Source organism: Mesorhizobium subarcticum (genome assembly GCF_055456085.1).
This window is the reverse complement of sequence record NZ_CM144237.1, coordinates 4414187-4471133: the sequence shown is the minus strand read 5'-3', so window position 1 is coordinate 4471133 and position 56947 is coordinate 4414187. Positions and strand designations below refer to the sequence as shown.

Annotated in this window: 50 protein-coding genes, 1 pseudogene and 1 riboswitch (2 of these 52 cut by a window edge); of the genes and pseudogenes, 22 read left to right on the top strand and 29 right to left on the bottom strand. The window is 62.7% G+C overall.

Translation table 11 applies throughout. The features are described 5' to 3' along the window. The 3 genes from glmS to ACZYHG_RS21735 all read right to left on the bottom strand — a co-directional run. A protein-coding gene (gene glmS / locus ACZYHG_RS21745) for a glutamine--fructose-6-phosphate transaminase (isomerizing) (RefSeq protein WP_464610320.1) crosses the window boundary here: on the bottom strand, positions 1-446 show its 5' end (the start). Its footprint begins 1378 nt before the window's first position; only the first 446 of its 1824 coding nucleotides appear in the window; it begins with the start codon at positions 444-446; its stop codon lies off the left edge, out of view. A gap of 200 nt (positions 447-646) precedes the next feature. Next, positions 647-2023, bottom strand: a complete 1377-nt coding sequence (gene glmU, locus ACZYHG_RS21740; protein WP_464610319.1) for a bifunctional UDP-N-acetylglucosamine diphosphorylase/glucosamine-1-phosphate N-acetyltransferase GlmU — start codon at positions 2021-2023, stop codon at positions 647-649. 159 nt (positions 2024-2182) lie between these two features. Continuing rightward, positions 2183-2929 carry a cytochrome c biogenesis CcdA family protein gene (locus ACZYHG_RS21735; protein WP_464610318.1) on the bottom strand — a complete coding sequence of 249 codons (747 nt, stop codon included), beginning with the start codon at positions 2927-2929 and terminating at the stop codon, positions 2183-2185. Positions 2930-3199: 270 nt separating this feature from the next. On the opposite strand from ACZYHG_RS21735, the gene ACZYHG_RS21730 reads away from it, so the two are divergent. The 8 genes and pseudogenes from ACZYHG_RS21730 (at position 3200) to rpmG (ending at position 12279) form a co-directional block, all read left to right on the top strand. Further along, complete coding sequence (locus ACZYHG_RS21730) at positions 3200-3577, top strand: COG4315 family predicted lipoprotein (RefSeq protein ID WP_464610317.1); 378 nt, start codon at positions 3200-3202, stop codon at positions 3575-3577. A 366-nt stretch (positions 3578-3943) separates the two neighbouring features. Beyond that, a pseudogene (topA, locus tag ACZYHG_RS21725) lies at positions 3944-6566 on the top strand (type I DNA topoisomerase); the annotation flags it as partial. 8 nt (positions 6567-6574) lie between these two features. After that, positions 6575-8881 carry a ribonuclease R gene (gene rnr, locus ACZYHG_RS21720; RefSeq protein ID WP_464610316.1) on the top strand — a complete coding sequence of 769 codons (2307 nt, stop codon included), beginning with the start codon at positions 6575-6577 and terminating at the stop codon, positions 8879-8881. Continuing rightward, the gene (locus tag ACZYHG_RS21715) at positions 8881-9333 is read left to right on the top strand and encodes a DUF983 domain-containing protein (RefSeq protein WP_464610315.1); all 453 of its coding nucleotides are present in this window, start codon (positions 8881-8883) and stop codon (positions 9331-9333) included. The genes rnr and ACZYHG_RS21715 overlap by 1 nt, the downstream gene beginning before the upstream one ends. Positions 9334-9407: 74 nt before the next feature. Continuing rightward, positions 9408-10148, top strand: a complete 741-nt coding sequence (locus ACZYHG_RS21710) for an NUDIX hydrolase (protein ID WP_464610314.1) — start codon at positions 9408-9410, stop codon at positions 10146-10148. Between the two features lie 78 nt (positions 10149-10226). Next, a complete protein-coding gene (locus ACZYHG_RS21705; RefSeq protein WP_464610313.1) occupies positions 10227-11405 on the top strand; it encodes an MFS transporter in 1179 nt (392 codons plus the stop codon). 93 nt (positions 11406-11498) lie between these two features. After that, complete coding sequence (locus ACZYHG_RS21700; RefSeq protein WP_464610312.1) at positions 11499-11957, top strand: YqfO family protein; 459 nt, start codon at positions 11499-11501, stop codon at positions 11955-11957. Positions 11958-12111: 154 nt separating this feature from the next. Then, the gene (rpmG, locus tag ACZYHG_RS21695; protein WP_006201775.1) at positions 12112-12279 is read left to right on the top strand and encodes a 50S ribosomal protein L33; all 168 of its coding nucleotides are present in this window, start codon (positions 12112-12114) and stop codon (positions 12277-12279) included. A gap of 105 nt (positions 12280-12384) precedes the next feature. Here rpmG and ACZYHG_RS21690 read toward each other — a convergent pair whose 3' ends face one another. The 7 genes from ACZYHG_RS21690 to ACZYHG_RS21660 form a co-directional block, all read right to left on the bottom strand. Beyond that, complete coding sequence (locus ACZYHG_RS21690; protein ID WP_464610311.1) at positions 12385-13452, bottom strand: ABC transporter ATP-binding protein; 1068 nt, start codon at positions 13450-13452, stop codon at positions 12385-12387. Between the two features lie 4 nt (positions 13453-13456). After that, a complete protein-coding gene (locus ACZYHG_RS21685; RefSeq protein ID WP_027029187.1) occupies positions 13457-14305 on the bottom strand; it encodes a carbohydrate ABC transporter permease in 849 nt (282 codons plus the stop codon). Beyond that, positions 14305-15231: a carbohydrate ABC transporter permease gene (locus tag ACZYHG_RS21680; protein WP_464610310.1), complete on the bottom strand. Its 927-nt coding sequence runs from the start codon at positions 15229-15231 to the stop codon at positions 14305-14307. Before ACZYHG_RS21680 ends, ACZYHG_RS21685 begins: the two co-directional genes overlap by 1 nt. Positions 15232-15450: 219 nt before the next feature. Next, positions 15451-16728, bottom strand: coding sequence for an ABC transporter substrate-binding protein (locus ACZYHG_RS21675; protein ID WP_464610309.1), 1278 nt, complete (start codon positions 16726-16728; stop codon positions 15451-15453). A gap of 29 nt (positions 16729-16757) precedes the next feature. Beyond that, positions 16758-17945 carry a PLP-dependent transferase gene (locus tag ACZYHG_RS21670; protein WP_464610308.1) on the bottom strand — a complete coding sequence of 396 codons (1188 nt, stop codon included), beginning with the start codon at positions 17943-17945 and terminating at the stop codon, positions 16758-16760. Next, a complete protein-coding gene (locus ACZYHG_RS21665; RefSeq protein ID WP_464610307.1) occupies positions 17942-18676 on the bottom strand; it encodes a FadR/GntR family transcriptional regulator in 735 nt (244 codons plus the stop codon). The genes ACZYHG_RS21670 and ACZYHG_RS21665 overlap by 4 nt, the downstream gene beginning before the upstream one ends. A 125-nt stretch (positions 18677-18801) precedes the next feature. Continuing rightward, positions 18802-19509: a DJ-1/PfpI family protein gene (locus ACZYHG_RS21660; protein ID WP_464610306.1), complete on the bottom strand. Its 708-nt coding sequence runs from the start codon at positions 19507-19509 to the stop codon at positions 18802-18804. 88 nt (positions 19510-19597) lie between these two features. Between ACZYHG_RS21660 and ACZYHG_RS21655 the strand changes: the two genes are divergently transcribed. Next, positions 19598-20545, top strand: a complete 948-nt coding sequence (locus tag ACZYHG_RS21655; RefSeq protein ID WP_464610305.1) for a GlxA family transcriptional regulator — start codon at positions 19598-19600, stop codon at positions 20543-20545. Between the two features lie 42 nt (positions 20546-20587). Here the strand turns inward: ACZYHG_RS21655 and ACZYHG_RS21650 are convergent, their stop codons facing one another. From ACZYHG_RS21650 to ACZYHG_RS21640, 3 genes are all read right to left on the bottom strand, one after another. After that, the gene (locus ACZYHG_RS21650) at positions 20588-22084 is read right to left on the bottom strand and encodes an FAD-dependent monooxygenase (RefSeq protein WP_464610304.1); all 1497 of its coding nucleotides are present in this window, start codon (positions 22082-22084) and stop codon (positions 20588-20590) included. A gap of 555 nt (positions 22085-22639) precedes the next feature. After that, entirely contained in the window at positions 22640-24013 is a 1374-nt protein-coding gene (locus tag ACZYHG_RS21645; protein WP_027029195.1) for a PleD family two-component system response regulator, read from the bottom strand. 33 nt (positions 24014-24046) lie between these two features. Beyond that, positions 24047-24463 carry a response regulator gene (locus ACZYHG_RS21640; protein WP_275451165.1) on the bottom strand — a complete coding sequence of 139 codons (417 nt, stop codon included), beginning with the start codon at positions 24461-24463 and terminating at the stop codon, positions 24047-24049. 203 nt (positions 24464-24666) lie between these two features. Here ACZYHG_RS21640 and ACZYHG_RS21635 point away from each other — a divergent pair, with 203 nt between their 5' ends. Continuing rightward, the gene (locus ACZYHG_RS21635) at positions 24667-24966 is read left to right on the top strand and encodes a DUF3572 domain-containing protein (RefSeq protein WP_027029196.1); all 300 of its coding nucleotides are present in this window, start codon (positions 24667-24669) and stop codon (positions 24964-24966) included. Then, positions 24963-25616, top strand: a complete 654-nt coding sequence (locus ACZYHG_RS21630; protein WP_464610303.1) for a hypothetical protein — start codon at positions 24963-24965, stop codon at positions 25614-25616. Before ACZYHG_RS21635 ends, ACZYHG_RS21630 begins: the two co-directional genes overlap by 4 nt. Positions 25617-25626: 10 nt before the next feature. Here ACZYHG_RS21630 and ACZYHG_RS21625 read toward each other — a convergent pair whose 3' ends face one another. Together ACZYHG_RS21625 and ACZYHG_RS21620 are read right to left on the bottom strand one after the other, a co-directional pair. Continuing rightward, positions 25627-27243, bottom strand: a complete 1617-nt coding sequence (locus ACZYHG_RS21625) for a hypothetical protein (RefSeq protein ID WP_464614762.1) — start codon at positions 27241-27243, stop codon at positions 25627-25629. A gap of 93 nt (positions 27244-27336) precedes the next feature. Further along, positions 27337-27924, bottom strand: a complete 588-nt coding sequence (locus tag ACZYHG_RS21620; RefSeq protein ID WP_464610302.1) for an N-acetyltransferase family protein — start codon at positions 27922-27924, stop codon at positions 27337-27339. Positions 27925-27990: 66 nt separating this feature from the next. On the opposite strand from ACZYHG_RS21620, the gene ACZYHG_RS21615 reads away from it, so the two are divergent. Further along, positions 27991-29316: a DNA polymerase IV gene (locus ACZYHG_RS21615; RefSeq protein ID WP_464610301.1), complete on the top strand. Its 1326-nt coding sequence runs from the start codon at positions 27991-27993 to the stop codon at positions 29314-29316. A gap of 5 nt (positions 29317-29321) precedes the next feature. On the opposite strand, the gene ACZYHG_RS21610 is transcribed toward ACZYHG_RS21615, so the two are convergent. Continuing rightward, positions 29322-29828, bottom strand: coding sequence for a hypothetical protein (locus ACZYHG_RS21610; protein ID WP_464610300.1), 507 nt, complete (start codon positions 29826-29828; stop codon positions 29322-29324). Positions 29829-29996: 168 nt separating this feature from the next. On the opposite strand from ACZYHG_RS21610, the gene ACZYHG_RS21605 reads away from it, so the two are divergent. Next, positions 29997-30878: a DMT family transporter gene (locus ACZYHG_RS21605; protein WP_464610299.1), complete on the top strand. Its 882-nt coding sequence runs from the start codon at positions 29997-29999 to the stop codon at positions 30876-30878. A gap of 12 nt (positions 30879-30890) precedes the next feature. On the opposite strand, the gene ACZYHG_RS21600 is transcribed toward ACZYHG_RS21605, so the two are convergent. The 3 genes from ACZYHG_RS21600 to ACZYHG_RS21590 all read right to left on the bottom strand — a co-directional run bounded on the left by ACZYHG_RS21600 (position 30891) and on the right by ACZYHG_RS21590 (position 37395). Beyond that, on the bottom strand, positions 30891-31694 hold the full coding sequence (locus tag ACZYHG_RS21600; RefSeq protein ID WP_464610298.1) for an ion channel: 804 nt from the start codon (positions 31692-31694) through the stop codon (positions 30891-30893). A 52-nt stretch (positions 31695-31746) separates the two neighbouring features. Further along, positions 31747-35274 (bottom strand): DNA polymerase III subunit alpha, encoded by a 3528-nt coding sequence (dnaE, locus tag ACZYHG_RS21595; RefSeq protein WP_464610297.1) that lies wholly within the window; start codon positions 35272-35274, stop codon positions 31747-31749. 108 nt (positions 35275-35382) lie between these two features. Next, on the bottom strand, positions 35383-37395 hold the full coding sequence (locus ACZYHG_RS21590) for an acetyl-CoA carboxylase biotin carboxylase subunit (protein WP_464610296.1): 2013 nt from the start codon (positions 37393-37395) through the stop codon (positions 35383-35385). A 197-nt stretch (positions 37396-37592) separates the two neighbouring features. Here ACZYHG_RS21590 and ACZYHG_RS21585 point away from each other — a divergent pair, with 197 nt between their 5' ends. From ACZYHG_RS21585 to ACZYHG_RS21560, 6 genes are all read left to right on the top strand, one after another. Further along, the gene (locus ACZYHG_RS21585; RefSeq protein WP_464610295.1) at positions 37593-38720 is read left to right on the top strand and encodes an S-(hydroxymethyl)glutathione dehydrogenase/class III alcohol dehydrogenase; all 1128 of its coding nucleotides are present in this window, start codon (positions 37593-37595) and stop codon (positions 38718-38720) included. A 67-nt stretch (positions 38721-38787) separates the two neighbouring features. After that, positions 38788-39357 (top strand): S-(hydroxymethyl)glutathione synthase, encoded by a 570-nt coding sequence (gfa, locus tag ACZYHG_RS21580; protein ID WP_027058776.1) that lies wholly within the window; start codon positions 38788-38790, stop codon positions 39355-39357. A gap of 63 nt (positions 39358-39420) precedes the next feature. After that, the gene (locus ACZYHG_RS21575) at positions 39421-39888 is read left to right on the top strand and encodes a YaiI/YqxD family protein (RefSeq protein ID WP_464610294.1); all 468 of its coding nucleotides are present in this window, start codon (positions 39421-39423) and stop codon (positions 39886-39888) included. A gap of 31 nt (positions 39889-39919) precedes the next feature. Next, the gene (locus tag ACZYHG_RS21570; RefSeq protein WP_464610293.1) at positions 39920-40597 is read left to right on the top strand and encodes a DUF1345 domain-containing protein; all 678 of its coding nucleotides are present in this window, start codon (positions 39920-39922) and stop codon (positions 40595-40597) included. 97 nt (positions 40598-40694) lie between these two features. Then, the gene (locus ACZYHG_RS21565) at positions 40695-41576 is read left to right on the top strand and encodes a cytochrome b/b6 domain-containing protein (protein ID WP_464610292.1); all 882 of its coding nucleotides are present in this window, start codon (positions 40695-40697) and stop codon (positions 41574-41576) included. A 1-nt stretch (position 41577) separates the two neighbouring features. Further along, positions 41578-42369: a molybdopterin-binding protein gene (locus ACZYHG_RS21560; protein ID WP_464610291.1), complete on the top strand. Its 792-nt coding sequence runs from the start codon at positions 41578-41580 to the stop codon at positions 42367-42369. 86 nt (positions 42370-42455) lie between these two features. Here the strand turns inward: ACZYHG_RS21560 and ACZYHG_RS21555 are convergent, their stop codons facing one another. Both ACZYHG_RS21555 and ACZYHG_RS21550 read right to left on the bottom strand, forming a co-directional pair. Then, positions 42456-42884 (bottom strand): hypothetical protein, encoded by a 429-nt coding sequence (locus ACZYHG_RS21555; RefSeq protein WP_464610290.1) that lies wholly within the window; start codon positions 42882-42884, stop codon positions 42456-42458. 114 nt (positions 42885-42998) lie between these two features. Next, entirely contained in the window at positions 42999-44000 is a 1002-nt protein-coding gene (locus ACZYHG_RS21550) for a hypothetical protein (RefSeq protein ID WP_464610289.1), read from the bottom strand. 262 nt (positions 44001-44262) lie between these two features. Continuing rightward, positions 44263-44349, top strand: a riboswitch (glycine riboswitch). 149 nt (positions 44350-44498) lie between these two features. Between ACZYHG_RS21550 and gcvT the strand changes: the two genes are divergently transcribed. From gcvT to gcvP, 3 genes are read left to right on the top strand one after another with little or no spacing between them, the layout of a single operon-like run. After that, positions 44499-45599: a glycine cleavage system aminomethyltransferase GcvT gene (gcvT, locus tag ACZYHG_RS21545; RefSeq protein ID WP_464610288.1), complete on the top strand. Its 1101-nt coding sequence runs from the start codon at positions 44499-44501 to the stop codon at positions 45597-45599. Between the two features lie 5 nt (positions 45600-45604). Further along, a complete protein-coding gene (gene gcvH, locus ACZYHG_RS21540) occupies positions 45605-45973 on the top strand; it encodes a glycine cleavage system protein GcvH (protein WP_464610287.1) in 369 nt (122 codons plus the stop codon). An 18-nt stretch (positions 45974-45991) separates the two neighbouring features. Continuing rightward, positions 45992-48802 carry an aminomethyl-transferring glycine dehydrogenase gene (gene gcvP, locus ACZYHG_RS21535; protein ID WP_464610286.1) on the top strand — a complete coding sequence of 937 codons (2811 nt, stop codon included), beginning with the start codon at positions 45992-45994 and terminating at the stop codon, positions 48800-48802. A gap of 12 nt (positions 48803-48814) precedes the next feature. Here gcvP and ACZYHG_RS21530 read toward each other — a convergent pair whose 3' ends face one another. The 8 genes from ACZYHG_RS21530 to ACZYHG_RS21495 form a co-directional block, all read right to left on the bottom strand. Further along, positions 48815-49990 carry a GGDEF domain-containing protein gene (locus ACZYHG_RS21530; RefSeq protein WP_464610285.1) on the bottom strand — a complete coding sequence of 392 codons (1176 nt, stop codon included), beginning with the start codon at positions 49988-49990 and terminating at the stop codon, positions 48815-48817. Positions 49991-50165: 175 nt separating this feature from the next. After that, the gene (locus ACZYHG_RS21525) at positions 50166-50639 is read right to left on the bottom strand and encodes a tetratricopeptide repeat protein (RefSeq protein WP_464610284.1); all 474 of its coding nucleotides are present in this window, start codon (positions 50637-50639) and stop codon (positions 50166-50168) included. Positions 50640-50803: 164 nt separating this feature from the next. Then, positions 50804-51631, bottom strand: coding sequence for a PA3715 family protein (locus ACZYHG_RS21520; protein ID WP_464610283.1), 828 nt, complete (start codon positions 51629-51631; stop codon positions 50804-50806). A gap of 527 nt (positions 51632-52158) precedes the next feature. After that, positions 52159-53124: a type II secretion system F family protein gene (locus tag ACZYHG_RS21515; RefSeq protein WP_464610282.1), complete on the bottom strand. Its 966-nt coding sequence runs from the start codon at positions 53122-53124 to the stop codon at positions 52159-52161. 1 nt (position 53125) lies between these two features. Then, complete coding sequence (locus ACZYHG_RS21510) at positions 53126-54091, bottom strand: type II secretion system F family protein (RefSeq protein WP_464610281.1); 966 nt, start codon at positions 54089-54091, stop codon at positions 53126-53128. A gap of 5 nt (positions 54092-54096) precedes the next feature. Further along, the gene (locus ACZYHG_RS21505) at positions 54097-55518 is read right to left on the bottom strand and encodes a CpaF family protein (RefSeq protein WP_464610280.1); all 1422 of its coding nucleotides are present in this window, start codon (positions 55516-55518) and stop codon (positions 54097-54099) included. After that, on the bottom strand, positions 55515-56729 hold the full coding sequence (locus ACZYHG_RS21500) for an AAA family ATPase (protein ID WP_464610279.1): 1215 nt from the start codon (positions 56727-56729) through the stop codon (positions 55515-55517). The genes ACZYHG_RS21505 and ACZYHG_RS21500 overlap by 4 nt, the downstream gene beginning before the upstream one ends. Before the next feature lie 29 nt (positions 56730-56758). After that, positions 56759-56947, bottom strand: the 3' portion of a protein-coding gene (locus tag ACZYHG_RS21495; protein ID WP_464610278.1) for a hypothetical protein. It continues 81 nt past the right edge of the window; only the last 189 of its 270 coding nucleotides appear in the window; its start codon lies beyond the right edge, outside the window — the gene reads right to left on this strand; it ends in the stop codon at positions 56759-56761.

Genomic DNA, 56947 nt, shown 5'->3' with positions numbered 1-56947 from the left:
AATGCCGCATGCGCCGCCTCGACCGGCTTCAGCCCCTTGCCCAGTTCGCGTGCCACCAGATGCGCCACGACCTCGGTGTCGGTCTGCGACGAGAAGGAATAGCCGTCGCGGATCAGCTCGTCGCGCAGTTCGGCGAAATTCTCGATGATGCCGTTGTGGACGATGGCGACGCCGTTGGAAAAATGCGGGTGTGCATTGGTCTCGTTCGGAACGCCATGCGTCGCCCAGCGCGTGTGGCCGATGCCGATCGTGCCGTCGAGCGGCTCGTCCTTGAGGCGGCGTTCGAGGTTGACCAGCTTGCCTTCAGCGCGGCGGCGGCCAAGTTCGCCATGCTCTATGGTGGCGACGCCGGCCGAGTCATAGCCACGATATTCGAGCCGCTTCAGCGCGTCGACGATGAGCGGCGCGACTTGCGAATTGCCGACGATTCCAACGATCCCGCACATGCAGACAGTCCCCGATTCCCCAGGCAAAACCAGCGCTTATTTAGGGATCGCCGGTTCGCCGTGAAAGTCACATTGCATTTCGTCCGCTGTAATGGACGCTTCTCAACGCATGCACCATGCCAGACCGCTCTTGCAATCCAGTTACTGCAATTGCTCTATTTTCGATTGCTTCGGTAAGGAAGAAAAACACCAAATAATTGCTAATGGTCGGCGCCAGCCGCCTTCTTTTTCGCCGCGGCGGCCGATGCAAAGCGCTCGCGCAACTCCTTGCCCTTGCCGGGGATAGTCTTCTGGCGGGCGCGGCCAAAGGCCAACGCGTCGTCAGGCACACTTTCGGTGATGACGCTGCCCGACGCGATGTAGCCGCCCTTGCCGATCGAAACCGGCGCCACCAGCGAGGAATTCGAGCCGATGAAGGCACCCTCGCCTATGTCAGTGAAGAATTTCGAATAGCCGTCATAGTTGCAGGTAATGGTGCCAGCGCCGATATTGGCGCCTGCGCCAACGCGAGCATCGCCGATATAGGTCAAATGGTTGACCTTGGCGCCCTCCTCGATGACCGCCTGCTTGACCTCGCAGAAATTACCGACCTTGGCTTTCTGCTTGAGGTCGGCGCCCGGGCGAAGCCGCGCGAACGGACCGACATCGCAATTGGACGCAATGGTTGCGCCTTCGATATGGCTGAAGGCGTGAACCTTGGCGCCTGTCGCGATCTTCACGCCCGGACCAAACCAGACATTCGGCTCGACGATCGTGTCGGCGCCGATTTCGGTGTCGTGCGAGAAATACACGGTTTCCGGCGCAATCAGCGTCACGCCCGACAGCATCGCCTCGTGCCGTCGGCGTGCCTGCCAGATGCCCTCGGCTTGCGCGAGTTCAGCGCGGTTGTTGATGCCGAGCGCGCTTTCGAAGCTGGCTTCGGTGGCAACGACATCGAGCCCCCGGGCGCTGGCGATCTCGACGATGTCGGTCAGATAATACTCGCCCTTGGCATTCTTGTTGCCGACGGCGTCGAGCAGCTTCAAGGCGTGTGCGCCGGCCACTGCCATCATGCCGGCATTGCAGAAGCCGATTTTCTTCTCCTCTTCGGAGCAGTCCTTTTCCTCGCGGATGGCAGTCAGCTTGCCGTCCTTTTCGATCAGCCGGCCATAGCCGGTTGGGTTGGGCGGGCGAAAGCCGATCACCACAACAGCCGCACCTTCCGCCAGTCTCAACCGCGCCACCGTCAGGGCATCCGCATCAATCAGCGGCGTGTCGCCGAACATAACAAGCACATCGTCGTAACCCTTTGATATTGCTTCACGCGCGGCCAACACGGCATGTGCAGTCCCAAGCCGCTTCTCCTGCACGAAGGTCTCGGCCTTCGGTGCGAACTTCGCGGCTGCCTTGCGCATCTCATCCGCGCCATGCCCGATCACCAGCGCCTGGCCGCTGGCACCGGCGGCCTCGGCCGCCTTCACCACATGGGCGACCATCGGCAGTCCGGCAATCTGGTGCAACACCTTCGGCAGCGCACTCTTCATGCGCGTGCCTTCGCCGGCGGCGAGGATGACGGACAGGCAGGATCTCTGGCTCATGGGAGGCAACCGTATAAAAGGGTTGGGAATCAAAGCATGCTAGCAGCGGCGCCATGCTGCACCAATGCGGTTAAATTCCGGTGAGATAGGACGAGCAACTTACTTTTAATCAGTGGTTCAAAGGGCAATTTGAACGCGAAATATGTTCGGCAGCGGCAACTAACCCAGCCGCCCCAGCACCGGAAAGTTCTCCAGCAGCCAATAAGACACCGTCTGCACGCCGCCGGTGAGGAAAAACACACCCGCTACCACCAGCAGCGCGCCGATCGCCTTTTCGACTCGGCCGAGATGGACGCGGAACCTGCCGAGGAAGCGCATGAAGGCGCCGGAAAACAGCGCCGCGATCAGGAACGGGATGCCAAGCCCGAGCGAATAGGCGGCGAGCAGCAGCGCGCCCTCGCCCACGGTTTCGCGGCCGCCGGCCAGCGTCAGGATCGGCCCCAGCACCGGGCCGATGCAGGGCGTCCAGCCGAAAGCGAAGGCCAGCCCCATGACATAGGCGGCAATCGCACTGGCCGGCTTGCCCTGCGACTGGAAGCGCGCCTCGCGCGACAGCAGCGGGATGCGCAATATGCCAAGGAAATTCAGGCCCATAAGAATGATCAGCACGCCGGCCCCCATCGCCAACGGCTCCTGCCAGACGCGCAGCAGCCGGCCGATGGTCGAGGCGCCGGCGCCAAGCGCTACAAAAACGGTCGAAAAGCCGAGCACGAAGGCGATCGAGGAATAGAGCAGTGCGCCGCGCGCGCCTTCACGCGCCGTCGCACCCGCATTGCCGCGGAAATCGTCGACCGACACGCCGGCCATATAACAGAGATAAGGTGGCACCAGCGGCAGCACGCATGGCGACAGGAACGAGATCGCCCCCGCTCCGACCGCGCTGACATAGCCGATGTCCAATGCCATTCCAAAGCTCCGACAGTTAGGCGACGATATAGCGGCGCTCTGGCCTGTGCGCCAATCACCAATGTGTGGCAACCGGTCGCTGTTCGGCAATCGCACTGGCCGGGAATCCCGCTGCGCCACCATCCAAGTACGAACGGAGCGGGAGAATTGTTACCGGCCTGCCGGCGATCGATTCCCAGTCCCCTCGGGAAGATACCGTGACCGCCAGGCGTTGACACTGCGAGGCCGCGATTTCCCGCGTGTCTCCAAGTATCAGCCAGGGAGATTTCCATGAAAACCATAACCATAGGGCTGGCAGCACTTTTGCTGAGCACCGCCGCTTCCTTCGCCGCCGAAGCGTGGAAGGAAGCCGAGGTCAATGGCACCAAGATCTACACCGACGCCAATGGCATGACGCTCTATACCTATGACAAGGACGAGAAGGGCAAGACCAATTGCTACGACAAATGCGCCGCCAACTGGCCGCCGCTGAAGGCCGAAGCCGGCGCCAAGGCCGACGACGAATGGAGCGTTGTCGACCGCACCGACGGTACTAAGATGTGGGCCTATGACGGCAAGCCGGTCTACACCTTCATCAAGGACAAGAAGGCCGGCGACGTGACGGGAGATGGCGTCGCCGACGTCTGGCACATCGTCAAGGCCAACTAGGCCTCAACACCCGTTCCCGCTCGCTGGCGGGGCATCAGTTGGTCGCCGGGCTCCCTCCATTCAGCCGGCGGCCAGCTTTTTGTGAACCGGGGCAGTTGCCTGGTGTCCTGCGTGTGATGGAACTCTTCGACTCGCCGAACATGAAACGGGCTGTTTCCGCCGGCTCCGTGCCATCCTCCCCCAAAGCAAAAATTCTGTGATTTTCTCCATACACTCTAAGAGTGTATTGCTCCGGACAGCCCCGCAATTTGGGCGCTTCCCCTTGACCGGATGCAAAAGCGCGGCCATGTGAGCGACATACAGAACCGAGATTTCGTCGCGCGCAGCGGAATTCTTCTGCCGCATCACAGCTGATAATGAGACCTCATGGACGTCGTCGTCGTCGAATCGCCGGCCAAGGCGAAGACAATCAATAAGTATCTCGGCAAGAACTATAAGGTTCTGGCCTCGTTTGGCCACGTCCGCGATTTGCCGGCCAAGGATGGCTCGGTGCGTCCTGACGAGGATTTCGCCATGTCCTGGGCGGTCGACACTGCCTCGGGCAAGCGCCTCTCCGATATCGCCAACGCGGTCAAGGATGCCGACGGGCTGATCCTCGCCACCGATCCGGATCGCGAAGGCGAAGCCATTTCCTGGCATGTACTGGAAGTGCTGAAGCAGAAGCGCGTGCTGAAGGACAAGCCGGTCAGCCGCGTCGTCTTCAATGCCATCACCAAATCGTCTGTGCTGGAAGCGATGGCCAATCCGCGCCAGATCGATGCGCCGCTGGTCGATGCCTATCTCGCCCGCCGCGCGCTCGACTATCTCGTCGGCTTCACGCTGTCGCCGGTGCTGTGGCGCAAACTGCCGGGCGCTCGTTCGGCCGGCCGCGTCCAGTCGGTGGCGCTGCGTCTTGTCTGCGACCGCGAATCCGAGATCGAACGCTTCATCCGCGAGGAATACTGGCAGATCGCTGCTCTGCTCGGCACCCCGCGCAACGACACTTTCGAGGCGCGGCTGACTGCGTTCGAGCGCAAGAAGCTGCAAAAGCTCGACATTGCCAACAAGGCGCAGGCCGACGACATCAAGGCGATGCTCGAGGGTGCCACCTTCAAGGCGCTGTCCGTCGAAGCCAAGCCGACCAAGCGCAATCCCGGTCCGCCCTTCACCACATCGACGCTGCAGCAGGCGGCCTCGTCGGGCCTCGGCTTCTCCGCCACGCGCACCATGCAGGTGGCGCAGCGGCTCTATGAAGGCATGGAGATCGGCGGCGAGACCACCGGCCTGATCACCTATATGCGGACCGACGGCGTGCAGATGGCGCCCGAGGCGATCGACGCTGCCCGTGACGCAATTGCCAAGGAGTTCGGCCCGAAATACCTGCCGGAGAAGCCGCGCCAGTACACTGCCAAAGCCAAGAATGCCCAGGAAGCGCACGAAGCCATCCGCCCGACGGATTTCATGCGCACCCCGGCATCGGTCCGCCAATATCTCGATTCCGACCAGATGCGGCTCTATGAGCTGATCTGGAAGCGGGCTATCGCCAGCCAGATGCAGCCGGCCGAAATCGAGCGTACCACGGTCGAGATCGAGGCGGTGAACGGTGCCCGCACGGCGGAGCTGCGCGCCGTTGGTTCCGTCGTTCGCTTCGACGGCTTCATCGCCGCCTACACCGACCAGAAGGACGACGACGCGGAAGACGAGGAAAACCGCCGTCTGCCGGAAATCCGGGCTGGCGAGCAGCTTGCCCGTCAGGCGATCAACGCCACCCAGCACACCACCGAGCCGCCGCCGCGCTATTCCGAGGCGTCGCTGATCAAGAAGCTGGAAGAGCTCGGCATTGGCCGGCCATCGACCTACACCGCGATCCTGAAGACGCTGGAAGACCGCGACTACGTCACCATCGACAAGCGCCGGCTGGTGCCGCAGGCCAAGGGGCGTCTGCTGTCCGCCTTCCTGGAAAGCTTCTTCGAGCGCTATGTCGAATATGACTTCACCGCCTCGCTCGAGGAAAAGCTCGACGAGATTTCCGACGGCAAACTCGCATGGAAGGACGTGCTGCGCGACTTCTGGAAGGATTTTTCCGGCGCTGTCGCCGACATCAAGGAACTGCGCGTTACAGACGTGCTCGATGCGCTGAACGAGGAACTGGCGCCGCTGGTGTTTCCGACGCGGGAAGACGGCTCGAACCCGCGCATCTGCCCGAAATGCGGGACCGGCAATCTGTCGCTGAAGCTCGGCAAGTTCGGCGCCTTTGTCGGCTGCTCGAACTATCCGGAATGCTCGTTTACCCGCCAACTCGGCGACGCCGCCAACCCGAATGGCGAGAATGGCGGCGGCGATGACGGCACCAAGGTACTTGGCAAGGATCCTTACACGGCCGAGGAAATCACCCTGCGCTCAGGCCGCTTCGGCCCCTATCTGCAGCGCGGCGACGGCAAGGAAGCCAAGCGCTCTAGCCTGCCCAAGGGCTGGACGCCAGAACTCCATCGACCATGAGAAGGCGCTGGCCCTGCTGGCGCTGCCGCGCGATATCGGCAAGCATCCCGAAACGGCCAAGATGATCTCGGCTGGGCTCGGCCGCTACGGCCCGTTCGTGCTGCATGATGGCACCTACGCCAATCTCGAAAGCATCGAGGATGTGTTCTCCATCGGCCTCAACCGCGCCGTCACGGTGATTGCCGAGAAGCAATCGAAGGGCAAGGGCGGCCGCAATGGCGGCACTGCCGCTGCGCTCAAGGAACTTGGCGACCATCCCGATGGCGGCGGCAAGATCGTCGTGCGCGACGGCAAATACGGGCCTTACGTCAATTTCGGCAAGGTCAACGCCACGCTGCCGAAAGGCAAGGATCCGCAATCGGTGACGATCGAGGACGCGCTGGCGCTGATTGCCGAGAAGGAAGCCAAGGGCGGCGGCGGCAAGAAGCCGTTCCGCAAGGCGGCAGCGGCAACCAAGGCGCCGGCAGCCAAGAAGACAGCCGCCAAAAAGCCGGCCGCGAAGAAAAAGGGTAGGACAGCGTGGCGCGCAGGATCACCGGAAGAAGCCACGGCGATCCACGCACCGCCGACACGAGAGCGAAGGTCAAGGATGACTATAAGCCCTCGCGTGACGAAATCCTGCGCTACATCGCTGAAAATCCCGACCGTGCCGGAAAGCGCGACATCGCCAAGGCGTTCGCGCTGCGCGGCGACGATCGCATCTGGCTGAAGGATATTTTGCGCGACCTGCAGGACGAAGGCGTCCTCACCAAGGAGCGCAAAAAACTGGCCCGCGTCGGCGCCCTGCCCCATGTCGCCGTGCTCGACATTTTTGGCCGCGACGGCGATGGCATCTTGCTGGCGCATCCGGCCGAGGCCGTCGGCCCCGGCGAACCGCCTGTTGTCTCGATCCGCGTGTCGCGCAGCGGCAACGGCCCGGCGCCCGGCATTGGCGATCGCGTGCTGGCCAAGACTTTCCCGACCGATGAGCCGACCGGCCCCGCCTATACCGGGCGGGTGATGAAGATCTTCGAGAAGCGCACCGATGCCGTGCTCGGCGTCTTTCGCGTGCTTCAGGACGGCACCTTCCGCATCGAACCGGTCGAACGGCGCCAGCCCGAGCTGATCGTCGACAAGGAATTCCAGAACGGCGCCAAAAATGGCGATCTGGTCGAAGTCGAGCCCGCGCGCGCCTCCCGCTTTGGGTTGCCGAGAGCCAAGGTGCTCAACGTGCTGGGTTCGCTGACCAGCGAAAAGGCGGTCTCGATGATCGCCATCCACGCCCACGACATCCCGCACATCTTCCCGACCGACGTCATCGCAGAATCCGAAGCCGTGAAGCCGGCAACGATGGATCATCGCGAGGACTGGCGCGACCTGCCGCTGGTCACCATCGATCCGGCCGATGCCAAGGATCATGACGACGCCGTCTTCGCTACGCCAGATCTCGACGAAAAGAACCCCGGCGGCGTGATAGCCACCGTGGCGATCGCCGATGTCGCCGCCTATGTGCGCTATGGCACGGCGCTCGACCGCGAGGCCTTGAAGCGCGGCAATTCGGTCTACTTCCCCGATCGTGTCGTGCCGATGCTGCCCGAGCGCATTTCCAACGATCTCTGCTCGCTACGCGAAGGCCAGGACCGCCCGGCGCTGGCGGTGCGCATGACCTTCTCCGCCGATGGCCGCAAGATCAGGCACTCCTTCCACCGCGTGATGATGAAATCCACGGCGAAGCTTGCTTACCAGCAGGCACAGGCGGCAATCGACGGCATGCCCGATGACAAGACCGGCCCGATCCTCGACACGGTGCTGAAGCCGCTCTGGGACGCCTATGCGATCCTGAAACGTGGTCGCGACGGCCGCCAGCCGCTCGAACTCGACCTTCCGGAGCGCAAGATCCTGCTCAAGCCGGATGGCACGGTCGATCGCGTCATCGTGCCGGAGCGGCTCGACGCTCACAAGCTGATCGAAGAATTCATGATCCAGGCCAATGTCGCCGCCGCCGAGACGCTGGAGGCAAAGAAGCAGGCGCTGGTCTACCGCGTCCACGATGCGCCGTCGCTCGCCAAGCAGGAATCGCTTCGCGAGTTCCTGCAGACGCTTGGCCTGTCGCTGGCGCGCGGCGCGCAGATGCGGCCTGCTCAGTTCAACGGCATCCTGGAACGCGTGCGTGGCGCCGACAATGAGGCGCTGGTCAACGAGGTGGTGCTGCGTTCGCAGAGCCAGGCTGAATACTCGCCGAAGAACATCGGCCATTTCGGCCTCAACCTGAGGCGCTACGCGCATTTCACCTCGCCGATCCGCCGCTACGCCGACCTGATCGTGCATCGCGGGCTTATCGCCGCACTCGGCCTCGGTCCGGGCGGTCTGACGCAGGATGAGGAGGCGCGGCTCGAAGACGTTGCGGTGCTGATCTCCGGCACGGAGCGGCGCGCCATGGCGGCCGAGCGCGACACGGTCGACCGGCTGATCGCGGCCTATCTTGCCGAGCGCATCGACGACCGGTTCGACGCCCGCATCTCCGGCGTCACCAAATCAGGACTTTTTGTCCAATTGCCGCAATTTGGCGCAGATGGCTTCATCCCGGTGTCAACTCTGGGCGGCGATTACTATATATACGATGAAACGGCCCGCTCCCTGTTCGGAGAACGCACGGGCAAAGGCTACCAGCTCGCGGACCGCGTCGAGGTCCGACTCATCGAGGTGGCGCCAATGGCTGGTGCGATGCGCTTCGAGATGTTGACCGACCCGAAGCCCCTGCCAGGCTCCAGCAAGTCGTTTCACAAGGCCAAGGGCCGCGCCCGTGCGTCGCAATCGCGACCGGGTTCGCGCGGCAGGAGACGATGATGCCAAAAGAATTAGGGATACAAGAACAGGTTTTCGGCGGCGAACATCACACCGGCAGGGTTGCCCGCCCCTTGTGGACGGCGATGAAGCGCGGCTTCCTGGGCCGCTGCCCGAACTGCGGCGAAGGCAAGCTGTTTCGCGGCTTCACCAAGACCGTCGAGACCTGCAGCGTCTGCGGCGAGGAAATCCACCACCATCGCGCCGACGACCTGCCGGCGTATCTGGTCATCGTCATCGTCGGCCACATCGTTCTCGGCGCTTTCATGGGCGTGGAGGCGACATCCGACCTGTCCACCTGGCAGCACATCCTGATCTGGGTGCCCTTGACCATTATCTTGTCGGTTGCCCTGCTGCAGCCTGTCAAAGGCGCCGTCATCGGACTGCAATGGGCGTTCTATATGCACGGCTTCGGTGACGAAAAGGATGGGATCGAGCCGCATCCCGGAACCTAGCGCGCCATCTGGCGCAACGTACCGACCGTGAAAGGCCACTTTCGTTTGCAAGAACTTTCCGCTAGGTCCAGCGCATGGAAGCAATGACCAAGGCGGACGTCGACAAGCTCGACAAGGGTCTTGCCGCACATGGCGGCCGGCCCCTGCGTCCGCGTGACGCCGCGACGCTGATTCTTCTCGACCGCAAGGGCGATGAGTTTCTGGTTCTTATGGGCCGCCGCCACGCCGGCCACGCCTTCATGCCTGGAAAGTTCGTGTTTCCCGGTGGCCGCACCGATCCGGCCGACAGCCGCATCGCCACAGCCACCGCATTGCACCGCGATGAGGAAGCGAAGCTGCTTGCGGGTCCCGGCCGCACCAGTGCGGCGCGAGCCCGCGCTGTCGCGCTGTCCGCAATTCGCGAGACTTACGAGGAAGCCGGGCTGCTGATCGGCCAGAAGGCCGCCTTTGCGACCGACAAGCGTGACTGGCAAGGTTTTGTCGAACACGGCGTAAGCCCTTCGCTCGAAACGCTGCGTTTCATCGCCCGTGCCATCACCCCGCCCAACCGGGTGCGCCGCTTCGACACGCGTTTCTTCAGCGCCTGGCGCAACGATGTCGCGGTTGAACTGCCAGGTGGCGGCCCAACCAACGAGCTCGAGGAACTGGTCTGGCTGCCGCTTGCCAAGGCCAGGGAAGCCGACATACCCGACATTACCCGAATGATCCTGGACGAGCTGGAAAAGCGCCTCGCCCATGATCCACTGCTGCGGCCGGGCGGTCCCGTGCCTTTCTACCGGCTTGTCCGCAACCGCTTCATCCGCGAACTTCTCTAGGGCAATTCCAGGAAAAGAGTGACGCGGTTTTCCGCCGGCAATTGCGTAAGATCAAACAGACAGAGTATTCAGCATCCCATGACGGTCGATACCCAACCACAGGGCGACGAACGCGTACACTGGCTGCCGATGGTGGCGGCGATCTCGTCGATCAGCGTCGTCGGCATCGCCATTGGCCTCGGCATGCCGGTGCTCAGCGTCATCCTGGAAACGCGCGGCCATTCGGCCTCGATGATCGGCCTCAACACGGCCGTCGCCGGCCTGGCCTCGATCGCCGGCGCACCGCTGGCGACCCCGCTCGCCATGCGCTTCGGCGTCGCCTGGACCATGGTCGCCATGATTGCCGCCGGCGTTCTGGCCTTTGTCGGCTTCCATTTCGCGCCCGATTTCTGGATGTGGTTCCCGCTGCGCATCGTCCTGCATATCGCGCTGACCGTGCTGTTCATCCTGTCGGAATTCTGGATCAGCACCTCGGCGCCGCCGCACCGACGCGGCCTTGTCCTTGGCATTTACGCCACCGTCCTGTCGCTCGGCTTCGCCGCCGGACCCTGGCTGTTTGCCCATCTCGGCAGTTCCGGCTTCAGGCCGTTCGGCGTCATCATCGGGCTGGTGACGCTGGCCGCGATACCGGTGCTGGCCGCGCGCAACGAAAGCCCGACCATTGTGGCCGATGGCGAAACCAGCAATTTCCTGCGCTACATCTGGCTGGTGCCGTCGGCGACCGCCGCCGTGCTGGTCTTCGGCGCGGTCGAAACCGGCGGTTTCGCGCTGTTCCCGATCTATGGCAACCGCATCGGCTATTCCGAAGCGGACGCGGCATTGCTGCTGACCATGATCGGTCTCGGCAACGTGCTGCTGCAGATCCCGATCGGCATGATCAGCGACCGCGTAAGCGATCGCCGCTATTTGTTGCTCGCCTGCGCCACCGTCGGCCTTGCCGGCACGATATTCATGCCCTTCTTTGCGTCGAACTGGCACTTGATGGCCGCCCTTCTGTTCGTCTGGGGCGGCGTGGTCGCGGCCATGTACACGATCGGCCTTGCCCATCTCGGCTCGCAGCTTTCCGGCCACGAACTGGCATCCGCCAACGCCGCCTTCGTGCTGTGTTACGGCGTCGGCATGGTGCTTGGTCCGCAGGCGATCGGCATCGGCATGGATGCGTTCGGGCCGTCCGGTTTCGGTTGGTCGCTCGGCCTGTTCTTCGCCGCCTATATGGCCCTGGTCGGGCTCAGGCTCGTCCGCAAGATTCTGCTTTGACCCTTCGACACAGAGACCGCTGCTGACAGAACCGTGTCAGGAGCGCTGGGTTAGAAGAGTGTCCCAAAAACATCGGAAGTTGAGGACACTCCCATGATCGACAGCGGTTTTGAAACGACATCCCTGCGAATGACGCTCCTGCTGCTTGTGACCTTCCAGGCCCCGGCTGCCGATATCGACCGCATCATGGACGCGGTGGTTGCGATCGCCCCGCTGGCCATGGGCAAATATGACCGCAATGCCTACCAGTCGGCACATGGCATCGAGCGCTACAGGCCGCTTGAAGGGGCAGCGGCAGGCGCCGAAACCGACTTGCGCCGCCGCCCGGGCACGGTCGAGGTTTCGTTCGAACTGCCTGACGACCAGGCGTTGGCGGGCCGTGTCGTCGAGGCGATTTTCCAGGCCCATTCCTACCAGGAGCCGGTGATCCGCATCCAGCCGATCCTCGCCAGCCGCTCCAAGGGGCTGGACGACCGCGCCAACCCGAATCGCTGGTGGAACACGACCGGAGACTGGAAGAAGGTTGCGGCGCATGAGGCGGAAACCGTCTAATTTATGCGTAATGCATAGCCCGGGCGGGCCGCATCAGGCCCACTGGGCTTGACTTTCCAGGCACGTTCTTTATGTGTCGCGCCAAGTTTCCCGCGTCCGGGTGTTTTCCCGTGCTCCAGCGGCCAAAACCCCACGAACATAACGGACTGAGATCATGGCCAAAGCCGCAAACATCAAGATCAAGCTTCTGTCGACCGCCGACACCGGTTTCTTCTACGTCACCAGCAAGAATAGCCGTACCAAGACCGACAAGCTGTCGTTCCGCAAGTACGATCCGGTCGCCAAGAAGCACGTCGAATTCAAGGAAACCAAGATCAAGTAATCTGGGGTTTCCCTCTGGAATGCCGAAACGCCGCCCACTGGGCGGTGTTTTAGTTTGCGAGGCAGAAGCTGCGGGCTGCGTTCTGGCAGCCCCGGCTGAATTTCGTCAGCCGATGCGATCGCCGCTTTTCGGGTCGAACAGATGCAGCGAGGCCGGATCAGCCGACAGCCGCACGATATCGCCAGGCTTCACGCCGGCACGGCCCATGGCAAAGACGCACAGCTGCTGATTGGCCAGTTTGACATAGAACTGCGTCGAAAGCCCAAGCGGCTCCACCACCCCCACCTCGCCCTGCAGGGCGCCGTCATCGGCCAGCCTTATATGCTCGGGCCGCAGACCGATGGTGATCGCGTCGCCATCCCCAAGCGGCAGGCCGTCCGGCAATTTCAGCGCCTGGCCGTCAGCCAGCACGGCTTCAGAAGTGGCACCCTTGCGAACCGTCGCCGGCAAAAAGTTCATGCCGGGGGAGCCGATGAAACCGGCCACGAACATGTTGGCCGGGCGGTCATAGAGATCGAGCGGCGCGCCGACCTGCTGGATCAGCCCGTCATGCATGACGACGATCCGGTCGGCCATGGTCATCGCCTCGATCTGGTCGTGGGTGACATAGACCGAGGTGGTCTTCAACTGCTGGTGCAGCGCCTTGATCTCGGCGCGCATATGCACGCGCAGCTTGGCGTCGAGGTTCGAAAGCGGCTCGTCGAACAAGAAGACCTTGGGATCGCGCACGATGGCGCGGCCCATGGCGACGCGCTGGCGCTGACCGCCGGATAGCTGGCGCGGTAGGCGCTGCAGGTACGTGTCCAGGCCCAGCCGCTTGGCCGCGCCGTCCACCCTGGCGTCGATCGTCGTCTTCTCCGCTTTCTTCAAAAGCAGGCTGAAGCCCATGTTTTTCGACACGTCCATATGCGGATAGAGCGCATAGGACTGGAACACCATCGCGATGTCGCGGTCCTTGGGTGCCACGTCATTGACCAACCGTTCGCCGATGCGGATCTCGCCGCCGGAGGCCTCCTCCAGCCCGGCTATCATGCGCAGCAGCGTCGATTTCCCGCAGCCGGACGGGCCAACCAGGACGACGAATTCGCCGTCGGCGATTTGAAGGTCGACCGCGTGCAGGACGCGGACCGCGCCATAATCCTTGCGGACCTTTTCGAGTGTGACAGAGGCCATTGGTCTATCCTTTGACGGCGCCGGCGGTCAGGCCGGTGACGAGATAGCGTTGCAGGAAAGCGAAGAAGATGCAGACCGGGATCAGCGCCAGGATCGACGCCGCCATCATCTGTCCCCAGTCGACGGCGAACTTGCCGATGAAGGTGAGCAGACCGACAGCAAAGGTCTTCTGGTCGTCGCTGGAAATCAGCATCAGGGCGAACAGAAGCTCGCTCCAGGCGGCGGTGAAGACGAAACCCAGCGTCGCCCCCATGCCGGGCAGTGTCAGCGGCACGATCACCTTGCGCATCGCCTGTGCACGCGTGCAACCGTCGATCATCGCCGCCTCTTCCAGATCCTTCGGGATGCCATCGAAGAAGGACTGCATCAGGAAGGTCGCGAAGGCAGTGTTGAAGGCGGTGTAGATGATGATCAGCCCGGTCAGGCTGTTGATCAGGCCGATCTCCCCCATCACCCGGTAGATCGGCGGAATGACCATCACCAGCGGGAACGTCTGGGTCAAAAGCAGCATCAGAGCCAGCGTCGCCTTGCCGCGAAAGGTGAAGCGCGACATGGCATAGCCGGCGAGCGTGGCGATGACCGTCACCAGGGCCGCCGTCGAAACAGAGACGATGACGCTGTTGAGGAAATAGCGTGGGAAATCGGTGGCTTCGAGCACGGTGACGAAATTCTGCAACGTCATGTGCGACGGCCAAAGCGTGACGCCTTCTGAGTAAAGCAGCCGCTCCGGCGTGACCGAGATCTTCAGGGTCCAGTAGATCGGAAACAGGGCGAAGATCAGGTAGACACCGATTGCCGCGTAGAGGCCGATGCCACCGAAGAAGCGTTGCGAGGCTGAGCGTCCTGCGATCATCAGACGTGCCTCACCAGGGAGCGGCGGATGGCGATCAGAGCAATCGCATAGACAATCAGCAGCGCGAGCAGCAGCACGGCCACCGCCGAGGCATAGCCCTTATCCAGCGATTTGAAGGCGCTGACATAGATGTAGACCGGCACCGTGTTGGTCGAGCCGGCCGGCCCGCCCTCGGTCATGACGAAGATCAGGTCGGCGAAGGTGGCGATCCAGATGGTGCGCAGCATCACCGTGATGGCGATGGTCGGGGCCAGGAACGGTAGCGTCACCTTGGTAAAGCGCTGCCAGGGCGAAGCGCCGTCGATCGCGGCCGCCTCATGCAGTTCGGACGGGATAGACTTCAGCGCCGCCAGAAGCGTGATGGCGAAGAACGGAATGCCGAACCAGACATTGGCGATGATCGGCCCCCACATCGCTGTGGCCGGATCGGACAGGATGCTGGTGGTCGGGTCGGCTCTGAGCCCCACGGCGAATAGCCAGTGCGGCAGCGGGCCGACGATCGGGTTGAACAGCCACGCCCAGGTCAGCCCCGACAGGAAGGATGGCACCGCCCAGGGCAGGAACACCAGTGCCTGCACCGCCTTGCGGCCCCAGAACGGCTTGTCGAGCAGCAGCGCCAGCCCAAGGCCGAGGAAGAACTGGAAGAACAGGCTGGCGACCGTCCACCACAGCGTGTTGATCAGCGCCTGCCCCAGCACCTGATCCGAAAACATCGCCTGATATTGGCCGAGCCCGACATATTCCGACTTGAAGGCCGAGAATTTGCGGAAGGAGTAGCTGATGCCGATGACCAGCGGCACCAATAGCACCACGACCAGCAGGATGATCGCCGGGCTGAGATAGAGCCAGGGCTCGATGGCGGCATGCGACAGCCGCTTGCGGCGCGGCTGGCCTGCGGATCGTATTTCGGACACGGCGTAGGTCATTGCTGAGGATCGGCTCCGTGGCGTCGGGGATAGCGTCCTTCTCCCGGTTCACGGGGAGAAGATGCCGGTCCACCCTCCGAAGTGGCAACGGAGCTGCTGCGGAGGACGGGCAGGCAGATGAGGGGCAGCGCGAACCTATCGAGGCATGGCGCGGCCCCTCATCTGTCACTTCGTGACACCCTCTCCCCGTGAACGGGGAGAGGGAAAGGGGCGCTGCGCTTACTTCTTGTTCTTGGCCAGCCAGTCCTGCTGTTCCTTGGTCAGGAATGCAGCCCATTGGTCGGCGACGTCCTTGGCCGTCTTCTGGCCAAGCAGCACTTCCTGGAAATTCTTGATCGCCACCTGGTCGACGAAATTGCCGAGATTTTCCAGATGCGTCGGCGGCGTCACCATTTCATATTTCGAGCTGTCGCTGAGCTCGGTGAACCAGCCCTTGAACTGCTCGGTCTTGAAATGGGGATCCTGGTCGGCGCCATTGTGGATCGGGACGACGCCGACTTCCTTGGCCCATTCCAGATTGTCCTTGGGCGAGAGCAGCGTCGACATCAGCTTCCAGGCATCGTCCTTGTGCTGCGAGTTGGCGAACATCGCCCAACCGGCATAGCCGAGCGTCGGATAGGACTTGCCGCTCGGACCAACCGGCAACGGCGCCACCGCGAAGTCGTCGGCGCTCATCTTGTCGGCGATGCCGAGCAATGCGTCCGGATCCTGGTTGAGCATGGCGCAGGTGCCGGAATAGAAGCCGGTCACGGTCTCGTTGAAACCCCAGCTTACGGCATCCTTCGGCGCAAGGCCGTTTTTGTACATGTCGGCCAGCATCTGCAGGCCCTTGATCGATCCCTCGTCATTGATGGTCGAGGTGCCATCCTCGTTGAAGTAGCCGCCCTTGCCGGCGGCAATGTTCATGAACATGTGCATGCCGTTGAAGGCGCCTGGTCCGCCGCGCAGGCAGTAGCCGTACTTGCCTGGAATGGCCGAGATCTTCTTGGAGTCGGCGATGAACTCGTCGAGCGTTGCCGGCGGGCCGTCGAGGCCGGCTTGCTTGAACAGTTTCTTGTTCCAGAACAGCGCGTTCACATAGTAGCCATAGGGGATCATGAACTGGGTGTTGTTGACGGTCGAGCCGAACTGCTTGGCGCGGTCGCCCAGCGTCTTGGCGTCATCCCATTTGGCCATGTAGGGACCGAGATCCTCGAGCTGGGCGTTGTTGGCATAGAGACCCATCCAGCGTTCCGGCATCTCGACAACGTCGGGCGTATCGCCGGCCTGCACCATGGTCAGGAACTTTTCGAAGGCCTGGCCCCAGGGCAGCGAGATCAGCTCGACCTTGACGCCGGGATTGGCGGCTTCGAAATCGGCGATCTGCTTCTTCAAGAATTCGGTGCGCGGCGGGCTGGTGATGACTTCGACCATTTTCAGGGTCGAATCGGCCAGCGCGCTCCCGGCGGAAATCGCCAGCCCCGCAACGGTGGCAAGCATGACGGTCAGTTTTTTCATGTTCAAGACTCCCATTTTGAACCCGCTTGTTATTTTCTGGCTTTTTCGAAGGCCTGGGCCACATCGGCCCAGAGGTCTTCGACACTCTCCAATCCGACATTGAAGCGGATGGTTCGGGGGCTGACGCCGAAGCGCGCCATCGAATTCAGTCCCGGCGTCTGCTCCAGCGACGCCTTGGCCGGCACGACCAGGCTCTCATGACCGCCCCAGCTTACGCCGATGCGGAAATAGTTCAGTGCGTCGACGAAGACGGGTATGTCGATATCGTCCGTCACTTCGAAGGAGAACAGCCCGGCATAACCGGCCAGTGTCGCCTTGCCAGGATGGTTCGAATAGGCGGGATGGTTGACCCGCTCGACACTGGCATGCGCCTTCAGCCGCTCGGCGATGACAAGCCCGCTCTTCATGTGGTGCGGCAGGCGCAGCGGCAGCGTGCGCAGGCCGCGCAGCAGCAGCCAGGCCTCGAAAGGCGACAGCTTGCCGCCGAGATAGGAATAGGTCTGCTCGTTGATATGCTTGATGTGGGCGGCCGAGCCCGCAACCACACCGGCGACCGTGTCGCTGTGGCCGCCGAGATATTTCGAGGCCGAATGCAGCACCAGGTCGACGCCATGCGAAATCGGCTTCTGGAACACCGGCGTTGCCCAGGAATTGTCGATCGTGGTGATGATGCCCTGCTCTTTCGCCAGCCGGGTCAGATGCGGCAGGTCCTGCAGCTCGAACATCATCGAAGTCGGGCTTTCCAGATAGAGTAGCTTGGCGCCGGGAAGAGCCGCGGCCACCGCATCCGGGTCGGAACCGTCGACATAGTCGACCTTGATGTTGAGCCGCGGCAAAAGCCGCTCGAACAGGCGGTAGGCATCGCCGTAGCAATTGCGCACCGCAACGATGCGCTCGCCTGCCCGGACAAAAGCAAGCACCGTGGCGCTGATTGCCGCCATGCCGCTGGAAAAGCCGCGCGCGGCCTCGGCGCCCTCCAGCGCGGCGACGCGCGCCTCGAACTCCATCACCGTCGGATTGTCGCCGCGCGAATAGATCGGCTGCTTTCGTTTGCCGGCAAAAGTGTCGGCCATCTCGGCATAATTGGCGAAGGTGAACAGCGAGGTCTGATAGATCGGCGGCACCACCGCGCCGCCGGGGAACGGTTCGTCATGCGCCAAAAGCGTTGCCGCCTCGGCGAGATAATCGTGGTCGAAACCTGAGGGATGCTCGTTCATGTCTGGCTCGAAAGTTTGAGTTTAGCGGCACCGCGCTTCAGGTCGTCCTCGACGGTGGCGATCAGCTTGAGCGCCTCGGCGCGGGCGCCTTGCGGGTCACGCGCCGCGATGCATTCATAGATCGTGCGGTGATAGGGAAAGCTGGCGTGGCCGAAGTCGCGCACGCCGAGCGGATGCTCCCAGAAGCGGTGGAACAGCTCGTGCATGGCGGCGATGATCTGTTCGAACAGCGGATTGCCGGAGACGCGGTAGATCGCCTGATGGAACTCCCAGTCCTCTTCCGACGACATGCCGTCGCGGGTGCGAAAAGCCTGCTCCATGATGTCGAGCTTGCGCTCGATCTCGGCGATATCGGCCGGGCTGGCGCGTTCGGCGCAAAGCGCGGCCGCCTCCGCCTCCAGCGCGCGGCGGATCTCCAGCGTCTGCATCAGGCTGGTGAAATCATTGCCGCCCGCCAGGGTCAGCGGCATGTGCAGCATGTCGGGTGACACGGCCGCCTTGAGATAGGTGCCGCTGCCTTGCCGGCGCTCGACGAGGCCGAGCCCTTCCCAGCGCGTCAGCGCCTCGCGCACCGTGTTGCGGCTGACCTTCAGCCGCTCCGCCAGGATACGCTCTGTTGGCAGTCGCTCGCCAGGCTGTAGGGCCTCGGCGCGAACAAAGCCCACCAACGCCTTCAGCACGGCGTCATCGCGCGCCGTCGTCTGAATGGGTGGCAGGCTGTTCTGATCCACAAATCCTCCCCGAAAGCAGAAGTGGTGCAATGGCCCAACCAATTCTGCATAGACGGAGAAACGTGTCAACAGCCGAAACGAGGACGGGCCGAACGGCACGCCATGGCGCCGTTCGGCCCGTCAGTTCAAGCTTGGCTTCGCGCCGGCGTGACGGCTGCGCGAGTGGCGCGCCAGCGCGCGAACATGTCCTCGCGAACCCGCCTAGAACCCGCGAGCCGCTTCTTTGCTTCCGCCAGCACGGAAGGCGAAGCCTGTGCGGGCGTGCCCGACTGGAACGGAGGAGCCGGGGCATATTCCAGCGAGAGCTGCACCGTTTCGGCCTCGGCCTGACCGAGAAGCCTGGCGACCAAGGCGAGACCGAAATCGATCCCCGAGGTGACGCCGCCGGCGGTTATCAGGTTTCCGTCCTCGACAATTCGCTCATCGACTGGAATGGCGCCGAACTCGGCAAGGAAATCATGCGCATACCAATGCGTCGTCGCCCGCTTGCCTTTGAGCAGGCCGGCGGCACCGAGCACCAGGGCGCCGCTGCATACCGAGGTGACATAGCGTGCCTGCGCAGCGCGCTCCCGAACGAAATCGAGCACGGCATGGTCCTCCAGCAGCACGTTGACGCCGCCGCCACCCGGAATACACAGCACATCGAGAGGCGGGCAATCGTCGAAGGTCGCCGTTGGGCTGAGCGACAGCCGCGTCGACGACATCACCGGATTGCGATCCTTCCAGATCAATTCTAACTCGGCGCCCTTTGCCGATGCCAGGACTTCATAAGGGCCGGTGAGGTCGAGTTGCTGGACATTGGGGAAGACGAGGATGCCGAAACGAAGCGTCATGGAACTCTCCATAGGTTGACTTCAGCCAATCTAAGGCATCATGGTTTGGCACGATCGCCAATCACCCCTCGTTTCAAGCCAAATCGCCATGCGCCGTATCGAAATTCTTGCTTATCCCGATATCCAGCTACTCGATGTCAGCGGACCGCTTCAGGTGTTCGCCAGCGCCAACGACTTCAAAACTCAGGCCGGCGAACCAGCTCCCTACGAGGTCGCGGTCGTCGCCGCCTCGCCGCAGATCAGGACCTCGGCCGGTCTCGTGCTGGAGACAGCGGCGCTGCCGATGCACGGGCTGGAGATCGACACGCTGATCGTGCCTGGCGGATGGGGCGTCAACGCGGCCTGCGAAAACCTCGAACTCGTCCAATGGATAATCGGCCGCTCGCACGACGCCACGCGAACGGCTTCCGTGTGCAGTGGTGCCATGCTTCTGGCGATGGCAGGCCTGCTCCACGGCAAGCGTGCGGTTACCCACTGGGGACGCTGCGCCGAGTTCGCGAAACGCTTTCCGGCGGTCCGCCTCGAACCCGATCCGATCTTCATCCGTGACGGCAATGTCTGGACGTCGGCAGGCGTGACGGCGGGCATAGATCTCGCCCTTTCCTTCGTCGAGGCCGACCTTGGCCGGCGCGTGGCGCTTGCGGTGGCGCGCGAGCTGGTGGTCTTCCTGAAACGCCCCGGTGGCCAGGCGCAGTTCAGCCAGACGCTCAAGCTGCAGCAAGGCGACGAACGCTTCGACCGGCTGCATGGCTGGATCCAGGACAATCTGGACGGAGACCTTTCACTACCGACCCTGGCCGAGCGCGCCAATATGAGCCCGCGCAGTTTCTCCAGGCACTATCGGGTGGCAACGGGCCGCACACCTGCGCGCGCGATCGAGCAGATCCGGATCGAGGCGGCGCGACGGATGCTGGAACGGGGCCAGGCCGTGAACCAGACGGCCCGCCGCTGCGGCTTCGGATCGGAAGAGACGATGCGGCGCGGCTTTCTACGCGTCCTCGGCACAAACCCGCGCGATTATCGCGAACGCTTCTGACGCAAAGGTTCGCGGCACCCATTCCTGGTCTGAAGCGTGTCGCTAACGCGCGGCGGGCGGCCCGAACCAGGTGGTCATCGGGTCAGCCAGCCCCTGCTGGGCTCCAACCCCGACCCAAGCCACATATCCATCAGGTCGGATCAAGACGGCTTCGGGCGCAGCGATCGTCCCGAGGATCGGGAGCTCCCAAACACCGGCGTACAAAGCGTCGATCTGCCGGACCCGATCCGCCCAAGGCGCAATGTCCAGCCTGCCAGGCTCACCAATGTTGAGAAGCACCGGCCGCGCATCATGCAACAAGCTGAAGACCCGCAAAGGCCCTTTTGCGGTGACCAGATCGAGATCGGGCATGCGCCGCCCAAGCAGGGGGTGCCCCTCGCCCAGGTCATAGTGAACGCCCAGACCGGACATCTCCGCGGCAATCCGCCTGCGGGGCTCGTCCAGGCCAAGCAGCTCGGTAACGGTGTCGCCCAAAGCCTTGGTACGATCATCGGTGCGACGAAGAGCGACCTGCGCCATCGTGTTGCGCAACACTCGGGCGGCGACCGGATGACGCTCCGTGTGATAGCTGTCGAGCAGGCTTTCCGGTGAGGTCCGCTTGACCACCTGGGCCAGCTTCCATCCCAGATTTACCGCGTCCTGCACGCCGATGTTGAGCCCCTGCCCGCCCATCGGAGGATGGATATGCGCGGCGTCGCCAGCCAGCAAGACGCGCCTGTCGCGGTAAGCGGCGGCCTGCCGTGTCATGTCGGTGAACCGGGAGAGCCAAGTCGGGCTGTGGACCCCGTAATCGGTGCCGTAGACAGCGACAAGCGCCTCGCTGAGATCGCGCAGCGTCGGTTCGCCGCCGATGGTCAGTTGCCTCTCGGTCAGCACGACACCCACCCGGTCGCCTTCCTCGAACTTGCCTATCGCATGAATTCCGTAGGCGTCGCTGCGAAAGCCCAATACCGGTTCCTGCGCCATCTCGACCTCGGCGATCATCCAGCTCATCGTCGGGTCCCATCCGGGGAACTCGATGCCCGCCACCTTGCGGATTGTGCTGCGTCCGCCGTCGCAGCCGACGAGGTACTGCGCCCTCAACCGTCGGCCAACGGACAGTTCCACGTCGACACTACTATCATCCTGGGCAAAACCCGTGACTTCTTCTCCGCGATAGATCGGCACCCCCAACTCATTGATCCAGTCAGCCATTATCCGCTCGATATGGTTTTGCCGCAGCGCCAGGAGATAGTTGTGCCGGCTGGGAAAGTCGCTGATGTCCAAACGGATCATATGGAAGCCAACGGTCGGGAAGCGCTGTCCCTGCGAGAGAAACCGGTCGGCAATTCCGCGCTGGTCGAGAACCTCGATGGTGCGGGCGTGCAGGCCACCCGCGCGCAAGCCGATGAGGTCCTGGTCAGGACGCCGCTCGACAATGGCGACATCGACGCCGGCTAACGCGAGCTCGCCTGCGAGCATCAATCCCGTCGGACCGCCCCCGGCGATCACCACCGCATGATCCCGACGCAATTCATCTGCTGGCGACACAATACCCATTCTCGTCATTCCCGTTTCCGCTGGCTTGGGGCCGCGGTTTTACGGGAACAACCGGGTCTTGCCGCAAGCCCCCTGTGCGCCATATGTATGGAATGGAGAGATAGCCGCGCTTCTTCCCCTTTTAAGTACCGCAATAAAAGTCACTGCGTTGCGAGGCGGCAGCGTATGTGCCGTCGAAGCCGTCACAATCCAGAAGCGCTATTTGGATTTTCGCACACAAAAAAGCCCCGGCACTTCCGGGGCTTGGTGCGGAATCCTGATGTCTCGTGGACAAAAGGGGGCCGGTCGGCGTTTGGCAGCGGTACGAGGAGGCCACTATGTGCCAGCGCCGGCCGGCCGACCCCACGGACCCAGGAGATGCGGCGGACCTGAGCATCATGGGGTATTCCTGAGATCGAGCCGGCTTATCTACCCTCGTGCCGGCTTCGTCTTGGCCTGCACATTTGCGCAAGAGCTTATAAAAATCAACAGTTTCTTAACCAAGGCTCGCGAATCGCTTGGATTAAGGTAAACGGGTAACCATTCCGGGTTGACTGGAAAATCCAGCCAGGAATGTCATGCAGCCTTTGCGACGACGCGGTTGCGGCCGCCGCTCTTGGCTTCGTAAAGCGCAAGATCCGCGCGCTTCATCAGCGCCGCGACCGTATCCACGCCCTTCAGCACCGACGACACGCCAACGCTGACCGTGACCTCGATCGTCTTGCCGTCGGCGCCGATGGCAAACGGCATTTGGGCGATTTCGGCACGGATGCGTTCGGCCACTTTTTCGGCCACCACGCCATCTGTATCCGGCATCACCACCACGAACTCCTCGCCACCGAACCGGCAGGCAAGGTCGATACCCCTGACATTCTTGCGCAGCCGCCGGGCGAATTCCCGCAGCACCTCGTCGCCGCCATCGTGGCCGTGCGCGTCATTGATCGACTTGAAGCGGTCGAGATCAGTGATCATCACCGACAGCGGCCTGCGCCGCGCGACGGCGCGGTCGAACAGCGTCTGCAGATGGCTGTCGAGATAGCGGCGGTTGTGCAGGCCGGTCAGCCCGTCGGTCACCGCCATCTCGATGGTCTGGGTGACACTGGCGCGCAGCTGGTCGTTATAGCGCTTGCGGCGCACCTGGGTGCGCAGCCTTGCGGTGAGTTCCTGCTGGTCGATCGGCCGCATCAGATAATCGTTGATGCCGAGTTCGAGGCCGCGGATGATGCGCTCCTCCTCGCCCTCTTCCGCCAAAAGGATGATCGGCACGAAACGGGTGCGGTCCAGCGAGCGCAATTGCGAGCAGAGCCGTAGCGGATCGAAATCGGCAAAGGCCGTCGAGATCATTACGCACTCGTAGGATGTCTCGGCCGCCTGAAAGAACCCTGCATGCGGGTCACCGGTGACGTCTAGGTCGGCGCGATCACGCAACATTTTCTGAATGCGCTCGACGGACGATTTGCGTTCGTCGATCAGCAGCACTTTCGGCATCGTGTCTTCCGACGCGTAATTGCGGCTGAGCAGTTCTTCGATACCGATGTTGCGCGTTGTCGAAGCCCGAAGCCGCAATTCGTCGGTCAACGACTTCAGCCGGACCAGGCTCTTGACGCGCGTCATCAGCTGCAGGTCGTTGACCGGCTTGGTCAGGAAATCGTCGGCGCCGGCCTCCAGCCCGCGCACGCGGTCGGACACCTGGTCAAGCGCGGTGATCATCACCACCGGAATATGCGCTGTCGCCGGGTCGCTCTTCAGCCTGCGGCAGACCTCGAACCCGTCCATGTCGGGCATCATCACGTCGAGCAGCACGACATCGACCTTGCCGTTCTCGCAGGTCTCGATCGCGTCAGGCCCGTTGCTGGCCGTCAGCACCTCGAAATATTCAGCCAGCAGCCGGACTTCCAGCAGCCTGACATTGGCAGGGATGTCGTCGACGACGAGGATCCGCGCGGTCATTTCACAAGGCTCCGGCTCGGCTGGAAAGGCACATCAGGCATCGCCCAGGTAGGATTTGATGGTTTCGATGAAACGCGGCACCGAGATCGGCTTCGAAATATAGGCCTCGCAGCCGCCCTGGCGGATGCGTTCCTCATCGCCCTTCATGGCGAAGGCGGTGACCGCGATGACCGGAATGACGTGGAGGTCGTCGTCCTCCTTCAGCCATTTGGTCACTTCCAGCCCCGACACTTCGGGCAGTTGGATGTCCATCAAGATGAGATCCGGACGGTGCTTTCGCGCCAGGTCGAGCGCCTCCAGACCGTTGCGGGTGCGCACTGTCTCGTAGCCGCTTGCTTCGATGAGGTCCCGAAAGAGCTTCATGTTGAGCTCATTGTCCTCGACGATCATGACCTTCTTCGGCATCGACATCCCGTCCCGACCGTCCTTCCGCTCGAAGGTGGCCGTCATGCGCCCTTCGTTGAACGCACCAAACCCTGCTTCACTATACGGCAATATGATTGACGAAACGGAAACCCTCGGGCTGCAAAGCAGCGCGAATTCCGTCTCGCCTGCCTGCGCGTCCAAAAGGCGCGCAGCGCTGTAGAGGCTTGCCGCAAGCAATTGTTGCCATTAATGCGGAAGAGACTCATTTCCACATGCCGAAGGTAGTGATGGCAAACGCGACGTCAATGCGCGAAGAGGCGGAAACCATTGCCGTGAAGGCGCTGGGCTTCGTCGCCTCCGATCCGGAGCTGTTGCCGCGTTTTCTGGCGATCACCGGAATAGAGGCGCATTCGATCCGCAAGGCTGCGGGCGAACCGGGTTTTCTGGCCGGCGTGCTGCAGTTCATTCTCGCCCACGAGCCGACCCTGATGCGCTTTGCCGAGGAAACCGGCACGCCGCCGGCAGCCGTCGGCAAGGCGTTGCGCGCCCTGCCGCTCGGCGACGACAACCATGAGCATTCCATATGAGCGATGATCCAGAAACCTTGCGCCAGATCGAGGAACTTTCGGCCGACGGCCGGCCGCTGCTGGTGCTCGACGTCGACGACGTGGTGCTCGAATTCATCCGCCCGTTCCCACATTTTCTCAAGTCGCGCGGCTATGGCCTGACCCTGGCGTCCTTTCGCCTGACCGGCAACATTGCCGAAACGGCCAGCGGTCGCCTGATCGAACAGCCAGAAGTCACGACACTCCTGGGCGATTTCTTCGACGCGCAAGCCGATTGGCAGAGCATCACCGACGGCGCCACGGAAGCCCTGGCAAGGCTTGGTGACCGCGCGGAAATCATATTGCTGACGGCCATGCCGCACAGGCATCGTGGCGTGCGTCGCGCGCATCTCGATGCCCTGGGTCTGAACTATCCGCTGCTGACCACGGAAATGGCCAAGGGACCCGCGGTCGCCAGGCTGCGCGGCGACAGCGGCAGGCCGGTGGTCTTCGTCGACGATCAGCCGCACAATCTGGCGTCGGTGCGTGAATCGGTCGCCGAGGCCAATCTTTTCCACCTGATGGCCGACAATTCGCTGCGCGCGTTCCTGCCGGCGGTCCCGGATGACGTCATCGTCGTCCAGGACTGGCACGAAGCCGCGCCGAAGATCGTGGCCGCGCTGGGGCTCTAGAGCCGAAGCCTCAAGGATTCAGCTTCGCGCCGGCCCCGCCATTATCGCTACCGCCATTATCGCTACCGCCATTGTCGTTACCGCCATTGTCGCTACCGCCATTGTCGCCGCCACCATTATCGCTACCGCTGTTGGCGCCGCCACCAGCGTTCCCATTGTCACCATCGTTGACGCTGTCGTCCACCGCCGGATCGGCGGCCTTCAGCATGACGCCATTGACGGTGACCGAGCCATCAGCCTTGGTGCTGACAGCCCATTCCAGCCGGCCATCCGGAAGTGTCTTGGCAAAACCCTTGGCCATGAGAACGACAGGCACGTACTGCCCCAACTCCGGCTCCGCCTTTGCCGCGTCCTGCAGATGCGCCATGATCTTGTCGAAGCCCGCGACATCGACGGTCAGATTTGCATCGGGCTTCTCGCCGAAGCTCGTCATCTCACCTTCCAGCGCGATCTCCATGTCCTTGTTCTTGATCGTGCTGTGGCCGACAACGACCTTCGGCGCCTTGGCCAGGAAGTCGGCTTTGAGCTGGTCGCCGAACTCGGCCGACAGCGGCGGATCCTGATTGAGATCAAAGGTTTCGATCGCCTTCTTCGCCATGCTGTCGAGATCGATATTGGCGCCGCCGAAATTCAGGTCGATATCGGTGGGCAGCAGCGCCACGCTCCAGCTCGGCAAAAGCTGCTGCGGAACGGTCAGCCCCGATGCCTTGATGCCATAGGTGATCTTGCCGCTCTGGGAAACGCCGTCGCTGCCGAACGCGGTGCTGAGCTGTGTGGCCCCGAAAGTGCCGATCGGGCTGTCAACGGCGAAATCCTTGAAGCCATAGGTACCTTCGATGCGCTCCCATACCGGAAGCGCGGCGAGCAGAAGCGACTTCAGCTGCGCCTGGTTTGCCTTCAGCGTCTTCTCGTCCTCATTGGCCACGGCAAATGCCAGGAGGTCGAGCAACGGCTTGGTCTGCACGCCCTTGCCGCTGGCTTCCACCGACAATTCCGGCGACTTCACGGTGACTGGAAAATTCAGCCCGTTCTCGGGATCATTGAATTTTACCGCTTCGACGAAATTCAAGACTTTCTGCGACGTGGTGAAATCAACACCGCCATTGGCGGCTTTCGTGGCAGCGATTGTCGCGGTGCCGGCACCAGCGCTCGCTTCGATCTGCTGCTTGCCATCCTTGGAAGCCATCGTCATGCCGGCGATCGAACTGGCGCCGCTGATGAAGGCCGCCAGCTTTGGGTCGTAGACCCCGGATCCCTTGCCGTCCTTGATCGAAAACTGCGTGCTTTGCAGCCCCTCCGGCCCATTGAACTCGAAGGACGCGCTTTGCGAAAAGTCCATCGAGACATCCCAGGTCCCGTCGCTGCGCGGCTTGACCAGCAAGGCGTAGGGGGCAAAGTCGAATTTCCCCAGCTTCTGGTCGGGAAAGGTCGCGGCCAGCGCCTTGAAATCGAAGATGATCTTGTATGCGTCGCCTTCGGCCGAAACCTTCAGGATGCCGTTGTCGAGCGCCTGTTTGCCCACATAGCGGGACAGGTCATCGGACAATTGCTTCGCGCCCTGGCTGTCGACGGTCTGGCCGAAAGCGGGCGCGCTGAGCAGAAGCGCGGTAAAGGCAACTGGCAACATACGGTTCACGCGAATTCTCCGTTTGGTCGAAAGGCAAAAATTGTCTCGTCCTTCTGGTAGGGAAATACCATCACAACTGCAAGACGATGATGTTCAGTCACCCGGTTCCAGCACCAGCCGCATTAGCGGCCGGCCGGCCTTGCGTTCCACAAGCCTTTCGAAACCGGCCTTCTCGAAAACCTGCGATGAGCCGACAAAGAGGCCGATCGAACGCGAATCGCGCGACAGGTCGATCGGGCAGGCCTCGACAAGCCGTGCCCCGTTCTGGCGGGCGAAATCGACGCCACCTTCGACTAGGCGATGCGTGATGCCCCTGCCGCGCGCCTTGGCCCGGATGAAAAAGCACGAGATCGCCCACACGGCCAGGTCGGAAGCGTCGGCGGCATCGATCGGCGCCGAGCCCCTGCCCCTGTTGTTCCACTCGGGCACGTCGGCGCGTGGCCCGATCTGCATCCAGCCGACCGCACTGCCATCCTCGAACGCCAGCACGCCGGGCGGCGGGCCGGCTTCGATACGCGCCTTGATATGGTCCTTGTTGCGTTCGCGACTGCTCTCGCGCCGCGCCGCCGGCGCCAGTCGGAAATGCGTGCACCAGCAGCCGTAGCAGGCGCCCTGCTTGCCAAAAAGGTCCTCGAATTCAGGCCAGAGCTCAGGCGCCAGCGGCACTATCGTCGTGCTCATGCGGTTCTCCCCAGGCCAAGCTTGTCGCTGGCCTTGCACTGTCGTACCATTGCGTTTGTTCTCTTTATGTTCGCAGCGATGGCGGCCCCTGTCAACAATCCCGATCACGGTTTTTGCCGCGACTGCCTGACGTTTCAGCGCGGTGAAACGCGCCGCTGCGAGCGCTGCGGCAGCCCTCGCCTTGCCCGCCATCCCGAGCTCTACCGGCTGCATCTGGCCCATATCGATTGCGACGCTTTCTACGCGGCGATCGAAAAACGCGACAACCCGGCGCTCAAGGACAAGCCACTGATCATTGGCGGCGGCAAGCGCGGGGTGGTCTCCACAGCATGTTACATCGCCCGCATCCGCGGCGTGCGCTCGGCCATGCCGATGTTCAAGGCGCTCGAGGCCTGCCCCGAAGCGGTCGTGATCCCACCCAACATGGAAAAATATGTGCGCGTCGGCCGCGAGGTGCGCGCCATGATGCAGGCGCTGACCCCACTGGTCGAGCCACTGTCTATCGATGAGGCGTTTCTCGACCTCGCCGGCACCGAACGGCTGCACGGCCTGCCGCCGGCGGTGGTGCTGGCGCGCTTTGCACAGGCGGTAGAGAAGGAGATCGGCATCACCGTTTCGGCCGGGCTTTCCTATTGCAAATTCCTCGCCAAGATCGCTTCGGACTTCCGCAAGCCGCGCGGCTTTTCGGTCATTGGCGAGGCCGAGGCGGTCGGTTTCCTGGCTGATCAGCCAGTGACCATGATCTGGGGCGTCGGCAAGGCGTTCAATGCCACGCTGGAGCGCGACGGCATCCGCACCATTGGTCAGCTTCAGAAGATGGAGCGCGCGGACCTGATGCGCCGCTACGGCGTGATGGGCGACCGGCTCTACCGCCTGTCACGCGGTGAGGATGTGCGCCGCGTCGACCCGGACCAGGATGCCAAGAGCGTATCGGCCGAAACCACCTTCGACACCGACATCGCGTCGCTGGAAGAGCTGATGGCCGTGCTGAGGGGTCTTTCGGAAAAGGTCTCGTCGCGGCTGAAGAAGTCAGGCATTGCCGGGCGCACGGTGGTGCTGAAGCTGAAGACCCAGGATTTCAAGCTGCGCACACGCAACCGCCAGCTCGGCGATCCAACCCGGCTCGCAGACCGCATCTTTCAGACTGGGGTGGAGCTTCTGCGCAAGGAGACCGACGGAACGAAATTTCGACTGCTGGGCATCGGCGTCAGCGATCTCTCGGACGACGACAAGGCTGACCCGCCCGATCTGGTCGACGTCCAGTCACGCAAGCGGGCCATGGCCGAAGGCGCCATCGATGCGCTGCGCGACAAGTTCGGCCGCAAGGCGGTGGAGACCGGCTACACGTTCGGCAGGGGCCACGCCCACCCGCCGGAGCCGCTGGAAGACTGAGCCCATCAGGTGCGCGTCAGATCGATCCTGCTCGTCACCACGCTCTTGCCGGTTTTAGGGTCGGTATCGATGACCGTCAGCCGGATCCCGTTCTCGCCGCGCTTCTCGACCGTCATCTTGGCCTTGCGATCACCGTTGACGTCCTTCGCCCAGAGGATGCCGAGATTGATCGCGTTGCCCGACCGGCTGCCATTCAGCTGCGCCGGCCCGGTGCGAGACCCGACATAGACGCCACTGTACTTCGCCCCTGTGACCTTCAGATCGGCGCTGATAGCCCGCGACACCACAACGAGACCACGGCAATTGCCATCCAGCGAGAGCGAGGTTGAGGTCGCGTTCGACTTGAAGCTGCAGGACACACTGACGTTCGGCACGTCCGTGGTGACCTGGACAGTGCCCTTGCCGGCGAAATTACCCTTGAACGACTGGAGAAATTTGGTCTCGTCGGCGTGAGCTGCGCCTGCGGCAATCACCAGGCAGCCAGCAAGCGCGACTTGCGCGTATCGTTTCATGAAACTCTCCTTGTCGATATGGAAAGGCAGCAGGGATAAAATATCGGGACTCAACGCCCGTGCCCGTGTCAGGTTCCGCCAGCATCGCAAGCAGGCCGCGGCAGCTGGCCCAGAAGAATACATCAGCTAGCGATTGCGGCAAAAGCCCCGGCCTGCGAGATAACAGCCATGGCGCCCACCCCCTCGATCCCCAAGGCTGCGTTCTGGATGGCGCTGTCAATCACCTCCTTCCTGGGGATGTCGATCGCCGGCCGCGCCACGACAGCCGAACTCAACGTCTTCCAGGTGCTGGAACTGCGCTCGGTCATCGGCTTCTTCATCCTTTTGCCGCTGGTGCTGACGAGCGGCGGCTTTGCGGCGATGCGCACGCAGCGCCCCCTCGCCCATATCGCCCGCAACGTCGTCCACTACAGCGGCCAGGCGGCATGGCTCTACGCGCTGACGCTGATCCCGCTGGCGGTGCTGATCTCGATCGAATTCACCACGCCGATCTGGACAGCAATCCTGGCGGTGACTTTTCTCGGCGAAAGGCTGAGCCGTCCCAAGCTTGCGGCGGTCGTGCTCGGCCTGATCGGTGTGGTGGTGATCGTCCGTCCCGGCGTCAACGCGGTCGATCCGGGGCATCTGATCGTGCTGGGCGCAGCGGTCTGCTTCGGCATCTCCTTGGTGCTGGTCAAATCGCTGACGCGGACTGACAGCGTCGTGCGCATCATCTTCTGGATGTTGATCATCCAGTCAGCGGTCGGCCTCATCCCGGCGCTCTACGTGTGGCGAACCCCATCGCTAGAACTCTGGCCGTGGATCCTGCTGATCGCCTTCACCGGCATGTCGTCGCATTTCTGCATGGCGCGCGCGCTCACCTATGCCGACGCGACCATCATTTCGCCCATGGATTTCCTGCGCGTGCCTCTATCGGCGCTGGTCGGCTGGCTGCTCTACAAGGAACAGATCGACGCCTTCACCGCGGGTGGCGCGCTGCTGATCCTGATGGGCAATCTGCTCAACCTGCAGCGCAAGCCGGCACAGCCGGCTGAAGTCGCGGCATCGTAGCGTCGCCGCCGGTCAGTTTCCATCGTCGGGTATGTTGAGAACATGCCCGCAGGCCTTGCAATGCACCGCATCCGGCTCATGCCGCTGCAATCCACATTGCGGACAGGGAAAGAACACCTTGGCCGGCCGGAAGATCGCCTGCGCCAGCCTGACAAACAGCGATATGCCTATGATCATGGTGACGATCGCTGTCAGCTTGCCGGCCATTCCCGGCAGCACGATGTCGCCAAAGCCGGTCGTCGTTACCGTAGCGACGGTGAAATACAGCGCGTCGATATAGTTCTCCAGCCCGGCTCCGTTGCGGAAGAAGAAGGTGTAGACAAAGCCGGTGATGACGAAAAGAAACGTCAAAAGGTTGATCACCGCGTGGCTCGCCTCGCGCCAGGGTCTCAGCCCACGCATCTCAAAATGCCGCCAGATCGAACCGTTGCGCGACAGCGACCATAGCCGCAGGATGCGCAAAAAGCCGAGATTGGCGAGCGCCGTCGGCATTAGCAGCGTCAACAGGATGAAGACATCCACCCAGGAGGTCGGCTGCTTCATCAGGCGCAGCATGTCGTTGGAGGCCAGCAGCCTGGCAATCAGATCGGCGCCGACGAGTGCCGCCACGGCATAATCCAGCCACAGGAACGAGGCCGATTGCTGGATGACCGGTGTGGCTATGAAGAAGGCGATGATTGCCAGATCGATGGCGATTGCAGCCACCTGAAACCGGAAAGCGGCGGGTGTGCGCCCATGGAAGAGCTTGCGCAGCCTTTGGCGCAGCCGCACCAATGCAGAATCGCCCTGCGGTGCTTCCTTCTCCGCGACCTTCATGCCGATCGCGATGACACGAGCGGCAGAGGCCGAAGCCTCCCAACAGCGGAGATCACACCAGCTCCACTTCGACCACGCCAGGCACGGCGCGCATCGCCGAGGCGATCTGCGGCGAGACGCGGTAGCCGCCCTGCAAGGCAATCTCGACCTCGCCCTGCGCCTCTTCCTTGATCACGATAATGCTCACCTGGCTTTCGCCGCGCTGGGTAAGCTGGGATTGGATGATCGAGGCTGGCCCATCGTTTCTGACGAAAATGCGCAGTGCTTTCTGGATGCGGCTTGCCTCGTCCTCCAGCGACTGGACCGAGTTGATGCGCAAATTGACGCCCTCGGGTCTGTCCTCCGCAGCGACCGTGATGACGACGGAGCGGCCGGCTTCCAGGAGGTCACGATATTGCGCCAGGCCTTCCGAAAACAGCACGGCCTCATACTGGCCAGACGTGTCGGAAAAGGCCACCACGCCCATCTTGTTGCCGGTGCGCGTCTTGCGCTCCTGCTTGCTGGTCACCGTACCGGCCAGACGGCCTGCGGAGGCGCCGCGTTTGACCGCTGCCGAGAACTCCGCCCAGTTTTGCACCCGCATCTTCTGCAGCGCTGCCTTGTATTCGTCGAGCGGATGGGCCGACAGATAAAAGCCGACGACCTGGAATTCGCGGTGCAGCCGGTCGGCGGCGAGCCATGGGTCCGTCGGCGGCAGATTGAGCGCCTGCGACTGAGCGCCCAGCGAGGCTCCGAAAATGTCAGCCTGGCCGGAAACGGCATTCTGCTGGGCAAGTGACGCCAGACCCATCATCCGTTCGACGCCAGCCAGCATCGCAGCGCGGTCGTGGCCGAAACAGTCAAGCGCGCCAGCCATGATCAGGCTTTCGAAGACCCGCTTGCCGACGATCTTGGGATCGACCCGCTCGCAGAAATCGGCGAGATTCTTGAACGGCTTTTCGCCACGGACAGTGACAATGTGCTCGACCGCCGCGTCGCCGACGCCCTTGAGCGCTGCCATCGAATAATAGATGCGGTTCTCGCCGACCTCGAAAGGCCGGAAACTCGTCATCACCGACGGTGCCAGAACCTCGATACCGAGGCGCAACGCATCCTGGCGGAAGTCGGCCAGCTTGTCGGTATTGCCCATGTCGAGCGTCATCGACGCCGCCAGGAACTCGACCGGATAATGCGCCTTGAGATAGGCGGTCTGGTAGGAGACGACAGCGTAGGCGGCGGCATGCGACTTGTTGAAACCATAGTCGGCGAACTTGGCCAGCAGGTCGAAAATGAAGTCGGCTTGCGGCTTGTTGACGCCGCGCTCCACAGCACCCGAGACGAAACGTTCGCGCTGCTTGTCCATCTCGGCGCGGATCTTCTTGCCCATGGCGCGACGCAAAAGATCGGCTTCGCCGAGCGAATAGCCGGACAGTTCCTGCGCGATCTGCATGACCTGTTCCTGGTAGACGATGACGCCTTGCGTCTCCTTCACCAGATGGTCGATCTTGGGATGGATCGAGGCCATCTCCTCCTCGCCATGCTTTCTGGCGTTGTAGGTCGGGATGTTCTCCATCGGGCCTGGCCGATAGAGCGCCACCAGCGCGATGATGTCCTCGATGCAGTCGGGCCGCATGCCGATCAGCGCCTTGCGCATGCCGGCACTTTCCACCTGGAACACGCCGACGACTTCGCCGCGCGACAGCATCGCGTAGGTGTCGGGATCGTCGAGCGGGATGGTCGCCAGATCGATGTCGATGCCGCGGCGGCGGATCAGCTTGACCGCCGTTTCCAGCACCGTCAGCGTCTTCAGGCCGAGGAAGTCGAACTTCACCAGCCCAGCCTGCTCGACATATTTCATGTTGAACTGGGTGACCGGCATGTCAGAGCGCGGATCGCGGTACATCGGCACCAGCTCCGACAACGGCCGGTCGCCAATGACGATGCCGGCGGCGTGCGTCGAGGCGTGGCGGTAGAGGCCTTCCAGCTTCTGCGCCATGTCGAGTAGCGTCTGGACGATCGGCTCCCTCTCGGCCTCTTCGGCAAAGCGCGGCTCATTGGCGATGGCATCCGCGAGCTTGACCGGATTGGCCGGGTTCTGCGGCACCATCTTGGACAGCTTGTCGACCTGGCCATAAGGCATCTGCAGCACACGGCCGACGTCGCGCAGCACGGCGCGCGCCTGCAGCGTACCGAAGGTGATGATCTGTCCGACCTGGTCGCGGCCGTATTTCTGCTGGACGTAGCGGATCACCTCTTCGCGGCGATCCTGGCAGAAGTCGATGTCGAAGTCGGGCATCGACACGCGATCCGGATTGAGGAAGCGCTCGAACAGCAGCGAGAAGCGCAACGGATCGATGTCGGTGATGGTCGTCGAATAGGCGACCAGCGATCCGGCACCTGAACCACGGCCCGGCCCGACCGGAATGCCTTGCGCCTTGGCCCATTTGATGAAGTCGGCAACGATCAGGAAGTAGCCGGGAAATTTCATCTTCTCGATGATGCCCAGCTCGAATTCGAGCCGCTCGCGATACTGCTCGACCGTGTAACCAGGGGTCGGCCCGTGCAGCGCAAGTCGAGCGTCCAGCCCCTCGCGCGCCTGGCGGGCGAGTTCCGCGGCCTCGGCCTTTTCGGCCGCGTCCTTGTCCGAGGCATCGCCGCCGGTGAAACGAGGCAGGATCGGGCTGCGGGTTTTTGGATAGTAGGAGCAGCGCAGTGCGATCTCGACCGTGTTGTCGATTGCTTCCGGAAGGTCGGCGAACAGCTTTGCCATGTCGGCCTGGCTGCGCAGGAAATTGTCCGGCGACAGCCGGCGCCTGTTATCGACGGCAACGACCGAACCCTCGGCGATGGCGATCAACGCGTCATGCGCGTCATAATCGTCGCGAGAGGAGAAAAACGCCTCATTGGTGGCAACAAGCGGAAGTTCGTGCGCGTAGGCGAGATCGATCGTCTGATGCTCGATGACCCGGTCGTAGCCCGCAACCCGGTCCAGTTCGACATAAAGCCGGTCGCCGAACAGCGCCTTGAGCGTCAGGAGCCGTGTCTCCGCCAGATCGCGGCGATCCTCCTTCAAGGCGTTGCCGATCGGGCCGCGCGGGCCGCCGCTGAGGCAGATCAGCCCATCTGCCCGCCCAACCAGCGTGTCGGTGGTCAGGTGCACCGCCTCGCCGGGGGGTGTTTCCAGATAGACGCCGCTGACAAGCCGAACCAAATTGGAATAGCCGGCCTCGGTCGCGGCGAGCAGGACCACCGGCCGCATTTCCGGCCCTTGGCGGCGCCGATCACGCTGGCCGTCGCTGTTTTCACCGGAAAAGGCGAGCGCGATCTGGCAGCCGATGATTGGCTGGATGCCGTCCTTCACCGCCTTCTGCGCGAACTCCAGCGCGCCGAACAGATTGTTTGTATCGGTAACGGCGATGGCCGGCGCCTCGTCCTTGACCGCATGGCCGACGACCTTGCTGAGTTGAAGCGCACCCTCGAGCAGCGAATAGGCCGAATGCACCCGCAGATGGACGAACGGCCGCGCAGGCACCTCCGGCCGCGCGGCCGCAATCGCGGCCTCGCGCTTCAGGGGGTCGCGTGGAAGTTTGTCATCCGCCATGGTTTCTCGCGCTGCCGAAGGCTCTGAGTCGATGGAGATGTATTGTCCGGGACCGGGCGATACCAGTCCAGCACAAACGACCGCCGACCACAGAGTTCCATTGCCTGCTCAGGCGAATTCCATGATCACGGCGTCAACCGCGAGGCTGTCACCCGGCTTCGCATTGAGCTTCGAGACGACCAGGTCGCGTTCGGCGCGCAGCACGTTTTCCATCTTCATCGCCTCGACCACGGCCAGCGTCTCACCGGCCTTGACCTCCTGGCCTTCGGTAACGGCGATCGACACGACGAGGCCGGGCATCGGGCAGAGCAGCAGGTTCGACGTGTCCGGCGCCACCTTCTCCGGCATCAGCCGTTCCAACTCGGCGGTGCGCGGCAGCATGGCGCGGGCGGTCACCGACATGCCCTTCCAGGCAATGCGAAGACCGTTGGCGACGGGCCGGATCTGGGCGGCAACCCTGCGCTTGCCGACCGTGCCGCGCCAGATCAGGTCGCCCGGCCGCCAGTCGGAGGATACAGTCAGCGCCTTGCCGCCGTCGATCGACAGGTCGATTTCCATCGGAATGGAAATCATGCCCTCGCGGATGGATACCTGCAGATAATCCTCGCCAATCTTCACCACCCAGTCGCGCTTGAGCGCTCCCGAATGCGGCGCCAGCCGCCCGCCCAGCCGGTCGAGCCGGTCGCGGCGCAAGAGCTCCACCGCGGTGGAGATCGACGCCAGCACGGCCTTTTCCTCGCTGTTGGGTACGATCGGCGCGAAACCGTCGGGATATTCCTGGGCGATAAATGCCGTCGATATCGCCCCTTCCCGCCAGCGCGGGTGCTGCATCAGCGCTGCAAGAAACGGAATGTTGTGCTCGATACCGTCGACCACAAAACTATCGAGCGCTTCCGACATGGCGTCGATGGCCTCGATGCGAGTCGGCGCCCAGGTGCACAGCTTCGCCAGCATCGGATCGTAGAACATCGAAATCTCCGACCCCTCGGTGACACCGGTGTCGTTGCGGATAACGATATCGCCGAATTTCCCTTCCTCCGGCGGCCGGTAGCGCGTCAGCCGGCCGATCGACGGCAGGAAGTTGCGATAGGGATCCTCGGCATAGAGCCGGCTTTCCACCGCCCAGCCATTCAGCTTGATGTCGCTTTGCTTCAAGGCGAGCTTCTCGCCTGCCGCTATGCGGATCATCTGTTCGACCAGATCGACGCCGGTGACGAGCTCAGTCACCGGATGCTCAACCTGCAATCGTGTATTCATTTCAAGGAAATAGAAGTTCTTGTCCTTGTCGACGATGAACTCGACCGTACCGGCGCTCTGGTAGTCGACGGCCCTGGCCAGCGCCACCGACTGTTCGCCCATGGCCTTTCGCGTCTTGGCATCGAGGAAGGACGACGGCGCTTCTTCCGCCACCTTCTGGTTGCGGCGCTGGATCGAGCATTCGCGCTCACCGAGATAGAGTGTGTTGCCATGCGCATCGGCCAGCACCTGGATCTCGATATGGCGCGGATCGACCACGAACTTCTCAATGAAGACACGGTCGTCGCCGAACGAGCTCTTGGCTTCCGAGCGCGCCCGGTCGAAGCCGTCGCGCACTTCCGACTGGTCCCAGGCGATGCGCATGCCCTTGCCGCCGCCGCCGGCCGAGGCCTTGATCATCACGGGATAGCCGATTTCGCCGGCGATCTTTTCGGCATGGTCGGCATTCTCGATGACGCCGAGCCACCCCGGAACCGTCGACACCTTGGCCGCGTTGGCGAATTTTTTCGATTCGATCTTGTCGCCCATCGCCTTGATCGCCTTGGGCTTCGGCCCGATGAAGACGATGCCTTCAGCTTCCAGCGCTTCGCAGAAGGCAGCCCGCTCCGACAGGAAGCCGTAGCCGGGGTGCACGGCCTGAGCTCCGGTTTCCTTGCAGGCGGCGATGATCTTTTCAGGGACGAGATAACTCTGCGCCGCAGGTGACGGCCCGATATGCACCGCCTCGTCGGCCATCTCGACATGCACGGCATCGCGATCGGCATCGGAATAGACCGCGACCGTGGCAATGCCCATCTTGCGCGCCGTCTTGATGACGCGGCAGGCGATCTCGCCACGATTGGCGATCAGGATCTTGGTGAACATGCAGATATCCCTCGGGTCGGCAGTTCCTTTTATGACCTGTGCCGGCGCGGTCAAGCTGGCTGGACAAATCGCGTTGCTTCAATCGGTATGGGATTAAAATTCTCCGCGCTGGCCCAAGCCTGGAACCAGCTAGCTGTTGATCGCCAGGGCAAAACCTGAAAGCTTGCGCAAAAATCGCCTTTTGGAGGAATTGCCTGATGAAGACCCGCGCCGCTGTTGCCGTCGCCGCTGGAAAGCCGCTGGAGATCATGGAGGTCGACCTCGACGGCCCGCGCGAGGGCGAAGTGCTGGTCGAGATCAAGGCGACCGGCATCTGCCACACCGACGAGTTCACCCTTTCGGGCGCCGATCCGGAAGGCCTGTTTCCCGCCATCCTCGGCCATGAAGGCGCCGGTATCGTCGTCGATGTCGGCAAGGGCGTCACTTCGGTCAAGAAGGGCGACCATGTCATCCCGCTCTACACGCCGGAATGCCGCCAGTGCCCGTCCTGCCTGTCGAGGAAAACCAATCTCTGCACCGCCATCCGCGCCACGCAGGGCCAGGGCTTGATGCCCGACGGTTCGTCGCGCTTCTCGATCGGCAAGGACAAGATCTTTCACTATATGGGCTGCTCGACCTTCTCGAATTTCACCGTGCTGCCCGAGATCGCGGTCGCCAAGGTCAACCCGGACGCCCCCTTCGACAAGATCTGCTACATCGGCTGCGGCGTCACCACCGGCATCGGCGCCGTCATCAACACCGCCAAGGTCGAGCAAGGCGCAACGGCGGTGGTCTTCGGTCTCGGCGGCATCGGCCTCAACGTCATCCAGGGCCTGAAGCTCGCCGGCGCCGACATGATCATCGGTGTCGACCTCAACAACGACAAGAAGGCATGGGGCGAGCGGTTCGGCATGACGCATTTTGTCAACCCGAAGGAGATCGACGGCGATGTCGTGCCTCATCTCGTCAACATGACCAAGCGCGGCGCCGACCAGATCGGCGGCGCCGATTACACCTTCGACTGCACCGGCAACACCAAGGTGATGCGTCAGGCGCTGGAAGCCTCGCATCGCGGCTGGGGCAAGTCGGTCGTCATCGGCGTCGCGGGTGCAGGGCAGGAGATTTCGACGCGGCCGTTCCAGCTGGTCACCGGACGCACCTGGATGGGCACCGCCTTCGGCGGCGCGCGCGGCCGCACGGACGTGCCCAAAATCGTCGACTGGTACATGGACGGCAAGATCCAGATCGACCCGATGATCACTCACACGCTCAAGCTCGAGGACATCAACAAGGGCTTCGACCTCATGCATGAGGGCAAGTCGATCAGGAGCGTCGTCGTTTACTGAAGAAAGCCACAAGCCGCCGACCGACCGGCCAGCGACCTCTGTGGTTCACAACTGGGAGGAGAAGAAAATGGCGGAGAAACTGCATCCGAAAATCGACAATGGCCTGCCCAAGGAGAGCGCGAGCTTTGCCGGCGGCACACTGGTCTGCGCCTGCACCAGCAAGCCGGTCAAGGTGAAGGTCAAGGGCCAGATCGCCCACAACCACGCCTGCGGCTGCACCAAATGCTGGAAGCCGGACGGCGCGGTGTTCTCGGTGGTTGCCGTTGCCGGCACCGGCGACGTGACCGTCACCGAGAACGGCGACAAGCTCAAGGTGGTTGACCCAAGTGCCCTCATCCAGCGCCATGCCTGTACCGGCTGTGGTGTCCACATGCACGGCCCGGTCGAGCGCGACCATCCGTTCAAGGGGCTGACCTTCATCCACCCCGAGCGCTTCCAGGAGGATGGCTGGTCGCCGCCCGGTTTCACTGCTTTCGTCTCGTCGATCATCGAATCCGGTGTCGACCCGAAGCGGATGGACGGCATCCGGGCACGGCTGAAGACGATCGGGCTGGAGCCCTATGACTGCCTCAATCCAGGCCTGATGGATTATATCGCCACCTGGACGGCGAAAAAGTCGGGCGCTTTGCCGGCCTGAACGCTGTAAGATTCCAGGCAGGGGCCGGACACGTTTCCGGCCCCTGTCCGTTTTGGAGAGACAATGCCCGCACCTGCCATCTATGTCGACGCCGACGCCTGTCCGGTGAAAGCCGAGGTCGAAAAAGTCGCCGAGCGTCTTGGCGTCGTCGTCACCTATGTCTCGAACGGCGGCTTGCGGCCGTCGCGTGACCCGATGGTCCGCAATGTCGTCGTCTCCAAGGGCGCCGACGCTGCCGACGACTGGATTGTTGAGAACGCAAAATCCAACGACATCGTGATCACCGCAGACATTCCCCTTGCCGCCCGCGCCGTAGCCCTCGGCGCGCATGTGCTTGGGCCTACCGGGCGCCCGTTCACGCCGGAAACCATCGGCATGGCGGTGGCCATGCGCGATCTCAAGCAGCATCTGCGCGAGACCGGCGAAAGCAAGGGTTACAATGCCAGCTTTGCACCACAGGACCGTTCACGATTCCTCGGCGAACTCGACCGCATCTTGCGACGCGCCCTGAAATCCGCCACACCCAATTAGAAACCGAGCGTCACCCAGGGTGGAGACCGCCATGGCCGCCGAACCTCCGATCAAGACCCCCTTTCAGCGCCACATGCTGTTCGCAATGTCGGCCTGTTTCGGGGCCATGGTGCTTGTTGTGGCGTTGCTGCTGCATGCCCCACTCGCCTATTCGATCGGCGCCAACGCGTTTTTTGCCGCTTACGTCATTCTTGTCGTCAGCCAGATGCCAACATTCACCGACAAGTATCTGAGCAAGAATGCGCGAGCCACCGACCTGCCCGTGCTGGTCATCTTCGCGGTGACGCTTGTTGTCGTCGGCGTTGCCGTTGTCTCCTTGTTCCTGCTGATCAATCAGAAGGACAAAGGCAATCCCGTCGAGCTCGGCTTCGCGCTGCTGTCGATCCCACTCGGCTGGTTCACCATTCATGCCATGGCGGCGCTCCATTATGCCCATGTCTACTGGATGGACGGCGACGAGGTCGACACCAAGACCAAGAAGAAAATCCCGGTCGGCGGATTGCTGTTCCCAGGCGACAAACGGCCGGAAGGCTGGGATTTCCTCTACTTCTCGGCGGTCATCGGCATGACCGCGCAGACCGCCGACACCAACATCTCGACGACGCATATGCGTTGCGTCGTGCTCGTCCATTCGATCCTGTCGTTTTTCTTCAACACGGTCATCGTCGCCGCCGCCGTCAACCTCGCCGTCAGCCTGGGCAGTCCATAATAAATCCGTGATCGGATGAAACATCGGTTTGGATCGCGACGTATCAGGAGGACAATGAGCGCGTATGTAGTGCTGCGATGCCGGGAGACGAGACAAGATGGAATCGGTTGCCAGAAGCCAATCCGCCACCGGACCAGGCAGTCCCGCATCAACGGAGAGGCCGTTGATCTACCGGCAGTCACGCTGGACGCGGCTGACGCATTGGCTCTGGGCCATCTCCCTGTTTTTCATGCTGCTTTCCGGCCTGCAGATCTTCAACGCCCGGCCGCAGCTCTATATCGGCAAGCAATCCGGTTTCGGCTACAACAACACCATCTTCGAGATCGGCGCCGAGAACACGAGCGTCGGCACGCGCGGCTACACCGAAATCTTTGGCCATCGCTTCGACACGACCGGCGTGCTCGGCTGGTCTGGCCCGGCAGGCAATGAGACGGCGCGCGGCTTCCCGTCCTGGGCGACCATCCCGTCCTACTATGATCTCGGCACCGCCCGCGTCATCCATTTCTTCTTCGCCTGGATCCTGACCACGACCTTGATCGTCTGGCTCGTCGCCAGCCTGGTCAACGGCCATATCAGGCGCGATCTGGCACCACGCCTCGACGACCTCAAGCGGCTGCCGCAGGACATCATCGACCACGCCAGGCTGAAATTCCATCACACCCGCGAATACAACACGCTGCAGAAGATGGCCTATGGCGGCGTGCTGTTCGTGCTGTTGCCACTGATGGTCATCACCGGGCTTGCCATGTCGCCCAGCATGAATTCGGTGCTGCCGTTCCTCAACGAGGTGCTCGGCGGCCGGCAGACGGCGCGCACCATCCATTTCACCGTCATGCTGCTGCTGGTCGGCTTCTTCATCATCCACATCCTGATGATCCTTGCCGCCGGCCCGATCAACGAACTGCGCTCGATCATCACCGGCTGGTACCGCACCGACCCTCCCGCGCATGACGAGAAAACGCCTGAGAGGAGTGCGTGACATGGCAAAATTCGAAATCAGCCGCCGCAAATTCCTGACCTCCGCCAGCCTCGGCGCCTCCGGCATCATGCTGTCGGGCTGCGACGCCTTCGACAGTCAGCTGAGCATTGGCAGCGGCCTGCGCGGTTTCCTCGAAAACGCCAATGGCCTGACCTACCGCGCGCAACGCCTGCTTGCCGGGCGCGACGCGCTGGCGCCGGAGTTCACCGAGGCCGACATCCGCCAACCGCAGCGGCCAAATGGCGTCACCTCGCCCGACGATGATGATTATAAGGCCCTGCTCGCCAACAATTTTACCGACTGGCGATTGGAAGTATCGGGCCTTGTCGAAAAGCCTTTGTCGCTGAGCCGCGAGCAGCTCATGAACATGCCGAGCCGCACCCAGATCACCCGTCACGACTGCGTCGAAGGCTGGAGCTGCATCGCCAAATGGACCGGCACGCCGCTGTCGCTGGTGCTCGACCAGGCGGTGGTCAAGCCTCAGGCGCGCTATGTCATGTTCCATTGCCTCGACACGATCGACCGCAGCCTGTCCGGCGACATCAAGTATTACGGCACGATCGACCTCATCGACGCCCGCCACCCGCAAACGATCCTGGCCTATGGCCTGAACGGCAAGCCGTTGCCTGTCGAAAACGGCGCACCGCTGCGCGTCCGCGTCGAGCGCCAGCTCGGCTACAAGATGCCGAAATATCTCTACAAGATCGAACTGGTCGACGGCTTCGCTGATGTCGGCGGTGGTCGCGGCGGTTATTGGGAAGACAATGGCTACGACTGGTATGGCGGCATCTAGCCTCATACGAACGTTGTGATCGGCCCGCCAATGAGACAACGGGCCGATCACCAACGCCATGCTATGTTTTGAGCCCCCCGGCTCTCTCAATAGCCGGCGTAGATCCACTGGCAGTTGTTGTAGGAATCGCAGCTGTAGTACCAGTAGCCGTCGCTGCGCGCCGTTTCGCCGTTCGACGTGGCCATGCTTGCAACAGCATCGGCCTTCTTGGCATCAGCGCCCATTTCCTTAGCCATTTTGGCCATCTTGGCGGTGTTCATGAGTGTCGGCTTGCCGTCCTTCATCTTGGCGCCTTGCTCGGCCACCGGACCGGCCTCCGCCAGCATTTTGGCAGCGACGAGCATGGCGTCGCCGTCCTTGTCAGCCTTGGCGATGTTGGCCAGCGCCACGGCGGTTTCAACCTTGGTGCGCGCATCGGCCTGTTTTTCCGGCGTCATCCCGCCGGCAAAAGCCAGCGTTGTCGAGCAAAGGCCAGCGGCAAATACCAGAGCAAGCATCTTACGAAATGCAGTCATGTGTTTTACTCCCCCTTAGAGTGGACGTCCCTGCCCAACCCTAAAGGAGTTTCGTGGCCGAAGAACCCTATCGAAACAGATAGGGTATTTTCCGGCCCGCCAGAATCCGGCTTCTCAGGCAACCTGATCGAGCAAAGGCCTCAGAGCCGGATGGATCTCCGGCGAAGCGTGCTTGATGAGCGTGAGCAGAGCACGCTCATTCTCATACAAAGGCCTGTCTACCCCGATATGCCCGACCAGCCATTTGGCTTCTCCGGCATCGATCGTATCGGCACGGCGGGCCAAGGCCTCGGCTGCCCTGTTCTTCGCCTCCCATTCGGCCTCGATGTCATCTGGGGACCGATAGGCCTCGATGATGCCGGCAAGGCCGCCGGAGACCATGCGGCTGAAGAAGCCGCCGATTTCCGGGTCTGCGCGTTCGAGGAAGCTTTCCTGGCGCAGCGCCACATCGCGGGTTGGGGCTTCATAGCCAGCCGAGCACATGACGAAATTGGCGATCGCCTTGACGAACAGATCATTCCAGGAGGGATCGTTCTTGGCCTGCGCGGTCCGTTCATTGATCCTGAACAGCACCTCGGCCTCGCCGCGGGTGATGGCGATGTTGCCGTCGCCGCCATGGGCGTGGAGGATGCGGCGCAGCAATTCGACTTCCGCCTTGGCGATCAGCCCGGGCACCAGTGCACCACCCAGCATCAGCGGACCCTTGCCGTCGATGACGGCGTGGGCGACCTGCTCCAGCGCATAGACGCAAAGCTGGCCCGGCGACGATCTTGCCTCTTCCAGCACGTGGACCAGCAATTCGAGTTCGGTACGGCTGTCGACCATGCCGTCGCGTGAGATGGTGCGGATCAGCCAGTCCGCATTGTCCTGCGAGATGTAGCCCGAGGGCTTTTCCTGATGGACAATGTAGTCGGTCACCGCCTCGACGAAGAAGGGCGCCCAATCCGCGCATTTGTCGCGCGCTGTCTGGTCGAGCGCGAACAGCGCCTCGGCTTCGCCGCGCGTCACCACGCCGTCGGCGAACACCTCGCGGCGCAGCATCGCCACATCTTCCGAGGCAATGCGATTCTTCGAGGTCAGCCCCGCCACCGGCGCGCTCATGATCAATTCGCCCATTTGCCGTCCCCGTCCGCCCCAAAGCGTTACATCGGCCTGTTCTATCAGCAGTGTCTTGAAAAACCGGCAAACGGCGTGGTTAGCGAAGACTTGTCAGCCAATGCATGTCGCCCAAAAGTGTGCAGCGGTTTTGGGAGAACGACATGCATCAAAACAAAGAGCTGACTCCGTTTCGGCACGACGCACCTTTGATGTCGCTGGGAGGTGACAAGGTGTCGCCGACGGGCTATGGATGGCGCGTCGAGGGCTCGGAAATGAGTCCTACCTGTTTGCGGGAGAGAACAGCGAGAGCTGTCGCCGAAGGGGAAATCGCCCGAAATCTCTCAGGCAAAAGAACCGTAGACGGGAAAGACACTCTGGAAAGTCGGGGCTTGCCCCCGCGCCGAAGGTGTAAGCGCCGCTGACAGAGTTCCGGCTGCGCGAGTCTCTCAGGCTTCAGACAGAGGGGCACGGACTGGTCGCCATCAGCGGCCGATTGCGTGCGACTCTGGAGACGACATGACGGGCGACGACAGCAAACACCTTCCCCTCGAAGATATTCACACCGCAGCCGGTGCGCGCTTTGGCGCCTTTGCCGGCTGGTCGATGCCGCTTACCTATCCGGCCGGCGTCATGAAAGAACATCTGCATACCCGCGAACATGCCGGCCTGTTCGACATCTCGCACATGAAACTGTTCGAGGTCAGCGGGCCGCAAGTGGTTGCGCTGCTCAACCGTGCCTGTCCGCTGGACGCCGGCGCGCTCGACATCTCGCAATCCAAACTGTCCTTCTTCCTCAATGAGGCCGGCGGCATCCTGGACGACCTGATCGTCACCCGCCTCGGCGAGAACAGGTTCATGGTGGTCGCCAATGCCGGCAACGCCGTCGCCGACGAAACGCATCTCCGCGCGCTGGCCGCTGATTTCGATGTGAAGGTCGAGCCGCTCGACCGCGTCTTCCTGGCGATCCAGGGTCCGGAAGCCTGGGCAGCACTCTCACGGGCCGGCATCGAAACGGGATCGCTGCTGTTCATGCACGGTGTCGAGCCGCGAAAAAACTGGTTCATGAGCCGGTCGGGCTATACCGGCGAGGACGGTTTCGAGATCGGCCTGCCGGAGGCGGACGCGCGCGATTTGGTCGCGAAATTACTTGCCGATGAGCGTGTGCTGTGGATCGGCCTTGCCGCGCGCAACTCACTAAGGCTGGAGGCCGGGCTGTGCCTGCACGGCCAGGACATCACGCCGGAGACCGACCCGGCCGCGGCCGCGCTGATGTGGGCAATCCCCAGGGAAATCCGCGCTTCCGGCGCCTTCATCGGCGCCGATGCCTTGCGTGACGCCGTGGAACGCGGACCGGCGCAAAAACGTGTCGGGCTGAAACCAGAGGGCCGCCAGCCAGTGCGCGCCGGTGCTGCCCTGTTCGACGCCAACGGTAACCCCGCCGGCCATGTCACGTCGGGTGGCTTCGGCCCCTCGGCAGGCCATCCGGTCGCCATGGGCTATGTCGCCACAGCGCTGGCAAAGCCTGGGACACGGGTTTTCGCCGATGTGCGCGGCACGAAAATCCCCGTCGAAATCAGTTCCCTGCCCTTCACCCCTCATCGCTACCGCAAAGGATGAATTCAATGGCAACGACCTATTTCACCACTGATCACGAATGGCTCCGTGTCGAGGGCAGCATCGCCACCGTCGGCATCACCGACTACGCGCAGGAGCAGCTCGGCGACCTCGTCTTCGTGGAATTGCCGGACGTGGGAAAGATGCTCTCCAAGGGCGACACCGCCGTCGTCGTCGAATCCGTCAAGGCAGCCTCGGATGTGTACGCGCCGGTCGATGGCGAGATCACCGAGGCCAACGGCACGCTGTCGTCCGACCCGTCGCTGGTCAACTCGGCGGCGACCGGCGCCGGCTGGCTGTGGAAGATGAAGCTTGCCGACGAAAGCCAGCTCGCCGGCCTCATGGATGAGGCCGCCTACAAAGCCCATATCGCCTGACAACAGGACTTAAAAACGATGAGCGCAGCACTTACCCCTTTCTCGGCCCGCCATATCGGCCCTGATGTTAGCGATGTCAGAGCCATGCTTGCGGTGATCGGCGTTCCCTCGGTCGAGACGCTGATCAGCCAGGCCGTGCCGCAATCGATTCGCCTTGACGCACCGCTAGCCCTGCCCGCACCGGCGAGCGAAGCCGAGGCGCTGGCCGAATTGTCGACGATCATGGCGAAGAACACGGTGCTGAAGAGCTTCATCGGCGCCGGCTATCATGGCGTCCACGTGCCGCCGGTCATCCAGCGCAATCTGTTCGAAAATCCGGCCTGGTACACGGCCTATACGCCCTATCAGGCCGAGATCAGCCAAGGACGGCTGGAAATGCTGTTCAATTTCCAGACGCTGGTCACCGAACTGACCGGCCTGCCGGTGGCTTCGGCCTCGCTGCTCGATGAGGCAACCGCGGTCGCCGAAGCGGTCGGCATTGCGCTGCGCCACCACCGCGACAAGCGCACCAAGGTAGCGCTGGCCGGCACGCCGCATCCGCAGACGCTGGATGTCGTGCGCACCCGCGCCGAACCGCTCGGCATCGAGATCGACGGCGAGACGATCGACGACAACACGGCCGCCCTGCTCGTCTCCTGGCCCGACACCTTTGGCGTCTATGGCGATCACAAGGCCGCGATCGACAAGGCTCGCGCCACCGGCGCCATCGTCGTCTTCATCGCCGACCCGCTTGGCCTGACGCTGACCGATGCGCCGGCGAAACTCGGCGCCGACATCGCCGTCGGTCCGATGCAGCGCTTTGGCGTGCCGATGGGTTTTGGCGGCCCGCATGCCGCCTATTGTGCAGTCTCCGACAGGCTAACGCGCCTGATGCCCGGCCGGCTGGTCGGCCAGTCGACCGACAGCAAGGGCCGGCCCGGCTACCGCCTCGCCTTGCAGACGCGCGAACAGCATATCCGCCGCGACAAGGCGACCTCCAACATCTGCACCGCGCAGGCATTGCTTGCCAATATGGCGACGGCCTATGCCATCTGGCACGGCCCCGCCGGACTGCAAGCGATTGCCGGGGGCATCCACGCGCTGGCCAATCGCCTGGCAAGCGGCCTCAAGGCGGCAGGCGTTTCGGTGCTCGGCGCCAGCCGCTTCGACACGGTGACGGTCGAGATGAAAGGCAAGGCGGCCCAGATCGCGGCCGCCGCCGAAAAGACCGGTCGGCTGTTGCGCGTCCTCGACGCCGACCATGTCGGCATCAGCTTTGACGAGACCTCGACCGACGCCGATCTCGACGCAATCGCGGCCCTGTTCGGCGCCAAGGCCGAGTCTTCAGCCGACCGCACAGTGCCCGGCAAGCCGCGTGGAAGGGAGTTCCTCACCCAGCCGGTCTTCCATGAGAACAAGTCGGAAACCGACATGATGCGCTTGCTGCGCCGGCTGGCCGACAAGGACCTGGCGCTCGACCGGTCAATGATTCCGCTCGGATCCTGCACCATGAAGCTCAACGCGGCGGCCGAAATGATACCGGTGAGCTGGCCAAGCATCGCCAATCTGCATCCCTTCGCGCCATCGGCGCACTCGGCCGGCTACCGTGCCATGATCGGCGAGCTTGAAGGCTGGCTGTCGGAAATCACCGGCTTCGATGCGGTCAGCCTGCAGCCCAATGCCGGCAGCCAGGGCGAATATGCCGGCCTGCTCGCCATCCGCGCCTATCACCGCGCGCGCGGCGAGGGCCACCGCACCGTCTGCCTGATCCCCTCCTCCGCGCATGGCACCAATCCGGCAAGTGCGGCGATGGCCGGCATGAGCGTTGTCGTCGTGCGCTGCCTTGAGGACGGCAATATCGACATGGACGATATGCGGGCCAAGGCCAACGAGCATTCGAAGAACCTTGCCGCGCTGATGTTCACTTACCCCTCGACGCACGGCGTCTACGAAGAAGGCGCCCGTCATCTCTGCGCCCTCATCCATGAGCATGGCGGCCAGGTCTATTTCGACGGTGCCAACCTCAACGCCCTGGTAGCACTTGCCCGCCCCGCCGATATCGGCGCCGATGTCTGTCATATGAACCTGCACAAGACCTTCTGCATCCCGCATGGCGGCGGCGGCCCCGGCGTTGGCCCGATCGGCGTCAAGGCGCACCTGAAACCCTATCTGCCGGGCCATGTCACCGAGGGCTCGGCGCATGCCGTGTCGGCGGCACCGTTCGGCAGCGCTTCCATCCTGCCGATCACCTGGATGTACATCCGCATGATGGGTGCTGCCGGCCTGAAGCAGGCGACGGAGACCGCCATCATCTCAGCCAACTACGTGGCGACACGGCTCGCGCCGCACTTCCCGTTGCTCTATAAGGGACGGAGCGGTCGCATCGCGCATGAATGCATCCTCGACACCCGCGTGCTCAAGGAAAGCGCCGGCATCAGTGTCGACGATATCGCCAAGCGCCTGATCGATTACGGTTTCCACGCGCCGACCATGTCGTTTCCGGTCGCCGGCACGCTGATGGTGGAGCCGACCGAATCCGAACCCAAGCGCGAGCTCGACCGTTTCTGCGAGGCAATGATTGCCATTGCGGGTGAAGCGGCGAAAGTCGCCAGGGGCGAGTGGCCGCTGACCGACAATCCGCTGGTCAACGCACCGCACACCGCCGCCGAGACGCTGGCCGGCCAGTGGACCCACCCCTACTCGCGCCTGGAAGCAGCCTATCCCGCCGGCGACGCCGACACGGCGGCAAAGTACTGGCCGCCCGTGTCGCGCATCGACAATGTTGCCGGCGACCGCAACCTGGTCTGCTCCTGCCCGCCACTGTCGGACTATCTGGGTGCGGCCGAATAGTCGCCTCTAGGCTTACGCTGAGCGCAAGGCCGGCCTATCCGGTTCGGCCTTGCCCATTCTTGTACGGCTGATGACGCGATTTCGGCCAGCCCGCTTGGCGGCGTAGAGTGCGGCATCCGCCTCGGTCAGCACCTCGTCGAGCGTGCTGCCATCGGTGCCGCCGACACCGATGCCGCCGCTCACCGTGCTGCGCAGGGGACCGAGCGGGGTGGCAACGATTTCGGTGCCGAAGGCAACGCCGACCTTACTGGCCAGATCATGGGCCCGCTCTTCCGTCATCCGCGACATGACGATGGCGAACTCCTCGCCGCCCAGGCGAAAGGCGTCGACGCCGGTCCTGGCATATTTCCGGATGACGGCAGCGAACCGGCAAAGGACCTGGTCCCCGACGGGATGTCCGTAGATGTCGTTGGTCCTCTTGAAATGATCGAGGTCGAACATGACGATCGCCATGAACGGACCAAACGTCCGTTCGCCATAGAGCGACGTCAGCCCGCGGCGGTTCATCAATCCGGTCAATGGATCGGTCATGGTCTCGGCCTTCAGCTCGATCTGCGCCTGCAGATGGTGCAGCGAGAGCGTCAAGGCGCCGAGACCGGTCATGCAGGCGACGGCCACGACGGAATTCAGGCGTTCGGCCCAGTTGTCTGGCGCCGCGCCGAGCGTCCATTGGCCCTTGGCCATCAGAACCACGCCGCAAAGGGCAAACGACACCGCACAGGTGCCGCTCAGGAACGAGACCACAAGCAGGATCCGGCGATCGTGACTGCCATTGATCCAGAACATGGCCCCGATGGTCGAGAGCAGCACGGTTACCACTGCGTAGGTGATGATGAAGCCGACACCGTCAAGGCCGAGGAAGGTCGCGGCCGCGCAAACAGCCATGGCGGCAAATGTCGGCAAAATTGCCCGCCTGTAGTCCGGCACGCCGAGATACTGCATGGCCGAAATGCAGATGGTGAGGAAGCCCAGGCTGAGCAACGCCAGCGCGATCTGGCAAAGCAGCGGATCGGGATCCCTTGTATATCGCCAGAACAGGATCACATGCGCGACGAGCACGAGAATGCCGCACGCCACCGTCAGCACGAAACCCGCGCGCGGCGCGGTGAACCAGATCGCAAACATGGTGGCGGCCAGGCAGGTACCCGACAGGGCGGCTGCAAGCAGGAGCGAACTGAAATCCAGCATGTCAGGCGGGGGCCTCTCGAGCGTCGGCGGTTAGGCCGCATTCTAGGTCAGCGGCAGCCCTCGAACATGGTTTTCAGCTGATCTTTCGACCCAAGCTGCGGTTAGGGTTTACAAAGCGTCGATACCACCTGTCTGGAAATCGCACCTTTTGCCGGGCGCGAAGACCAGACTGGCATCAGCCCTTGCTGAGCAAGGCGAGATTGGCGTTGACGACCGCGGAGTCGGCCATGCCGGCCTTGGCTTCGAGCAGCAGTGCCCGGGCTTTCTTCTTGTTGCCGCGCAACAGTTGCGAATAGCCCATATTGTTGACGATCTGCGGTTTGCGGCCGGCGACCTTCAAGAGCTGGCTGTAGGCGCGGTCGGCAAAATCGAAGCGGCCGAGCTCGTCATAGGAAGCGGCGAGCCCCATCCAGGCCTCCGCATTGTCGGCTTTCAGCTCGACGGCTTTGCGGAAATGCTGTTCGGCGAGGCCATAATTGGCATCGCGAAACTGCGCCTTGCCTTGCGCCAGATCGGACGTGTCGACATCCTTCGCCGCCGGTGGGATTGCGGTCGTCTTGGTGGTGTCGACGTTGCTGTTCGTCGTGCACCCGGTGATCACGAGAACGGCCGCCATCATGGCCACCGCCGCAAGTTTTGTCTGACGCATGCCCTGCCCCGTCGCCCGATTTGCCGGGTCGTTCTTCGGAAGTCACAGTACAGAAGAGCAATTAAACTTCGGTGCCGAAATGCACCTAAGATTTGGTTTCAGGAATACCGGCCATTAACCACCGCGCCGCAACGCCTCAAATCCCAGCGGACGCCAGCGGGATCTCAAGGCGTGTCCAGCACCTTGAGCGCCGCCGGAACCGGATAGCGGCTGCCGTCATAGTGCAGCCGGTAGGTCCGGCTCACGGACTTGCCGGGATGCGACTGGCACTCGCCATTCTTGTCGGGAAGTGGATTGTCGGTATCCGTCCGCCCGACCGCGATGATGTCATGATAGCCGTGGTGGCTTGCCGGGCTCATCGCCAGGCTGACCTGGCTGGAATGAAACGACCCCGCGCAATTGGTGTCGCCTTCGCCGCCAAAGCCGGCCACGACAAGGCCGTCGAGCACCATTTGCAGCGCATTGCCTGTTATGGCGTAGAGCCGCAGGTCGGTTTCACGGAAAGGATTGGGCTGAGAATGGTTCGCCATTTCGATGCGCAGGCCGAAGGCGGTGACACCGGGCGCCAGCCCATAGCGGCCGGTATCGAGTTCGACGCCGCTTATGGCTATGGCGTCGTCGTCCATCAGCCCGGGTTGAAGCAGGCGCTGGCGCACCTGCTGGGTCTTCCTGTCGACGACCAGAAGCTCGATAGCGCCAAAATGCTGGCCGTCGCCGGACTGGGCGCTGTCGATCAGCGGCACCGCGACGAGCAGCAGATCGTCATGGGCGGGCCAGACCTTGCAGACCAGGCCCGGCGCACCGTATTGCGGGTCCGCGAGCGCAATGCTGGTATGCGGTTCGAGCGTAAAGGAGCCGCCGTCGGCGCTTTTTTGAACCTTGGGATAAGCCTGCCGCAACAGCGCGGCAGCATCGCCGCAATCGTCGGCCGCGGCCTGGGCGGGCAACAGGCCGGCGGCTGCGAGAGCGAGGGCAAGAAACAGTATTCGCATGAGGTTCTCACATCGCGGGACCGCATTCAGTGCCGATGATGGGTTGTCGGCCCCTGCTCTGCCTTTGTCGACTCGCATTTGCTGATTTGCAGATGCCGATGCGCCGCGATCTGTCGATCCGCCAAGCAATCCTTTTCGACTATTTTTTCTTGGGCCATATTTTCATTGGCCAAATAAGAGTGGCTATATATAAGGCAGCTATCAATATGCCTGTCACAATCTCAAATACGTGTAGCCAATAAATTAAATTCATTTGCCAGGGAAATATATACACGACAACATTCTTTACGGAATAGGCCACGGTCCTTCCTGTCTCTGGATTGGGAAATCCGTGGGTAGCCGACAAAATCCATGTCAATGGCACCGCTTATAGCGAAGGCTATGCCAAAAATTATTCCCACTACTCCCATGACAACGTATCTGATCCTATCCCGCAAATTTCACCTTCCCTATACGGTGACAGAGCACTTTAATTCATCCCTTGGGAGCAGGCACTATTCCAGGCTCGTGGCTATCTAGGCGCGCTGCTAATGCGCGCCCGTCATCTTTACGATGATCGGAATGATCGCGATCATCAGCACCACCGGCAGGATGCACACCGTCACAGGGATCGACATCTTGGCCGGTAAAGCGTGCGCTTTTTCCTCAGCCAGCGACATGCGCTTGTGGCGCATTTCGTCGGAGAAGACACGCAGCGCGCCCGACAGGCTGGTGCCGAGTTCCTTCGACTGCTGCAACAGCGTGGCGAAGGAGCGCACCTCGTCCAGGCTCAGGCGCTCGGCGAGTGCCTTCAGCGCATCGTCGAGGCTGCGCCCGGCCCTCAGTTCCAGCGACACAAGCTGCAGGTTCTGGCTGAGCGCCGGATAGGTCCTGGCGAGTTCCCTCGAGACGCGCTCGATGCCGGCTTCCATGCTCATGCCGGCATCCGAGCAGACGATCATCAGGTCCATGAAATCGGGAAAACCGTTGCGGTATTCGCGCATCTTCTCGCGCGTCTTCTGGGTCAGCACCAGGCCGGGCAGGAAGTAGCCGGCCACGCCCGACAGGATGATGAACGCCCAGCGACTGGCCATCGTCGCGTCGGCACTGGCCATCAACTGGTTGAGGACAAAGGCGCCAAGCGCGCCGCCGACCAACGCCGAGAAGCGTATGATGAAGAACATGCCTACCGCGCGCGGCTCCATGTAGCCGGCCTGGATCAGCTTCATGCGCAACCGCGCGACATTTTCCGGATCGCTCTTGGCGTAGAACGCCTGCGCCCGCTTCACCGCCTTGTCGCGCACGACGTCGGCGTTCTTCTTCTGCACCGGCTCGGGTTTCGTCGCCACCGGGCCATGGTCGACCTTGAGACGGCGCTTCACGTCGTTGCGGTCGCCCTTCGCCGTCACCATCGGCCAGGCGACCGCGACGGTGCCCAGGGCCAACAGCAGGATGGCCACCGGCATCAATGAGGTCGGTGCAAGCGAGGCAAGGAATTCGACGAAGCCCTGCATGTCAGAACCTGAAATTCGACATCTTGAACATGATCAGATTGCCCAGCATCAGCCAGGTCACCGACCCGCCGATCAGGTACCAGGTTTTCGCCTCGCCCCAGACGTCGCGGTAGAAGCCCGGCATCAGCGCCATGATGGCGGCAAACAGCAGTGCCGGTATTGCCGTCAGGATGTAGGCCGACATGCGACCTTCGGTCGAGATGGCGCGCACCTTGCGGCGCAGCTTGCCGCGCTCGCGGATCGTCAACGCCAGCCCGTCGAGGATCTCGCGCAGATTGCCGCCCGAACTGGACTGGATCGAGACGGCGGTGATGAACAGCGGCAGATCCTCATGGCCGACCCTGTCGAATAGCGAATTCAACGCCGAGACCAGGTCGGAACCATAGGTGACCTCATCGGCGATGACGCCAAATTCGGTGCCAATCGGATCAGGCATCTCGCGCGACACCATGGCAATGGCCACAGGCACCGGGTGACCGGCCTTGAGACCGCGCGTGATCAGCTCCAGCGCCTCGGGCAGCTGGATGCCGAACCGCTTGAGCCGGCGCTTGCGCTTGAAGCGCATCACCATCACCGGCACCAACGGCACAAGCACGACGAACAGGAGAAGCCCCATCAGCGGCGGCAAGCCATACCACATGGCGACCAGGGCCATCGCCAGCGCTACGCCTGACGTGATCATCAGGAACTTCGACATCGGCATGATCATGCCTGACTGCGTCCGCAAGGCGCGCAACCGATCCGGCGAGAACAGCGATGTGCCCTCATCGAGGCCGCGCTCCTTGCGCAGCTGGATCAGTACCTGCTCCTGGCTGATCTTACTTTCCTGCAGCTTCATGCGCCGGTTGATAGCGGTGCGCTTGTCACTGCGGCCGGCATAGAGAAGATAACAGGCCTCGGCGATCATGATGCCGGTGAGCGCTGCCCCGGCATAGATGACATAGATCGCGCTGAACCCGTCGAACACCTTGGCTACTCCTGCGGTCGGCCGGGTTCGAAATAGCGTCCGGGAAACTCGATACCCATGGCGCGCAGATCCTCGAGGAAGCGCGGCCGAATGCCGGTCGCCTCGAAATAACCGAGAATCCCGCCGTCGGCGTCCATGCCGGTACGCACGAAGCGAAAAATCTCCTGCATCTGGATGACATCGCCTTCCATGCCGGTCACCTCGGCGACGCTCGTCACCTTGCGCTTGCCGTCGGAAAGCCGGGTCAGCTGGACGATCAGGTCGAGAGCGCTGGAGATCTGGCTGCGGATAGACTGCACCGTCATCGGCATGCCGGTCATGCCCAGCATCTGTTCGAGGCGCGAAATGGCATCGCGCGGCGTGTTGGCGTGGATGGTCGCCATCGACCCTTCATGGCCGGTGTTCATCGCCTGCAGCATGTCGAAAGCCTCCTCGCCGCGGCACTCGCCGAGGATGACACGGTCGGGTCGCATGCGCAGCGCGTTCTTGACGAGATCGCGTTGCTTCAGTTCGCCATGGCCCTCGATGTTGGCGGGGCGCGTCTCCATGCGCGCGACATGCGGCTGCTGCAGCTGAAGTTCGGCGGCATCCTCGATGGTGATCAGCCGCTCGTCTTCGGAAATGAAGGCCGACAGAGCGTTGAGCATCGTCGTCTTGCCGGTGCCGGTGCCGCCCGAAATGATCGTCGTCTTGCGGGCATGGACCGCCGCCGCCAGGACCTCGGCCATGTTCTGGGTGATGGCCCCGAACTCGACCAGCCTGTGCAGGCCAAGCTTGTTCTTGGAGAATTTGCGGATCGACACCAGCGGCCCGTCGACGGCCACCGGGCGGATGGCGGCGTTGAAGCGCGAACCGTCCATCATGCGCGCATCGACCATCGGCTGCGATTCATCGACCCGGCGGCCGACAGCGGCAACGATCTTGTTGATGATGCGCAACAGATGCGCCTCATCCTTGAACGGGATATGGACCTGCTGCAGCTTGCCCTTCTTTTCGACGAAGCAATTCTGGTGGCCATTGATCAGGATGTCGTTGATGTCGGGGTCCTTGAGCAGCGGCTCGAGCGGACCAAGGCCGACCATCTCGTCGACGATGTCGTCGACCAGCGCGTCGAGTTCGGCGGTGTTGATCGCCATCCGCTCCTGGCGGGTTTTTTCCGAAACGAAATCATGGACTTGCCGGCGCATCTCGTCCTTGGGCAGACGCTCCAGCGCGACGAGGTTAATCTCCTCGAGCAGCATGCGGTGAATGCGCACGCGGGCATCGAGCACCTTGTTGGCGTTTTTTCCCGGTGCGACGTCCGGTTTTGCCGGCAAAGCCTTTCGGTTGGATGGAATGACGACCGCATGATGGGCGACCGGCGCTGTGTCCGCCGGACGCTGCGGGCGCGCGTCGCGGTTCTGCAGGGTGGAAAAACGGCTGGTCATCCGGCCTTCCTCTTCAAGAGGCCCCTGCCAATGCTGAACAGAGACTTCGACTTGGCCCCGGTCGCGACTGCTTCTTCCGGAAGGATGATCTTTTTCAGGTCGTTGATGACATTGGCGTTGGGATCGATCTCATGCAGCGGCACGCCGCGATCGACCGCCTCGCGCACCAGCCGGTAGTTGTTGGCGATGCCGCCAACGAAATGCTCGCCGAGGATTTCCTGGACGTCCGCCTGCTTGATGCCGTTGTCGAACATCTTCTGCTCGAACCGGTTGACGATGACGTTGGGCTTCACTTCCTTGCCGGCGGTCTCGTAGACCGCCTGGATCAGCCTTTGCGTGTGGCGCAGGCACGGCACCGTCATCTCGGCGACGATATAGAGCTTGTTGGAGCCAAGCAGCACGGTCTCCGTCCATGGGAACCAGGTGCGCGGCATGTCGATGACGACATTGTCGAAATAGGCCGAGACGAGGTCCAGCATGCGCACCACGACATCGGTCTTGAACGAGCGCATCTCGGCCGGGTGCGTCGGCGCCGCCAGCACGCACAGGCCACTGGCATGCTTGGACAGCATCACGTCGAGCAGTTGCCGGTCGAGGCGTTCGGGTTGGTTCTCGATCTCGGTGATGTCGAAACGCGGCTCGAGGTCGAGATATTCGGAGCAGGCGCCCTGCTGGAAATTGAGGTCGACCACGCAGGTCGAAGCGCCGCGCGTCACCGAATGATGCAGCTGGAATGCTGTTTGCAGCGCCAGTGTCGTGGTGCCGACGCCGCCGGCGGCCGGCATGAAGGTGTAGATCTGCGACTCGGTGTTTTCCTCCCGCCCCGGCCCTTGCAGGGCCCGCACGACCGAGCGCACCAGATCGGCCGTGGTGATCGGCTTGACCAGGAAGTCCGCGACCTTGAGCTGCACCAGGATGCGCACGGCGGCGGCGTTGAACTCCTGGGTGACCACGACGACCGGCGTCTTGCCCTCCAGCCGGCGCATGATGCGCTGCAGCGACTCGACTTCCTCCAGCCTCGCCGCGTCCATGTCGACAATAATGGCGCCGAAGTCGGTCTCCTGCACCTCGCCGCGCAGTTCGGTGACGCTCTTCTCCACCGTCGAGAGCTGGATGATCTCGGAGGCGGTGAATGCGGTCTTCGTGTTCTGCACGAAGGTCCTGTCCGTCGACACGAGCAGGATCTTCTTGGTCTTGATGCCGTTTGCCATTCTCGCCGCCTGTCAGATCGCCTTGTGGATCAGTTTTCGGTGCTTGTCTGCGATGCCTTCGCGCCCGCCGCCTGATCGGGCGTGACAGGTCCGGCATTGCCAGACTTGGCCGGCACGAGAAGCCTGGTGTTCTGGACGCCGTATTTCCACGGGTCGACCATCTGCATGGCGGTGTTGGCGGCCTGGGCGTTGCCGGCGCCGGTCGTCACCCCTTCGCT

What these genes read in the sequence shown, in the direction of transcription:
- ACZYHG_RS21570 (WP_464610293.1), top strand. Translation starts at nt 39,920, where the DNA reads ATGGCCGCCGAACCTCCGATCAAGACCCCCTTTCAGCGCCACATGCTG.
- ACZYHG_RS21555 (WP_464610290.1), bottom strand. Translation starts at nt 42,884, where the DNA reads ATGACTGCATTTCGTAAGATGCTTGCTCTGGTATTTGCCGCTGGCCTT.
- ACZYHG_RS21550 (WP_464610289.1), bottom strand. Translation starts at nt 44,000, where the DNA reads ATGGGCGAATTGATCATGAGCGCGCCGGTGGCGGGGCTGACCTCGAAG.
- dnaE (WP_464610297.1), bottom strand. Translation starts at nt 35,274, where the DNA reads ATGGCGGATGACAAACTTCCACGCGACCCCCTGAAGCGCGAGGCCGCG.
- ACZYHG_RS21645 (WP_027029195.1), bottom strand. Translation starts at nt 24,013, where the DNA reads ATGACCGCGCGGATCCTCGTCGTCGACGACATCCCTGCCAATGTCAGG.
- ACZYHG_RS21530 (WP_464610285.1), bottom strand. Translation starts at nt 49,990, where the DNA reads ATGCTGGATTTCAGTTCGCTCCTGCTTGCAGCCGCCCTGTCGGGTACC.
- ACZYHG_RS21630 (WP_464610303.1), top strand. Translation starts at nt 24,963, where the DNA reads ATGAGCGATGATCCAGAAACCTTGCGCCAGATCGAGGAACTTTCGGCC.
- ACZYHG_RS21650 (WP_464610304.1), bottom strand. Translation starts at nt 22,084, where the DNA reads ATGGGTATTGTGTCGCCAGCAGATGAATTGCGTCGGGATCATGCGGTG.
- ACZYHG_RS21625 (WP_464614762.1), bottom strand. Translation starts at nt 27,243, where the DNA reads ATGTTGCCAGTTGCCTTTACCGCGCTTCTGCTCAGCGCGCCCGCTTTC.
- ACZYHG_RS21615 (WP_464610301.1), top strand. Translation starts at nt 27,991, where the DNA reads ATGTTCGCAGCGATGGCGGCCCCTGTCAACAATCCCGATCACGGTTTT.
- ACZYHG_RS21600 (WP_464610298.1), bottom strand. Translation starts at nt 31,694, where the DNA reads ATGAAGGTCGCGGAGAAGGAAGCACCGCAGGGCGATTCTGCATTGGTG.
- ACZYHG_RS21505 (WP_464610280.1), bottom strand. Translation starts at nt 55,518, where the DNA reads ATGACCAGCCGTTTTTCCACCCTGCAGAACCGCGACGCGCGCCCGCAG.
- rpmG (WP_006201775.1), top strand. Translation starts at nt 12,112, where the DNA reads ATGGCCAAAGCCGCAAACATCAAGATCAAGCTTCTGTCGACCGCCGAC.
- ACZYHG_RS21700 (WP_464610312.1), top strand. Translation starts at nt 11,499, where the DNA reads ATGATCGACAGCGGTTTTGAAACGACATCCCTGCGAATGACGCTCCTG.
- ACZYHG_RS21520 (WP_464610283.1), bottom strand. Translation starts at nt 51,631, where the DNA reads ATGCGAATACTGTTTCTTGCCCTCGCTCTCGCAGCCGCCGGCCTGTTG.
- ACZYHG_RS21640 (WP_275451165.1), bottom strand. Translation starts at nt 24,463, where the DNA reads ATGACGGCCACCTTCGAGCGGAAGGACGGTCGGGACGGGATGTCGATG.
- ACZYHG_RS21705 (WP_464610313.1), top strand. Translation starts at nt 10,227, where the DNA reads ATGACGGTCGATACCCAACCACAGGGCGACGAACGCGTACACTGGCTG.
- ACZYHG_RS21685 (WP_027029187.1), bottom strand. Translation starts at nt 14,305, where the DNA reads ATGATCGCAGGACGCTCAGCCTCGCAACGCTTCTTCGGTGGCATCGGC.
- ACZYHG_RS21690 (WP_464610311.1), bottom strand. Translation starts at nt 13,452, where the DNA reads ATGGCCTCTGTCACACTCGAAAAGGTCCGCAAGGATTATGGCGCGGTC.
- ACZYHG_RS21635 (WP_027029196.1), top strand. Translation starts at nt 24,667, where the DNA reads ATGGCAAACGCGACGTCAATGCGCGAAGAGGCGGAAACCATTGCCGTG.
- ACZYHG_RS21675 (WP_464610309.1), bottom strand. Translation starts at nt 16,728, where the DNA reads ATGAAAAAACTGACCGTCATGCTTGCCACCGTTGCGGGGCTGGCGATT.
- gfa (WP_027058776.1), top strand. Translation starts at nt 38,788, where the DNA reads ATGGCGGAGAAACTGCATCCGAAAATCGACAATGGCCTGCCCAAGGAG.
- gcvP (WP_464610286.1), top strand. Translation starts at nt 45,992, where the DNA reads ATGAGCGCAGCACTTACCCCTTTCTCGGCCCGCCATATCGGCCCTGAT.
- ACZYHG_RS21710 (WP_464610314.1), top strand. Translation starts at nt 9,408, where the DNA reads ATGGAAGCAATGACCAAGGCGGACGTCGACAAGCTCGACAAGGGTCTT.
- ACZYHG_RS21590 (WP_464610296.1), bottom strand. Translation starts at nt 37,395, where the DNA reads ATGTTCACCAAGATCCTGATCGCCAATCGTGGCGAGATCGCCTGCCGC.
- ACZYHG_RS21620 (WP_464610302.1), bottom strand. Translation starts at nt 27,924, where the DNA reads ATGAGCACGACGATAGTGCCGCTGGCGCCTGAGCTCTGGCCTGAATTC.
- gcvT (WP_464610288.1), top strand. Translation starts at nt 44,499, where the DNA reads ATGACGGGCGACGACAGCAAACACCTTCCCCTCGAAGATATTCACACC.
- ACZYHG_RS21525 (WP_464610284.1), bottom strand. Translation starts at nt 50,639, where the DNA reads ATGCGTCAGACAAAACTTGCGGCGGTGGCCATGATGGCGGCCGTTCTC.
- ACZYHG_RS21560 (WP_464610291.1), top strand. Translation starts at nt 41,578, where the DNA reads ATGGCAAAATTCGAAATCAGCCGCCGCAAATTCCTGACCTCCGCCAGC.
- ACZYHG_RS21730 (WP_464610317.1), top strand. Translation starts at nt 3,200, where the DNA reads ATGAAAACCATAACCATAGGGCTGGCAGCACTTTTGCTGAGCACCGCC.
- ACZYHG_RS21575 (WP_464610294.1), top strand. Translation starts at nt 39,421, where the DNA reads ATGCCCGCACCTGCCATCTATGTCGACGCCGACGCCTGTCCGGTGAAA.
- ACZYHG_RS21660 (WP_464610306.1), bottom strand. Translation starts at nt 19,509, where the DNA reads ATGACGCTTCGTTTCGGCATCCTCGTCTTCCCCAATGTCCAGCAACTC.
- ACZYHG_RS21605 (WP_464610299.1), top strand. Translation starts at nt 29,997, where the DNA reads ATGGCGCCCACCCCCTCGATCCCCAAGGCTGCGTTCTGGATGGCGCTG.
- gcvH (WP_464610287.1), top strand. Translation starts at nt 45,605, where the DNA reads ATGGCAACGACCTATTTCACCACTGATCACGAATGGCTCCGTGTCGAG.
- ACZYHG_RS21655 (WP_464610305.1), top strand. Translation starts at nt 19,598, where the DNA reads ATGCGCCGTATCGAAATTCTTGCTTATCCCGATATCCAGCTACTCGAT.
- ACZYHG_RS21610 (WP_464610300.1), bottom strand. Translation starts at nt 29,828, where the DNA reads ATGAAACGATACGCGCAAGTCGCGCTTGCTGGCTGCCTGGTGATTGCC.
- ACZYHG_RS21565 (WP_464610292.1), top strand. Translation starts at nt 40,695, where the DNA reads ATGGAATCGGTTGCCAGAAGCCAATCCGCCACCGGACCAGGCAGTCCC.
- ACZYHG_RS21585 (WP_464610295.1), top strand. Translation starts at nt 37,593, where the DNA reads ATGAAGACCCGCGCCGCTGTTGCCGTCGCCGCTGGAAAGCCGCTGGAG.
- ACZYHG_RS21515 (WP_464610282.1), bottom strand. Translation starts at nt 53,124, where the DNA reads ATGCAGGGCTTCGTCGAATTCCTTGCCTCGCTTGCACCGACCTCATTG.
- ACZYHG_RS21715 (WP_464610315.1), top strand. Translation starts at nt 8,881, where the DNA reads ATGCCAAAAGAATTAGGGATACAAGAACAGGTTTTCGGCGGCGAACAT.
- glmU (WP_464610319.1), bottom strand. Translation starts at nt 2,023, where the DNA reads ATGAGCCAGAGATCCTGCCTGTCCGTCATCCTCGCCGCCGGCGAAGGC.
- ACZYHG_RS21670 (WP_464610308.1), bottom strand. Translation starts at nt 17,945, where the DNA reads ATGAACGAGCATCCCTCAGGTTTCGACCACGATTATCTCGCCGAGGCG.
- ACZYHG_RS21735 (WP_464610318.1), bottom strand. Translation starts at nt 2,929, where the DNA reads ATGGCATTGGACATCGGCTATGTCAGCGCGGTCGGAGCGGGGGCGATC.
- ACZYHG_RS21500 (WP_464610279.1), bottom strand. Translation starts at nt 56,729, where the DNA reads ATGGCAAACGGCATCAAGACCAAGAAGATCCTGCTCGTGTCGACGGAC.
- ACZYHG_RS21680 (WP_464610310.1), bottom strand. Translation starts at nt 15,231, where the DNA reads ATGACCTACGCCGTGTCCGAAATACGATCCGCAGGCCAGCCGCGCCGC.